The organism is Tessaracoccus yangjingae (assembly GCF_055326235.1).
Genome location: NZ_JBUZNN010000006.1, coordinates 182,620 through 231,237, shown reverse-complemented (window position 1 = coordinate 231,237; position 48,618 = coordinate 182,620). Strand labels below are relative to the sequence as shown.

Below are 48,618 nucleotides of genomic sequence, written 5' to 3'. Positions count from 1 at the left end.
CGATGCGTGGTGCGGGTGCGGGGTGGACGAGGAGGTGCCAGGCCTCGCGGGCGATGGCGCGTTTGAGGCAGCGCAGCACGTCCTTCTTGCTCTTGCCCGCGGCGGTGAGCTTGGCGGCGTAGGCCTTGGTGTGCTGGTCGGTGGACAGCCGTACGAGCGCGATCTGGTGTAGGGCCCAGTTCGCTTGCCGGTCGCCACCGCGGTTGAGGCGGTGCCGGGTCGTTTTCCCGGAGCTGGCGGGGATCGGGGCGGCTCCGCAGAGCGCGGCGAAGGAAGCTTCTGTGCGGAGCCGGGCGGGGTTGTCACCCGCGGTGATCAGCAGGGTTGCGGTGGTGATCACGCCGAACCCTTTGGTGGCGAGCATCGCGGGCGCGGACTGGGTGGTCAGTACGCGTAGCTCGGCGTCGATGTCGGCGATCTCCGCGGTGAGGTCCTGGTGGCGCCGCGCCAGCCGGCGTAGCGCTTGCCCGGTCGCGGCGGTGACACTATTGACCGCGGGGCCGGGCCGGGTGGCGGCGAGCGTGTCGATCAAGGGGTCGCTGTCGAGGTGAGCGAAGCGTGTCCGGACGGCGTCCGGGGCGGTGATCAGCAGGGATGTGATCTGTCGATGCGCGGCGATGCGGGCCTTCATCGCGCTGCGGCGCACGGCCATCAGCACCCGGATCTGCTCGACTGGCCCGTCGCTGGTCTTCGCGATCGGCAGGGTGTCAGGCTCGGCGAGGGCCTGCTGAGCGGCAGCGTAGGCGTCGATCGGGTCGGACTTCCCGCGGCGCCGTTGCGCCCTCTTGGGGCGGATCACCTCACGGATCGTGACATCCGCGGCGGCGAGGTAGCGGGCCAGGCCCGCGCCGTAGGAGTTCGTGCCCTCGATGCCGACCAACGCGATTGCACCAAACGATGCGACGAACCCGAGCAGTTACTCATAGCCCGCGGGTGTCGCGGGCACTTGCAGGTCCCCGAGCCGGGCACCGGTGCCGGCCTCGAGCACCGCGACGTGATGGGTGTCCTTGTGTGTGTCGACACCAGCAACGACGGCGTTGCTCGTGTCGCGGTCGATGGTTGTTGTTGTCATGATGGTGGTGTGCCTTCCTGATGGTGGGCACGCCGGTCGGGGGCCGGGCAGACAAGACGTTGATGGGGCTCTCCAGGCTCATATGAAGTCATGCAAGGCCTTCGACCGGCGCTCCTCGTCGGTCACCCCACCGGCGAAGGGGTCGTGGACGGTTCAGATCAAAGACAGACCCCCTGCGGGGCCGCCAGTCAAGGACGCGCAACACTTGGTGACGCCGAGGTCGGCGAGGAGGAACGCGACGGGTTTGGAGGCCATCGATGAGCCGTTGTCGGCGTGGATGGTCAACCGGTTCCGGTCGACGTGCTGTTTGGCGATGGTGTCGGCGAGGAGCTTCTCAGCGAGGGGACCGGATTCGTTGGGGGCGAGCATCCAGCCGACGACGTAGCGGGAGTAGATGTCGATGATGCAGTACAGGTAGAAGTAGGTCCACTTGGCCGGCCCGTGGAGCTTCGTGATGTCCCAGGACCAGACTTGGTTAGGGGTTTCAGCGATCAGTTCCGGTTTCACGCGGGCCGGATGGGTCGCCTGGGCACGGCGTTCCCGCACCTCGCCACGGGCACGGAGCAGCCGGTACATCGTCGAGGTCGAGCACAGGTAGACGCCCTCGTCCAGCAGGATGGCGTGGACCTCCGCCGGGGCCAGGTCGACGAACCGCTCACTGTGCAGGACGCGGAGCACCTCGGCCTGCTCGTCGGCCGACAAGGCCCGTGGCTGTGGTTTCGGGGTCCGCACCGGACGTGCCGGCGCCGGTGTGGAGCGATGCTTGCGGTAGTGGGTGGCCCTCGAGCGGCCCACCGCGGCGCAGGCGGCCTTCACCCCGACCAGCGGGACCAGCTCGGTGATCGTCTCGTCGATCAAGGCTTCTCGCTGTTGTTGCTGCTGCCGGTCGAGAACTGCTCCAGCAGAGCCGAGAGTTTTCCCTGGATCTCGATCACCTTCCGGGCCGTGTCCAGCTCAGCGGTCAACCGCTGATTCTCCTTCCGGAGCCTCGCCGCTTCCTTCTCGGCCGGCGACGCGGGCACCGCCCCCGAGGGACGTCCCAACGCCTGAAGGACCGCCTTGTCACGCTGCTCGCGCCACGCGCTGATCAACGACGTGTACAGGCCCTCCCGCCGCAACAGGGCACCCTTGCCGTCCCGATCGCACGCCTCGTACTCGGCCAGGATGTCCCGCTTGTACTTCGCCGTGTACGTACGACGCTTCGCCTTCTCCGGGACCTGCGGATCAGGAACCCCTCCCATGGGCCCAGCTTGCCCCACCGGCGGAGCCATTGTCAGTGCTGCAGTCATCAGGGATCACTCCTCCCCGCCCTCCTCGCGGCACTGATCAGGACCTTCCTGGTGCCTTACCTCTAAGGTTGACACAGAGGGGTGTGGCTTCAGTTCGACCCCTGCCTGGTGAGGAGGGCAACGACGGTCGCTACACGCGCGGGTGGGAGTTGGGGGATCAACTCGTGGACCTGGGCTTGGTCGAGTCTTTCAAGGGTCCGGACCAGTGACGCGTCGTCGAGGGAGGCCACGACCTGCGCAAGGGTACCTGTCGCTGCTGTCCCTGCCGTCTCCGGCCGGCGTCCTTCGATCCAGCCCGCTTGTTCTGAAATCCGGTCCATGTGAGGCCAGAGAGTGTTCAGGTCGAGGGTGAAGTAGGCCCCAGTGACGGCTCCGAGCTTGTGTCCGAGCAACCTTTCGCATTCGTACTCTGAGCAGCCCGCTTGTCGCCACGTGTGACGTGCCCATCGCCGGAGGTCGTAGAGGCGCAACTCCGGCCGGGCGATCGCGTCCCTGGCTGCGTTGAAGCCGGTCAAGCCTGCGCTCTTGCTCGTGCCACTGCTCCCGGTCACCTGGCCCAGCGATGCGGGCGTGCGCGCATTGAGCCTCGAGGGGAAGAGCGGCCCGTCCTCCCCCTTGGTGGCCCAAAGATCAAGGTGCTGCTCCAGGGGCACGGCAAGGTGCGGGGGCAACGGCACTGTGCGGATGCTCTCGGGGGTCTTCGTGGGCCCCACGCCTCCCTTGCTCAACGCCTTCGTGACCCGGACAGTCCAGCGCGGGACGTCGTCTCTTGACACGCCGTGTCGAAGATCCTTCCGGGTGAGGGCAAGCGCCTCTCCAGGACGAAGCCCGCTGAACGCGAGTAGCAGGACGAGCGCCTGGTGGCGTTCCGGCATTGCCTCGGCAAGGGTGGCCACATCGACGGGGGTCAACTCGGCAATGAGTTCGTTCTGAGCGTGTCTCGAGCGCTTGGCGGTTCTGCTGCCAGCGTGCTGGACTCGGCACGGATTCTCCGGGATCAACTCCCGATCGAGGGCGTCGGCCATCACGGACGCCAGAAATGCGTAGATGTGGTGCCGCAAGGTGGGCACCTCGGAGTTGGCAAGCCACCACGCGTCGACATCGGCGCGGCTCAGGCTGGTCAGCGGCCGTTCAGCGAGCGTCTGCAGGCGACCTGTGAGGTAGCGCTCATACTCGTAGCGCGTCTTCGTGGCGAGAGCACTACCGCGGGGCGTGGTGCGGTTGTCCATCCATGTACGGGCGAAGGTATCGAGGGTGAGTTCCTCGGCGGCCTGTGCGGCTTGCTCCTCGGAGCGCCGATTGGCCGGCGGGGTCCACTCGTCGCGATCGATCAGGGTCTGCTCGGAGCGCAGCCAGGCCCATGCGGCGCCTTCCGTCGAGAATGTGTGACCTGGAGTGTGGCGCTGGCCGTGGCGCTCATAGCGCGCTCGGAACCTCTTGCCTGTGGTCTCCACGGTTCCGAGCGTCGCCCGCCGAGATGCCATGTCACACCTTTCTGGAAGTAGGGAAAGTTGAGGAGGATTAGGGGAGGTTTCGAGTCCAGTCTAGCCCGATCCGCCCGACGTGCACCGGCATTGAGACACCCAGATGCAGGGGCATAGTGCCTAGTCAATACGTAAGCGGCGTCGTCAGAGCCCCATTCGATGACGTTCGGAGGTTTGAGCGTGCCGACTGGTTCGAGTCCAGTCCGGGGAGCCAGCGTGAAAGCCGCTCTGACTAGGCAAAACACTAGTCCGAGCGGCTTTTCTCTTACTCGGTGGGCAACTACTGGGCAACCAGCCTGGGGTGGGCCTGTAGTCGGATCGACCAAATGTCCGCACCAAGAGCGCCGCACGGCCGCAGTGGAGACACGAGGAACACGACAGTAGCGATGGCCGTGCCCAATGTCGTCAGCTCTCGGCGAGCGACTCCGAGGGCCGATTGGGTTAGCCTGCTGCGATGGGCGCCGATGCACTCCTCACGTTCCTGGCCGCGTTGCCGGCCAGGTTGCGGGGCGCCGTGAGTGCTGCCGACGTGATCGCCGCAACATCGTGGCCCGCCGGGAGCGGCATCGTCACAACTGTCGGCCTCCATCACGTGTGGGTCGGTAGCCGCGCTCTGGTGTCGCCGACCCCGAGCATCAGTCTGGCCCTGGCCGAGGCTGTAGATGCCCGGTCCCTGTGCGAGTCGTGGGGGCTTCAGCAGCCGGTGGCGGTGTCGGGTGACGTCCATCAGCGTCGGTGGGAGATCCTGATGGCAGGCGATGAGGTGCCCGACCCACATCAGCGGCGGATGACGGCCTCACCCTTCCTCGTCGGGTGCTGGGCGGTACGGCCCTGTCTGACAGCGAGGCCGGCAGGACCTCTCCCCGCCCTGGTGGCGGGTGCGTCGCCGGCGTATGAGCTGGCCGAACGCGGCGGCCGGGTCGGGCGGATTGAGGTGAGCCGTGCGCGTTTCGGGGCGATTCTGGCCACCGGAGCCGACCCCGCTGCCCGCGAGCTGTTGGGTCGGATGGCCCTGCAACATCCTGCGTGGCGGTCCGGGTGGACGGTGGCGCCGTCGGACGACGTGGCGATGGTGATCGATCAGGAGCATCCGATCGCTGGGGCGGTGATGTCTCTGTCGGGGCCCGTGGCGCTGGCCTCGCGGCTGAGTCTGCTGACCAGCGGTCCTGGCGGGGTGTTCGTCGGAAGTCAGCTGCTGGAGCTTCTCGAGTCTGTGGCGATGGATCGTGGTTGCCAACGGCTCGTCTTGGACAGCAGCGCCTTTCTGTACCCCGGACTGCCCTACCGCCAGCATGGCTACACCGTCCAGCCTCCCTACGAAGGTGATGCCGACACACCCGTGTGGGTGGAGCTGGACCTTCCCCGACCCCAGAGCCCAGGATGAGAGCTGGTCGGTCAGTTACCCGGTGATCAGATCCACCGGTTCTGAGGACCGCAGTGGCGGGGCCTCCGGCGGCCGAGTCGGACCCGGTCAGTCGGCGCGCCAGCGGCGGATCCACTCGTCGAGGAGCGAGCGGGTCCGTGGGTGTTCCCACTGGGCCCTCGGCATGACGACGAGGCAGTCAGGCAGTCCGGAGGGGGCGCCGCTGCGCAGGCCAAGCACCCACTTCTCGGCGCGGTTGGCCAGATCGAGCCGGGGCGCGGGCGCCTCTCGAAACCCCAGCCTCAGCAGGGCACGGGCGACCCCGGCCCGGGCGACGACGACGGTGGCCCGGGCGTAACGCGGATCGTCGAAGTCGTCGGAGAACGCCCTCAGGCCGGTGAAGATCTCCACCCTTGCGGCGAGGCGGCCAGGCTTCCCCTGGGCCCTCAGGGCGGCGAGTTGCCGCAGGTGGCGCACCACGTGCAGTTCCACGATCTCGTCCTCACCCGATCGGGCGAGGAGCGCTCCCGTGGCGTCCCTGATGTCGTAGCTGGCTGTCGCGACTGTGGTCGTCAGGAAGCGCCCGTAGGTGCGCTCCTGGCCGACCGTCCGCAGCGCCACCAGGATGGACGCCGCCGCGACCGCCCCCGCGACGACGGCGACCGCGACGGCGTCGCCCTGCACCTCCGTCGAGGGCCGCGCGAGGATGCGCCCCAGACGGCGCCACGCCGCGCCGCTCACGGGGCCCCCACGTCGTGGTCCCCGCCGAGGTCGTAACCGTCGGGTATCCCACGGGCGGGACGGCCCAGAAGCGAGCGGATCTCCGAGAACAATGCGACCAGGCCGTAGCGGACCCTGCCCAGGTGCCGGATCCGGCGCATCGAGGTCGGGATCCGCACCGAGCGGAGGACGCCGAAGCGCCCGATGCGTGCGGCCCGCCTTGCGTAGTCGTGGTCTTCGGCGAGGGCGAGCGACTCGTCGAATCCCCCGATCCGGTCGTGCAGACTCCGACGGACCAGGATGCAGGCCCCCACGGCGTGCGGCCGCACCTGCGCGGCCCACTGAAGCCCTCGGGCGATGACCGCGTACACGAGTCTGAAGTCCCAGGCCCGCTCCAGCGGCACCAACGCTGCCGTGGCGACGTCCAGTCGGCGTCCGACGAACTCGCCGACGGCATGCTCGATGAACTGGGTGCCCGGACGCACGTCGGCGTCCAGGAAGAGCACGAGCTCACCGGAGGAGGCGGCGGCCCCGCGGTTCCGTGCCGCTGCGGGCAATCCGCCCCGAACTATCACGGCCCCCGCGCGCCGCGCGAGCCGCACGGTGTCATCGTCCGAGCCCCCGTCCGCCACCACAACCTGGCTCGGCGGCACGGTCTGTCCGGTGAGGGCGTCGAGCAGTCCTGGCAACAACAGCTCCTCGTTCAGGCATGGGATCACCACGGACACAGAGGGAAAGCCCCTGCCGCCCTCCATCGCGCCCCCTGACCAACCTCGTGGCCTCGCGGCCCGACACCTACCCACACGCATCTTCGCGCACGCGGGTGCCGCCGGGGTGGAGGAGGCCTGATCTGGGCAGGGTGACCAATACCTTGGCCGGCGATGCTGACCGCCGCGGGTGTGATCAGCGCAGGTCGGCCAGGTCTCCCAGGAAGGCCTGGGCCCAGTCGTCGATGGTGTGGGTGGCCACCTGCTTCTTGAGGGCACGCATCCGCCGCTGCCGGTCACGGAGTGGGTCCGTGGCCGCCTGAACCAGGGCGGCCTTCATGCCGTTGAGGTCGTAGGGGTTGACCAGGTATGCCTGCTTCAACTCGAGCGCCGCTCCTGCGAACTCGCTGAGGACGAGGGCCCCGCTGGTGGACGGGTGGCACGCCACGTACTCCTTGGCGACGAGGTTCATCCCGTCGCGCAGCGGGGTGACCACCATCACATCGGCGATGCGGTACATGGCCGCCATCGTCGAACGGGGAAAGCCTGCGTGCCGGTAGACGATCGCCGGCCGCCCGATGCCCCCCACCTCCGAGTTGATCCGGCCGACGAGCAGGTCGATGTCGTCGCGCAGGCGCCGGTACTCCTCGACCCGCTCACGGGAAGGAGTGGCCACCTGCAGGAACACCACCTCCGACGGATCCAGCCGGCCCTCCTCGAACAGCTCGCCCATCGCCCGGATCCGTTGCCGGAGGCCCTTGGTGTAGTCCAGCCTGTCGACGCCGAGGAACACCAGCTTCGGGTGCCCGAGCTCGTCGAGCAGCGCCTCGGCCTCCGCGACGACCTCGGGGGACTCCGCCAGGGCCGCGAAGCCCTCGGTGTCGATCGAGATGGGATAGGCGCGGGCTACGCACGCGTGGCCGGAGCCCACCTGGACCCGGTCCCGCTCGACCTTGTGTGTCGTCAGGCGACGGACGAGGCGCAGGAAGTTGGACGCCCCGCCCGGCACCTGGAAGCCGACGAGATCGGCGCCGAGCATCCCCTCGAGGATCTCCCTGCGCCACGGGAGCTGGGAGAAGAGCTCCACCGGCGGGAACGGGATGTGGAGGAAGAATCCGATCCTCAGGTCCGGACGCAGCGCGCGCAGCATCTGTGGGACGAGGAGAAGCTGGTAGTCCTGGACCCACACGGTCGCGTCCTCGTCGGCTGCTTCAGCAGCCGCCTCGGCGAACCGCCGGTTGACGCCGACGTAGGCGTCCCACCACTCCCGGTGGAACTCGGGAAAGGCCACAGTGTCGTGGAATAGGGGCCACACCGTCGCGTTCGAGAAGCCCTCGTAGTACTCCTCGTGCTCGCCGGTGGTCAGCGGAACCGGGACGATCGAGTAGCCGTCGTGGGTGAACGGCTCCACCGTCTCGTCGGGGGCGCCATGCCACCCGATCCACACGCCGCCCTTCTGGCGCATGACGGGTTCCAGGGCCGTGACCAGCCCTCCTGGCGAGGTCCGCCAGTCGACGGAGCCGTCGTCGGCGGTCACGCGGTCCACGGGGAGTCGGTTCGCCACGACGACGAAACTGGCACGGTGCGGCATCGGTACCTCCTGGTTCGGACCCCCAGACTAGCGAGGGGAACCGTCGGCCCGGCATGGCACAGTGGAGCCATGACCACCTGGCACGCCAAGACCCCGGCCGCGCACGACTTCCTGGCGGCCACTGCCGCCGACCCGGCAAGGGTCCTCATCGCGATGGACTTCGACGGCACGCTGGCGCCCATCGTCGAAGATCCGGAGACGTCGGAGATGCAGCCGGAGGCGGCCGAGGCGCTGGCCGAGCTGGGCCCGAAAGTGGGGCATGTGGCCATCATCACCGGGCGCCCGGTGGCCAAGGTGAGGGAACTCGGACAGCTCGAGCGGCGCGCCGGGCTCGGGGGCGTCGTGGTGCTGGGGCAGTACGGGGCGGAGCGGTGGGACGCCCGCACCGGTGTCGAGACACCACCGGAGACGCCCCAGAGCGTTGCAGTGGCCACCGTGCAGATCCAGCGGGCGCTGGCGGACCTGGGGTTGCCCGGCGTGCACCTGGAGGACAAGGGCCGGGCGGTCGGCGTCCACGTTCGGCGCTGCCCGGACCCGGTGGAGGCCTTCCGCATCCTGAAGCCCATCGTCTCCGGTATCGCCGAGGCCAACTCTCTGGTCCTGGAGCCGGGCAGGCACGTGCTCGAACTCCGATCCTCGTCCCTGACCAAGGGCGACGCCCTCCGCGACCTCATCCGGGAGACGGGCGCCACCGTCGTGGCGATGTGCGGCGACGACCTGGGTGACCTGCCGGCGTTCGACCTCCTCCGCGACCTGCGCAGTCAGGGGCTGACCACCTGCGTGGTGGTGAGCGGCTCGCACGAGCTGCCGGCCCTGACGGACCACGCGGACGTGGTGGCCGATGGGCCCCCTGGTGTCGCGGCGTGGCTGGCGGCGGTGTCGCGGCACCTCGGGTGAGGGCGCTGGTGGGGCGGGCGGGGCTCGAACCCGCGACCCGCGGATTATGAGTCCGCTGCACTAACCGGCTGTGCTACCGCCCCTGGGCCGGCCGCCAGCATATCGCGGGGGCGACGGCGTTCAGAGCCGACGGTTGGGCGACGGATCTCCCGGCCCGGACTGATCGCCGCTCGGCTGGTTCATCGACGGGCTGTCCGAGTACGGCCCGGGATCGTTGCCGGGAGACGAATCGACCGGGCTGCCGCTGCCGTCCTGCGAGCCTGAGGGGGACTGGGGGCTGGCGGACCCCGAACCGGAGCCCTCGCCGCTGCCCTCACCCATCGACGGGATGGGCTGGGGCGCGTTGACCGGAGGCTGGTTCTGGAACAGCAGGATGGCCAGCAGGAGGGCCAGTGCGGTGATCAGGGCCATCAGCAGGAACGACACCAGCATGGTGATCCACCCCGCCCGGTCCGTCCGGCCGGGCCAGGGGAGCGGCCACATGCGGGTGGCGCCCCGTTCGGTCCGGTTGATCCAATGCAGCCGGTAGTCGGGCCCTGCGGGCTCGCTGAGCGGGGGCGTCCGTGACAGGTCCACGGCTCGCAGCACCCTGTCCGCCTCCATCACCGCGGCCAGCGACCCGTCGAAGGCCAGCGCCACCCATGGGGCGAGCGTGGCGTGGTGGGGGAGAGTCGGGTCGTCGTCCTCGTGCCGGAACCGCACCGCCATCCGGCCCTCGTCCTGCCCCTCGCCACCACGCGCCACGACGGTGTCGATGTGCATGGCGTTGACCTCGCCGGAGAAGCGGGCGCGTGCCGCCGCGTCCGTGGCCGCGCCCTCGGAGAGAAGCAGCAGCATCACCGAGTCGCCGCCGTCCTCGTGCGCGGAGAAGGCGGTCCCCGCCGGCGTCGCGGTCAGACGGGAATCGAGCCAGAAGTCACCGACCCGCGCCGGATCGTCGTCCCGCAACGGGTGATGGCCGGCCATCGGGGCCGGCGCGGCGGGGTCGTCCTGCGTGCTCATCGGTACCATCAAACCACGGCGGGCAAGGCTCATACCCACACCCTGGGGGCGGGGCGAGGAGCCTTGGGTGTCGCGGACGGGGCGCTATCGTTGAGCGCGGGTCCCCCGAGCATGAAGGAGTCACCGCGTGAGCATCACGTCGACGGAAGACACGCAGCTGCCCCGCGACGTTGCGGACGCCGCACGCCTGCTCGGGCAGGCCATCGGTCAGGTGCAGCGGGTGATCGTCGGCCAGGAACACATGGTGCAGCAGTTGATGGTTGCGCTCCTCGCCAAGGGGCACTGCCTCCTGGAGGGCGTCCCGGGCGTGGCCAAGACGCTCGCGGTCCGCTCCTTCGCCACGGTGGTGGGCGGCGACTTCGCCCGCGTGCAGTTCACCCCGGACCTCGTCCCCTCGGACATCGTCGGCACCCGCATCTACTCGGCCAAGAGCGAGAACTTCGAGATCGAGCTCGGCCCGGTGTTCGTCAACTTCGTGCTCGCCGACGAGATCAACCGGGCGCCGGCCAAGGTGCAGTCGGCGATGCTGGAGCTCATGGCGGAGAAGCAGGTCTCCATCGGAGGGAAGACCTACCCCGCGCCCAAGCCGTTCATCGTCATCGCCACGCAGAACCCGATCGAGTCCGAGGGCGTCTACCCCCTCCCGGAGGCGCAGCGCGACCGATTCCTCCTCAAGGTCGACGTGCCATACCCGCGCGGCAACGAGGAACTGGAGATCCTGCGCCGCATGAGCGTGAGCCCGCCGGAGGCCAATCGGGTGCTGAATCCCGGCCTGGTGCGGCACCTGCAGGACATGGCCTCCAACGTGTTCGTGCACAATCTGGTGGCCGAGTACATCGTGCGGCTCGTCCTCGCGTCGCGGACCCCCGCCGAGTTCGCCATGCCGGACCTGACCGGCGTCATCCAGATCGGCTGCTCGCCACGCGCCACCCTCGGGCTGGTCGCGGCGGCCCGCGCGCTGGCGCTCATCAACGGCCGCGACTACGTGCTGCCCACAGACGTCCAGGCCGTCGCCAAGGACGTGATGGCCCACCGCATCGTGCTGGGCTTCGATGCGGTGGCGGACAACATCAGCACCGCCGACGTGGTGGACCGCATCCTCGCCATGGTCCCGGCGCCCACCCCGGTGTGGAGCGAACAGCAACGGCAGGTCGCGCACGAGCAGCACGCGCACCAGCCCGGCCGCAGCTAGGCGGGCCGGTGGCCCAACCCGGATTCACCTTCAACGGCCCCCCTCCCCAGGGGCCGAAGCTGTCGGCGCCCGACCAGACCGGCGCCGAGTGGTCGGTGCTGCGCCCGCCGTCGGGCCCCACGATCCCGCTGAGCAAGCTCGCGCCGGAGGCGGCGCTGCGCCGGCTTGAGCTGACGATCGTGCGTCGCCTCGAGGGCTTCCTGCACGGCGACCACCTCGGGCTGCTGCCGGGCGCAGGGTCGGACACCAACGACGCCCGCGTCTACCAGCCAGGCCAGGACGACGTGCGCAAGATGGACTGGGCCGTCACCGCCCGCACCACCGTCCCGCACGTGCGCGACACCATGGCCGACCGCGAGCTCGAGGTGTGGGCGCTGCTGGACGTCACGCCGTCGATGAACTGGGGCACGGAGGGCGTGACCAAGCGGGACCTCGGGATCGCGGCCATCGCCACCATCGGGTTCCTCAGCCAGCGGATGGGGGACCGCTTCGGCGGCATGATGATGCTGCCCGATCAGGTCAAGCGGCTTCCCGCCCGGTCCGGCAGGACCGCCCTCTACGGCCTGCTGCGCAAGATGCTCACCGAGCCCATCGTCCCGGACCACGCGGCCGGCGAGCTGGAGTTGGCCGACGGCATCGAGCAGATGACGCGGTCGCAACGCCGTCGGGGGATGCGTGTGATCGTCTCGGACTTCCTCACGCCGGGCGACGCCGAGCTGGACCCGGCGGTGCCCCCGCCGTGGGAGCGCGCCGTGCGCCGGCTGGCGGTCCGCAACCAGGTGCTGTGCGTCGAGGTGATCGACCGCCACGAGCTGGAGTTCCCGGACGTCGGCGAGATGCTGATCCACGACCCGGAGACGTCCTTCTCGCGCTACGTCAACACCTCCGACGACGCGGCGCGCCGCCGCATGGACGCGGCCACCAAGGCCCAGCGCGAGCGGGTGAAGGTGGCCCTCCGGCGCGCGGGCGCCGGGCACATCCAGCTCCGCACGGACCGCGACTGGGTGGCCGACATCGCACGGTTCGTCCTCAACTACCGGCGGGTGGCGGGCATGCTCCACCAGCCGCCGCAGGGGGTGAGCAAGTAGGTGATCCCCGAGTTCCAGAACCCGGACAGGCTGTGGACCCTGCTGCTCCTGCCCGTCCTCATCGTCGTCTATCTCATCCTGCTCAGGTTGAAGGGCCGCGTCGCGCTCCGCTTCACCAACACCGGCATGCTCGCGCGTGTGGTCGGGTCGCAGCGGCGGTGGACCAGGCACCTCGCCGTGGCGATGTCGCTGGCCTCGCTGGTGGCGCTGGGGCTCGCCTACGCCAATCCGCTGGGCACCGAGCCCCAACCACGTGAGCGGGCGACGGTGGTCCTCGTCATCGACACGTCCCTGTCGATGTCCGCCGACGACGTGCCCCCCGACAGGCTGACCGCGGCCAAGGAGGCGGCCGTGACCTTCATGACGGACCTGCCGGACACCTACAACGTGGCCGTCGTCGGGATGGACGCCACCCCCTCCATCGTCGTGCCCCCCACCACGGACCGTGGGGTCACGGAGCGGGCCATCAACGCCCTGGAGCTGGCCGACGGCACCGCGATCGGTGATTCGATCACCTCGGCGCTCCGGGCGGTCGACCAGGCACCGCCAGGCGACGACGAGGAGGAGCCGGCCCCCGCGATGATCATCGTGCTCTCGGACGGCACCAACACCGAGGGACCGCCCCCGGCGGGTCCGGCCGCGGCGGCGGCTGAGCGGGAGATACCCATCTTCACCATTGCCTACGGCACCCAGAATGGGTTTGTGGATGTGGACGGGCAGCGGGAGAACGTGGCACCCGATACGGCCGCGCTGAAGGCCATCGCGGACGCGACGGGCGGTCGCGCCGTCAACGCAGACGACCTCGGCTCGCTGGCCGACGCGTACCGCGAGATCGGCTCGGTGGTGGGCTACGAGGACGTGAAGAAGCCGATCACGGCCCAGTACGCGTTCTTCGCCCTCGGGTTCGCGGTGATCGCGGCCCTGGGTGCGGTCATGATGGCCGCCAGGTGGCCACGATGATCCCGCTCGCTCTGGAGTTCATGATTCCCCAGCGGCTCTGGGCCCTGCTGGTCATCCCGATCATCGCCGTCCTCTACGTGGTCCTGTCCGGCCGCTCCACGCACCGCCCGATGAGCAGCAGGCTGCGCCTCGTGGTGCCGAAGGACGCGGCCTGGAAGCGCCACGGCGCCGTGCTGCTGGCGCTGCTCAGCCTGGGGGCGTTGATCATCGCGTGGGCCATCCCGAAGGACTTCGTCGACAAGCCGCGCGACCGCGCCACCATCGTCGTGGCCCTGGACGTGTCCTGGTCCATGGAGGCCGAGGACGTCGACCCCAACCGGCTCGCCGCGGCGCAGGCCGGGGCGAAGGCGTTCGTCTCGTCGCTGCCCGAGCGGTTCAACGTCGCGCTGGTCACGTTCGCGGGCACCCCGGATGTGGCGGTGCCACCCACCATCGACCGCGGCGCGGTGGCCAGGGCGATCGACGCCGTGCAACTGGCCCCGTCCACCGCAGTGGGTGAGGGGGTCTACACCAGCCTCGACGCGCTGAAGCTCGTCCCGCCGGACCCGGACGACCCGGAGGCGGTGGCCCCCGCCGCGATCGTCCTGCTGTCCGACGGCGCCACCAACATCGGCCGCTCGTCCTCGGGCGCAGCGGTCACCGCCAAGGACGCCGGCGTTCCGGTCTACACCATCGCCTACGGCACGGACAACGGCTACGTGGAGCAGGACGGCCAGCGGCAGCGCGTCGCGGTGGACCACTACGAGCTCTCCGAGATCGCGCGGCTGTCGGGTGGCAAGAAGTACGCCGCCGAGAGCAGCGGCCAGCTGCGCGACGTCTACGAGGCCATCCGCCAGTCGGTCGGCACCGAGAAGGTCCCGGCCGAGGTCACCGACCGGTACGCGGGCCTGGCGATCATCTTCGCCGTCCTGGCGGCCCTTGGCGTGATCTCCCTCGGAGCCAGGTGGCCATGAGCATCGCGGAGCGGCTCGCCTCGGTCAGGGCCGACATCGACGACGCCTGCCGCGCCGCCGGCCGGGACCCCGCCGAGGTGCGGCTCCTGCCCGTGTCGAAGTATCACGGGGTGGGCCAGATCCGCGAGGCGCACGCGGCGGGGTACTCGCTGTTCGGCGAGAACAAGGTGCAGGAGATGGCCGCCAAGCACGCCGAACTGGCCGACGAGGGCATCGGGTTCGCCGTCATCGGCCACGTCCAGACCAACAAGGCCAGGCAGGTGGCCGAACTCGCGGCCGAGCTCCACTCGCTCGACTCGCTCCGGCTCGCCGAGACGCTCGACCGGCGGCTGGTCGCCGTCGGGAGGCGCCTGCCCGTCCTCGTCCAGGTCAACACCTCCGGCGAGGAGTCCAAGTCGGGGATCGAGCCGGCGGACGCCGTCGCCTTCGCGCGGGCGCTGGACGGCTTCGAGGCGCTGGAGCCGCGTGGCCTGATGACCATGGCCCTCAAGAGCCCGGATCTCGACGGCGTGGCGCAGTGCTTCGAGCGCCTGGCTCAGACGAGGGCGCGCATCCGCGACGCCGTTGGCAGAGGCTGGGACGAGCTGTCGATGGGCATGTCCGGTGACTTCCGCATCGCCATCGCGCACGGCGCCACCACGGTGCGGCTCGGCACCGCCGTCTTCGGCCCCCGGCAGTACTGACCGGGGCCCTCGTCATCCGGGTGAGCGGCTCCCGGGGACGTCCGTCGCTCCGAGGTTCTCGATCGCGAGAAGGGGCACGTCCGGGCTGGGCGGCATGCCGAACACCTGCTCGAGGAACGAGACCTGTGCCTCCAGCGCCACGCGCCGCGCTGCCATGGTCCTGAACCCGTGGCCCTCGCCGTCGAACATGATCAGCGCCACCGGCAGCCCGGCGGCGCGCACCGCGGCCGCCATCTGCTCGGCCTGGCTGGGGGGAACCACTTTGTCGTCGCGGCCCTGGAGGATCAGCATCGGGGTGCGCAACTTCTCGAGGTGGTTGATCGGGGAGCGTTCCTCGTAGGTCTCGCGGCCCTCGGGCCACGGCGCGACCAGGCCGTCGAGGTAGCGCGACTCTGCCTTGTGCGTGTCCGTCGCCAGCGTGGGGAGGTAGCCGATGCCGTAGCGGCTGATGCCAGCGGCGTAGACGTCGGTCGAGACCAGGGACTTCAGCGTGGTGAACCCGCCCGCGGAGCCGCCGGTGATCGCCACCTTGGAGGCGTCGATCCGTCCACCCTCGGCCAGGCTCGTCACGACGGCTGCGGCGTCGGCGACGTCAAGCTCGCCCCACGCTCCGCGGAGCCGGTCCCGGTAGACCCGGCCGAAGCCCGTCGAGCCCGAGTAGTTGACGTCCACCACCGCGAAGCCCCGCGAGACCCAGAACTGGACCGTGGCGTCGTATGAGGCCGTGGTCATCGACGTGGGCCCGCCGTGGGTCATCACCAGGAGCGGCGGCCGGTCCTCCTCGGGGAGGTACAACCAGGAGTGGACGGGTCCGGCCGGGCCCTCCGCCCAGTGCGCCTGCGAGGGGACCGCCCCCGACGAGGGCCCCTCGGGCCCGGCGATGCGGACGGCCGCGCCGTCCGCAGGAAGGCTGAGCAGCGTGGCGGGTCGGTCTGCCCACTCGGCCACCACATGCACAGTGCCGTCGTAGGCAGCCACCGATTCGATGGAGGTGGAGCCGGCCAGGGGGTAGGTGACCTCGCCTGACGCGATGTCCCAGAGGGCCAGCACGCCGCGACCCTCCACGAACTCGACCGAGGCGAGGACCTGCCCCGAGACCGCCGCCGCGACAGGCGGCGTGAGCACCCAGGTGGGGGTGTCGCAGTCGTGGTCCACCGCCCAGCCCGGGCCTCCGTCCACGTGCCAGTTCCAGAACCCCGACTCGTCGGAGGTGTAGGCCAGGACCCCGTCGGACAGCCAGACGGGATGCTGGGCCGAGACCCCGGGTGTCGCGGCCACGGGGCGGGCGCCGCCGGTCGCGTCGATGGGCGCGGTCCAGACCTCGGCGGTGTCCCAGCTCATGTCCGGGTGGTTCCACTGGTACCAGGCGAGCTGCCCGGCGCGGAGCTGGAGCCCGGCGTAGAAGTCCGCGCCGGTCACCAGCACCCGCCCTCCGTCGTCGCTGCCGTCCAGGCTCAGCGCCACTATCTCGGTGCGGGGCTCGGGCGATGCCGAGTGGTCCTCGCGCACGGCCAGCAGCAACCCGTCCGCCAGGCTGAGCAGCAGCCCGCCGTAGACGAAGGCGGAGCCGGCCGGCGTGAGCGCGCTCCGACGGCCCTCCCGGAGGAGCCAGACCTGCCGCGTGCGGTCGTCGCAGTAGGCGAGGGCGTCGCCGTCGGCGCTGTAGGCGCCTCCGCCGTACTCCATCACCCTCGATCTCACGACCGCCTCGGGCGTGAGGTCCGCCACGTCCCCGCCGGAGGACCGACGCACGGTCACCCGGCCGTCCTCGGCGGCGATGGTCGCCAGCCAGAACACGCCGGCGCTCGTGGCCTGCACCTGGGACACCGAGTCGGGGTAGGTCAGGACCGCGTCGAGCGGCATCGGATCTCGCATGCATGCCTGTCTACCGCCGGATCGGCCGTCGCACAACCGGGCATTGCGTGTCGCGCCCGATCATGGGCACAATGGGGCCACACCTGGGCGGGCCTGATCGCAGGGGAAGGCAATCCGGCCCAACCAGGAGGTAACCGTTATGTCTGCTCGTCTCGAGACGGTCAGCCAGTCCACGGCGCGGGGGATGTTGTTCATCCACTCAGCGTCGGCTGCGCTGTGCCCGCACATCGAGTGGGCTGTGGGCGCTGTCCTGGGGACGCGGACGGACCTCGAGTGGACCCAGCAGCCCGCCGAACCCGGCACCCGGCGCTGCGAGCTCTCGTGGACCGGGCCGACGGGCACCGGAGCGGCGCTCGCGAGCGGGCTGGGCCGGTTGGGCCGGGCGCGCTTCGAGGTGACCGAGGAGCCCACGGCCGGGAGCGACGGTCAGCGCTACAGCTTCACTCCGGCACTGGGCGCGTTCAGCGCGGTGGTGGGCGTGCACGGCGACATCCTCGTGCCCGAGGACCGGCTCAAGCATGCGGTGGCCGGGGAGGCGTTGGGCGGGGAACCGCTCCTCAAGGCGTTGGAGAGGCTCCTCGGCGTGCCGTGGGACGACGAACTCGACGTGTTCCGCCACGCGGGCGAGGACGCGCCGGTGCGGTGGCTCCACCAGGTGGTGTGAGCCACCGCCGCGTCTCTCGTCAGTCGGTCACGTTCTCGTTGGTGACCACCACGGCCACGTTGTGGCCCCCGAAGCCGAAGCTGTTGTTCACCGCGGCCAGCGGGCCGGACGGCAGCTCACGGTTGGAGGTGGCCACGTCGATGCCGAGCCCGGGCTCGATGTTGTCCACGTTGATCGTGCCGGGCACGATGCGGTGCTTGAGGGCCAGGACGGAGGCGACGGTCTCGAGCGCACCGGCGCCGCCGAGGAGGTGACCGGTCATGGACTTGGTGGAGGTGACCACCACATGGTCGGTGTCGGCGCCCAGCGCGGTGCGGATCGACCCGGCCTCGGTCACGTCGCCCTGCGGGGTGGACGTGCCGTGCGCGTTGACGTGCACGATGTCGCGCGGCGTCAGACCGGACTCGCGCAGCGCCTTGAGCATGGCCTGCGACTGTCCGTAACCCTCGGGATCGGGCTGCACCAGGTCGTGGCTGTCCGCGGTGATGCCGGCCCCGGCCAGCGTGCCGTAGATCTTGGCGCCGCGGGCCTTGGCCGACTCGAGCGTCTCGATGACCATGAGGGCGGCGCCCTCGGCCAGGACGAAGCCGTCGCGGTCGACGTCCCAGGGCCGCGAGGCGCGCTCGGGCTCGTCGTTGCGGCGCGACAGCGCCTGCATCTGGCCGAATGCCCCGATGGGCAGCGGGTGGACGACGGCCTCGCCGCCGCCGACCAGGACGACGTCCGCGCGGCCCAGGCGGATCATGTCGAGCCCGAGCGAGATCGCCTCGTTCGACGACGCGCAGGCCGAGATCGGGGTGTGCACTCCGGCCCTGGCATGGATCTTGAGGCCGAGGTTGGCCGCCGGTGCGTTGGCCATCAGCATCGGGATGGTGAACGGCGAGACGCGGCGCACGCCCTTGTCCTTCATGACGTCCCACTGCGACAGCAGGGAGTGGAGGCCGCCGATGCCGGTGGCCGACACGACGCCCAGCCGGTCAGGATCCACGGGGTTGTCCTCGCCGAGTCCGAAGCCGGCGTCGGCCCACGCGGCCAGCCCGGCGATCTGCATGAGTTGGGTGGAGCGGTCCAGCTTGCGAGCCTCGACGCGGTCGATGACCTCGCTGGGGTCGACTGCGGCCTTGGCCGCGATGCGGGTGGGGAGCTCGTTCGCCCACTCCTCCGTCAGCGCCACGACGCCGGAGCGCCCGGCGAGCATTCCCGCCCAGGTGGTGGCGACGTCGCCGCCGAGTGGGGTGGTCGCGCCGAGGCCTGTGATCACGACGGTGGTGGGCATGGAGAATCTCCTGGTCACTGGGGCGGTGGGGTCGATGGTGGTGGGGCGGCTGTGGTCAGCCGCCCCACGTCTGGCGTCAGTTGGACGCGCGCTCGATGTAGGCGACGGCGTCGCCCACGGTCTTGAGGTTCTTGGCGTCCTCGTCGGGGATGGACACGCCGAACTTGTCCTCGCAGCCGTAGATGATCTCGACCATCGACAGGGAGTCGACGCCGAGGTCGTCGACGAAGGACTTGTCCAGCTGGACGTCCTCGACCGCGACGCCGGCGATGTCGTTGACGATCTCGGCGAGATCTGTGCGGATTTCCTCAGTGCTGGCCATGGTGGCTCCTTTCTTCGAACTTACGTGTGGTCTGCGATCAGGGCAGGATCACGGTCTGGCCGGCGAACACGAGGCCCGCTCCGAATCCGATGATCAGTGCACTGTCGCCGCTCTTGGCCTGCCCGGACTCGAGCAGTGCCTCCATCGCCAGCGGAACAGAGGCCGCGGACGAATTACCCATCTGGATGATGTCGCGGGCGACCACGACGTCCTCGGGCAGCTTGAGGTGGCGCAACATCGAATCGGTGATCCGGTTGTTGGCCTGGTGGGGGATGAAGCAGTCCAGCTCATCCGTGGTGAGTCCGGAGACTTCGAGCGTCTCGAGTGCCTTCTCGACGATGGCGGTGGTGGCCCACTTGAAGACCTCACGACCGGCCATGTGGATGAAGGGGCCGCCGGCGCCCGGCTCGACCTCGCGCCAGTCGTCGACCTCGATGACCGAGTGGTCCTCGGGCTTGGAGCCCCACACGGTGGGGCCGATCGCGGGGGTGTCGCTCGGGCCGATGACGACGGCGCCCGCGCCGTCGGAGAAGAGGAAGGCGGTGGAGCGGTCCGACATGTCCGTGTACTTGGACAGGACCTCGACGCCGATCACCAGCACGTGCGTGGCGGAACCTGCGCGCACCATGCCCTCGGCCAGACCGACGCCGTAGGAGAACCCGGCACACGCGGCCGAGACGTCGAACGCGGCGGGGGACTCGAGGCCCAGGTCCTCGGCGAGGATCGCGGCCAGGGACGGGGTCTGCCGGTAGTGGGAGATGGTGGACACGATGATCGCGTCGATGTCGGCCGGCTGGAGCCCGGCCCGCTCGATGGCCTTGCGGGCCGCGTCGGCTCCGAGGGTCTCGGCGTCCTCGCCGTCGGCGACCCAGCGGCGCTCCCTGATGCCTGTGCGCTGGGTGATCCACTCGTCCGACGAGTCGATCATCGTGCACATCTCTTCGTTGGTCACGACGCGGCTGCCGCGGGCTCCGCCGACGGACATGATGCGGGCGTACTCGGCGCCGGTGGAGGACTGGAGGGGCATATGTCTGACCTACTCGGACTCGGGGGTGGACTGGCTGTGGATGCGGCAGAACTCGCGTGCCTCGTCGAGTTGATCGGGGGTGTTCAGGCTGAACAGCTCAACCCCCTTGAGGTTTCGCTTGGCGATGCCGGTGAGAGTACCGGACGGGGGGAGCTCCAGGAGGCCGGTCACGCCGAGTTCGGCCATCGTGGCCATGCACAGGTCCCAGCGGACGGGGTTGGCGACCTGCGCGACGATGCGGTCGAGGGCCTCGACGCCGGAGGAGACGACGGCGCCGTCGGCGTTGCTCAACAGCGCGGTGGTGGGCTCGCCGGGCTCGATGCCGCCGGCCTTGGCGCGCAGCCGTTCGACGGCGGGGCCCATGTGGACGGTGTGGAACGCGCCTGCGACGCTGAGCGGGATCAGGCGGGCCCGGCGCGGCGGGTTCTCCGCGAGGACCGCGAGCTCCTCGACGGTGCCCGCGGCCACGATCTGCCCGGAGCCGTTGTTGTTGGCGGGCGTCAGGCCGGCGGCCTCGATCGCCGCAAGCACCTCGTCGCGATCCCCGCCGATGACGGCGGTCATCGACGTGGACCGCACCGCGGAGGCCTCGGCCATCGCGAGGCCGCGTTCGCGCACCAGGGTCAGCGCGTCGGCGGGGGAGACGACCCCGGCCAGCGCGAGGGCGGCCAGCTCACCGACCGAGTGCCCGGCGACGAGTCCCACGCCGTCGAACGACGGGAGCAGCTCGGCCGCGACGGCCAGGGACGACGCCACGAGCAGGGGCTGGGCGATGGCGGTGTCGCGGATGGTCTCGGCGTCGGCCTCGGTGCCGTAGTGCGCCAGATCCAGGCCCACCGCCGCGGAGTAGCCGGCCAACCGCTCGGCGAACCCGGGGTCCTCCAGCCATGGGGAGAGGAAACCGGGGGTCTGGGCACCTTGGCCTGGAGCAACGATCGCGAGCACGTTCCTACTGTGCCGCCGCGCGCACGGCGGTGCGGGCGTGAGACTCACGAATTTGCCGGGCAGGCCTTTGTGGGAACCCCACAAGGAGCGGCAGACATCCTCAGACGCTGAGCCTGCCGAGCGTGATCGCCATGCGGAGCACGTAGGCCTCGCGCGCATCGGTGGGGTTGTACCCCGTGACCTCCTGGATCCGCTTCAGGCGGTAGCGCACGGTGTTGGGGTGGACGAACAGCGCCCTCGCGGTGGCCTCCATGGAGGAGCCGCAGTCGAGGAAGCCGACGCAGGTCTCCAGGAGTTCCTTGTTCGAGGCCAGCGCGGGATAGATCTCCGACGCCAACGTGCGGCGCGCGTGGCCGTCGCCCGCCAGCGCCCGTTCGGGCAGGAGATCGACGGACAGGAGGGTGTGGGGCCCCTCGGGCCACGCCTTGGCCGCCCGGAAGCCCGAGGCCGCCTCCCGTGCCGACTTCGGCGCGCCGGCCAGGCCGTCCACCGTCGGCCCGACCACCACCGGCCCGTCGGCGAAGAAGTCGCGCAGCTTGGAGATCCGCTCGCAGGTCTCGACGGGGTCGCCGACCCCCGAACCCCCCGCGATGACGACCAGCCGATCGCCCTGGGGGGCCGCGAGCACGTCCAGCGACAGCTTCGTCGCGGCGCGGCGGAGGCCGTCCAGGACGCTGGCCTCCTGCGGCGCGCCGCCGATGGCGACGGCCACCTTCGACTCGGTGTTCCAGCCCAGCGTGGAGGCCCGCGACAGCACGGACTCGTCGGTCTCGGCGCGCACGACGGCGTCGACGATGGTGGCCTCGATCCGGGAGTCCCACGCGCCGCGGGCCTCTGCGGCCCTTGCGTAGATGGCGGCCGCGGCGAAGGCGATCTCCCGCGAGTAGTGCACGATGCCCAGCGACAGCGCCTGACGGTCCCCCCGGGGCAGGAGGTGCTGGATCTGTTCCTCCACCACCTCCGTCGTGGTGCGGACCAGGTCCACCGTCTGCTGAAGGCTGATCCGTCGGGCCATCGCGCGGGGGGCCGCGTCGAAGACCGACTCGGGCGTGAACGGCTCCCCTGCGAACCAGGTGACGAATCCGTCGATCCCGGAGCGGGCCAGTATCCCGATCCAGGAACGGGACTCCGCGTCGAGCTGTCCGAACCACTCGTGCCGCGACACCAACGCGGCAAGTGTGGCGGTGTTCATCTCCGACGTGGCGGCCTGGAGCCGCTTGATGATGCCGGCGCGGGCGCGGGAGGACGCGATGAGCGCGGGCGCGGTCCCGGGGCGCAGATCCATCCCGTCAGCCTAGTGGTCCCCTGGCGCCTGGTGCGCCCTCCACCGGTAACGTCGACGGCCACTAGGCTCAGGGCTCATGGGACGCAGGGTGTACGTGATCGGGATCGGCCCAGGTGGCTTCGGGCAGCTCACGCTGGACGCGGTGGAGGCCATGAACCACGTGGACGTGTTCCTCGTGGGCGATCACAGCGACGATCAACCGGAGCTGGTCTGGCTCAGGAGCGAACTGCTGCGCCGCCACGTCAACCGGCCCCACCGCGTCATCACGGTGCTGGACCCCAAGCGGGAGCATCCCGGCGACGTGGACGCCGGCCGGCTGGCCACGTACAGCCACATCCTGAGCGGGCTCCCGTCGGACGACGCGGTGGGCTTCCTGGCCTGGGGCGATCCGGGGCTCTACGACTCGATCCTGCGCGTCGTCGACGCGCTGAGGGACAAGCTGGCGCTGAACGTGACGGTGATCCCCGGCGTGAGCGCCCTCCAGGTGCTGGCGGCCGCGCACCAGATCGCGCTGAACGCCGGCGCCTCCGTGCACATCACCACGGGCGCCCGGTTGCTGGCGGAGTACCGGCCGGACCTCGGAGACGTCGTGGTGATGAACGACGGCGACCTCGCCTGCAGGGGCCTGGTGGAGGAGTTCCCTGACACGGAGGTCTACTGGGGCGCGTACCTGGGTACCCCGGATCAGGTGCTCGCCAACGGCCCGCTGCGCACCGTCGCGGGGGAGTTGGCGGACCTGCGGCGCCGGCTCGTCGACCATCACGGCTGGATCCTCGACACCTACCTGCTGCGGCCCGCCCACTGACGCGCGTTAACAACACGTAACAAAGGTTGGGGCGGCGCGTCGTGCACCCGACCCATTGCTAGGTTGACGCCGTTCCACGAGATCGAAGGGCCATATGCCATGGAAGAGCTGACCAAGCTGCTTGAAACAATCGCGGGATTCGTGTGGGGACCGTTCCTGCTCATCCCGCTGCTCCTGCTCACCGGCCTCTGGCTGACCGTCAAGCTACGCGGCATCCAGTTCCGCACGCTGGGATCGGCGCTCCGGCTGGCGCTGTGGGAGCGGAAGGACGCAGACGCCGAGGGCGGAGACATCTCCCAGTTCCAGGCCCTGACCACGGCGCTGGCGGCCACCGTGGGCGTGGGCAACATCGTCGGTGTGGCCACCGCGATCTCGATCGGCGGCCCGGGCGCGTTGTTCTGGATGTGGGTCACCGGCCTGGTGGGCATGGCGTCGAAGTACTCCGAGGCGTTCCTGGCCGTCCGGTTCCGCACCGTCGACGCCAGGGGCGAGGCGTCGGGCGGGCCGCAGTACTACCTGAAGAAGGCGCTGCCCGGGAAGTGGGGCGTGGCCCTCAGCATCGTGTTCGCGGTCTTCGCGGTGCTGGCCAGCTTCGGCATCGGCAACATGACGCAGGGCAATGCTGTCGCGGCCAACGCGCACGACGCCTTCGGGATCGACCCCCAGATCACGGCGATCCTCATGGCCATCTTCGTCGGGGTGGTCATCATCGGCGGCATCAAGTCCATCGGCAACGTCACAGCCGCGTTCGTCCCGTTCATGATCGTCTTCTACATCCTGGGCGCCCTCTACATCCTGATCGTCAACATCGCCGACCTCCCCGGCGCCCTGGCCCTGATCTTCGGGCAGGCGTTCACCGGCACCGGACTCACGGGCGGCGCCTTCGGCAGCTTCATGCTCGCGGTCCAGATGGGCGTGGCGCGCGGCATCTTCTCCAACGAGTCCGGCATGGGCTCGGCGGCCATCGCCGCCGCGGCGGCCCAGACCACCCACCCCGTCCGCCAGGGTCTGGTGTCCATGACCCAGACCTTCATCGACACGCTCGTCGTCGTGTCCTTCACCGGGCTGGTCCTGGTCACCACCGGCGTCTGGAACGCCGACGCCAGCCCTGCCGTGCTCACCTCGATGGCCTTCAGCCACGGGCTGCCGGGGGACTGGGGCGGCTACATCGTGGCCGTGGGCGTCATCCTGTTCGCCCTGTCCACGATCATCGGATGGTCCTACTACGGGGACCGCTGTGTCGAGCGGCTCTTCGGCGCGCGCGCCACGATGGCCTACCGGATCGCGTTCACCATCGTCGTCTACATCGGCGCGACCGTGCCTCTGGGCGTCGTGTGGGCATTCGCCGACATCATGAACGGGCTGATGGCGCTGCCCAACCTCATCGGCCTCCTGCTGATGTCCGGTCTCATCGCACGGGAGACCAGCCACTACCTGAAGAACGACCCGAAGCTGAGGGCGGGCCGCAAGGAGGTCGACGCGTTCATGGCGGACCAGAGCCTCTGACGCGCGTGCCGCCCCTGGACCCCGTCGCGGTGCTGCGCGAGTGCGCGTTCTGGCTGGAACGCGCACTCTCAGACACCTACCGGGTCAAGGCGTACCGCGACGCCGCGGACGTGGCCGAGTCGATCCCGCCGGCCGACCGACCGACGATCGAATCGGGGTGGCGGGAGCTGAGGGGCTTCGGCCCGAAGACCTCCGCGGTCGCAGCGGCGTGCACGTCAGGGGAGGTGCCGGAGGCTCTGACACGGCTCCGCGAGGCGGGCGCTGCCTCGCTCGACCCCGCCGGCGACGCCCTGCGAGGTGAGCTCCGGGGAGACCTGCACACGCACACCACCTGGTCCGACGGTGGTTCCCCGCTGGCCGAGATGGCCGCTGTCGCGGAGGCTCTCGGGCACGACTACATCGCGATCACGGACCACTCGCCGCGGCTCAGGGTGGCCAACGGGCTGAGCCGCGAACGGCTCCTGGCGCAGTGGGAGGAGATCGACCAGGTGCAGGAGAACCGATCGGTCAGGGTGCTGCGCGGCATCGAGGTCGACATCCTGGCAGACGGATCGCTCGACCAGGCCGAAGACATGCTGAACGGGCTCGACGTCGTCGTGGCGTCCGTCCACTCCGATCTTAAGGCTGATCCGGCCACCATGACGGCCAGGATGGTCGGCGCGGTCTCGAACCCCCACACCACCGTGCTGGGCCACTGCACCGGCCGGAAGCGGCGGGGGGACGGCACCTGGCGTGACCAGTCCCGCTTCGACGCGGACATCGTGTTCGCGGCGTGCGCCATGTTCGGGGTGGCGGTGGAGATCAACTCCCGGCCCGAACGGCAGGATCCGCCCATGGACCTCCTTGGGCTGGCGGTCGACGCGGGGTGCCTGTTCAGCATCGATTCGGACGCCCACGCGCCGGGCCAGCTGGACTTCCTCACCTACGGCGCCGCGAAGGCCTCCATCGCAGGCATCGAGCCGGACCGCATCATCACCACCTGGCCCGTGGACCGGCTGGTTGCGCACGCACGGCGACATCGGGGGTGACATGGCGATGGCCCCGTCGCGGCTGATCCCCCCAATCATCCGCCACGACGTGGCCATGTGCTGAACCCATCTTCGGGCACAGCAGCGTCCCGCGTACCCAGTGGGTGGCACTGGATCAGTGCAGGGAAGCACTGGGATTGAGGCTGATCACTGCGCGTTGCGCACAAGCAGCTCGCGAAGTTGCACCCTGGAGCCCGCCCCCAGCTTGGCGAGGGCGTTGCGCACGTGGAACTCCACCGTGCGCACGGACAGGAAGAGGATCTGCGCGATCTCCTTGTTGCTGTGACCCTCCAGGACCAGGTGGGTGATCTCGCGCTCGCGCGCCGTGAGCCGGCTCAGCAGCTCGGGGGGCAGTGCGGCGGGAACGCCATCGTTTGACCGGGGCTGCGCGGCCACCATCGCGGACAGGAGCGATTCCAGCCTCTCCGACCATGCCCTGGCACCCACCCTCAGCAGGACGCCGATGGCCCGGTGGAGTTCGGCCATGCACTCCTCGCGCGTCGTCGCCCCCCGGGACGTGTCGACGTGGAAACGTGCCCAGTCCTCGACGAGCACCACGTGGATCATCTGCAGGCCGCGTGGGGTGTCCTCATGCATCCGGTCCTGGAGGGCCGCGTGCGCCTCTGCGAACGAGACCTCGGCCGCCGCGTGGTCGCGGGTACCCATCGACAGCAACGCGTCGATGTGATGCCCCAGGTAGCCGAGGGCTCCCGGATCGACGTCCAGGGACGCAAGCTGGTTGCCGGCGACGTTGGCCTCGGCGATATCGTCCAGGGCCACGAGCGCTCGAACCCGCAACACCGCTGACTCGGCACCGGCGAAGGCGCCCGTGAGTGGGCTCGACCACAACTGGCCGAAGGCCTCCGCCGCCGCGCGAGGGTCCCCGTTGGCGGTGGCGGCCCATCCGCGCGCCCAGAGGACCGCGCCCATAGCCGAACTGAAGGGTCGTGCCGCGGCCAGCCCGGTCACGTGATCGAGCACGCGGACGCCCATCTCGTCACCGCGGCACAAGGGGATCAGCCCCGCCGTCGCCTGTGCCTGCAGAGCTCCGACGTCCCGCATGTCGTCGAGTGCCAGGGCGAGGATGGGCTCGATCACCGCCTGGGCCCCGTCCCAGTCGCCGCTCTGGAAGGCCATGCGGTGCCTGATCAGCGCCGCGGACAGCTCGAAGTCCGGATGGATCGCGGGTATGGGCGCCAGCAGATCCAGCTGTTCCTGCGCGGCGCGATTGCGCATCGCGCGGTGGTTGAGTGTCGCCGCCACCGAGAGAGTGGCCGCGTGGGCGATCCAGGCGACCGGGTCGGCGGACAGGGACGCCGCGAGGGCGTCGAGCGCCACCGAGGGTGAGGACGGATCCTGGCCCCGGGCACCGAGGGCGAGCCACAGCGCCAGCAGTCCCTCGAGGTTGGTCGCCTCGGACGTTCCCAGCTCCGTTGCGGCGGACTCTGTGCGTCGGTCGCGCAGACGACGGGCGAGTTCGGCGCGGACCTCCGTCATGGACCGCGGCATGGGATACAGGCCGACGGCCGCCCTGTTGCGACCGAGGACGACGAGCGCGTGGGCGAGGATCGCGAGGTGCGTGTCGTCGAGTTCCGCCGGTGTGATCGCGTCAGCGAAGGGCAACGCCTGGACCCCGGCGTTGACGTCGAGCGCCGACTGCAGAAGCGAACGCTCCAGCCCCGGTAGAAGGGCCTTGACGTACGGCTCAAGGGCCTCCAGCAGCGCCGGGCGGCGTGCCCGGAGGGCGTGCAGGCAGGCCACTTGCAGGTAGCTGTCATCCATGCGGGTGGCCCAGGCCATGAGCCGCGACGCGGCGGCGAAGTCCCGCACCTCGACGGCGCCGCGAGCGCTCGTCACCAGGTCGCCGATCAGTGCCGGATCCGGCGCGTCGGATCCGGCCAACATCCGGTGACGGAGGCTCTCCACGCCGGTGAGAGCCCCGGCCAGGGCCCGGTGCGTGGCCGTCAGGTCCGACGGCGACGCCTGCGCCACCACGGCGGCGGCGACGCTCCGCCGCGACACCCGGAGGGCGCCGGGGTCCAACAGGCCGGTGGAGCGCAGCCGGTGCACGTCTGGTCGGGCATGTCCAAGAGCCAGCAGGGTGTTGTCGAGTTGGCTCTGACCCAGGGGACCCGCCAGCGCGATCGCCAGCAGGGCCGCGGCCTCCGTGCTGGTCAGGCCGCGCAGGGTCTCCGCCACCTGTGCCGAATCGTCCTGGTCGTGCCGACGCTCAAGCTCCGCTAGAGCTGACTCCAGCGTCGTGCCCCCACCGCGCCTGATCAGGGAGACGAGTTCGGTCACCATCGCGGGTGAGCCGCCGGTGGCGTCCATCACCCTCTGCGCCTGCCGCGGATGCAGAGGCGCGAAGAGGGTGCCGCGAATCAGTGCCTGCACCGCGTCCGACGTCAGGGGCCCGAGGTGGATGTGACGCCCGCGCCTGCCGACGGTGACGTGTTGGATGATCCGTTCGGCGAACGATCCGTGCGTGCTTCTGCTGGTGGCCACGAACAGGGCGGGCACGTGATCGAGCCGGCGGATGACGTGCCAGAAGGCCTCCTGGGATGGCGCGTCCAGGTGGTGCAAGTCGTCGATCACCAACGCGAACGGCCCGTCGAGGCGCTCGATGAGGTTGACGATGCCGATCGCGAACGTCGGCACCCCCGCGCGTTCGCGGATCTCCATGAGTTCCGGCGCCGTCTCCGGCAGTTGCTCGTCGATCAGACGATCGATCGCGCCGAAGGCCACCCCCCGCTCCGACTCGAGGAGAAGGTGGGTGTAGGTGGGCATTTCCGAGGCGATGGTCCCTGCCAGGCGCGATTTCCCGATCCCCGCGGGACCCGTGATGAAGAGCACCCGAGTACGTCCGTCCCGGACTGCGTCCAGGAGGGCCGCGATCTGGCGCTGCTCCTCGACCCGGCCCACCAACGGTTCCATGGCGCCCCCCGAATCCATTCTCAACCCGTCCACTGCCCCGATTCTCGCAGTATCGCAAGGCACGCGGACAGACGGCGTCAATGTGGGGCCCCGCGGACCCGGACACGGCCGCCTTGAGCGGGCCCGACCATCACCGCTCTCATCGCGCTAGGGTTGGGCATCCGGCATGGGACCCATCGGCGCGTGCCGTTCGATCTTTCTTCGAGAGGAACTTTCGTGAGCCAGAACGAGGCCGGACCGATCCTCAACGGTCTGCCCACCAATCTGCCCGACATCGACGCGGCGGAGACCGCCGAATGGCTCGAGTCGCTCGACGGGGTGATCGACGCCGGCGGCCGCAACAGGGCCCGCTATGTGATGCTGAAGCTCCTCGAGCGCGCTCGTGAGCGGCACATCGGTGTCCCGTCGCTGACCGGGACCGACTACGTCAACACCATCCCGGCGGTCAACGAGCCCGCGTTCCCGGGCGACGAGAACCTTGAGCGTGGCATCCGGCGGCTCCTCCGCTGGAACGCCGCCGTCATGGTCCACCGGGCCCAGCGCCCCGGTGTCGGCGTCGGCGGCCACATCGCGTCCTACGCCTCCTCCGCCACGCTGTACGAAGTGGGGTTCAACCACTTCTTCCGCGGCAAGGACCACCCCGGTGGCGGCGATCAGATCTTCTTCCAGGGGCACGCGTCCCCGGGCATGTACGCCCGGGCGTTCCTGGAGGGCCGCCTCCAGCAGGATGACCTCGACGGCTTCCGTCAGGAGCACTCCCACTTCGTCGACGGCGCACTGCGCGCCCTGCCCAGCTACCCGCACCCCCGGCAGTTCGAGAGCTTCTGGGAGTTCCCGACCGTGTCGATGGGACTCGGCCCTCTCAACGCCGTCTACCAGGCGCAGTTCAACCGGTACCTCCACAACCGGGGCATCAAGGACACGTCGCAGCAACGGGTGTGGGCCTTCCTGGGCGACGGTGAGATGGACGAGGTGGAGTCGCGCGGCGTCCTCCAGCTGGCCGCCAACGACGAGCTGGACAACCTGACGTTCGTCGTCAACTGCAACCTCCAGCGCCTGGACGGTCCCGTCCGCGGCAACGGCAAGATCATGCAGGAGCTCGAGGCGTTCTTCCGCGGCGCGGGCTGGAACGTGATCAAGGTCGTGTGGGGCCGCGGCTGGGACCCGCTCCTGGCCAACGACTCGGAGGGCGCGCTTGTCAACCTCATGAACGCCACCACCGACGGCGACTTCCAGACGTTCAAGGCCAACGACGGCGCATACGTGCGCAAGCACTTCTTCGGCCGCGACCCGCGGACGGCCGCCATGGTCAAGGACTGGTCGGACGAGGAGATCTGGCGCCTCACGCGCGGCGGTCACGATTACACCAAGGTGTATTCGGCCTACAAGGCGGCGGCCGAGTTCACCGGCGCCCCGACCGTGATCCTGGCCCACACCATCAAGGGCTACTTCCTCGGCAAGCACTTCGCCGGGCGCAACGCCACCCACCAGATGAAGAAGCTGGCGCTGGACGACCTGAAGGCCTTCCGGGACCGGGTCGATGTCCCGGTCACCGACGAACAGCTCGAGGCGGACCCCTACCGGCCGCCGTACATCCACCCCGGCCAGGACGATCCCCGGATCCGGTACCTGCAGGACCGGCGCCGCGAGCTCGGCGGCTACCTGCCCGAGCGCCGCGGGGACCGCAAGTTCATCTCGCTTCCCGCAGACAAGGCCTACGAGTCCTCGCGCAAGGGCTCCGGCAACCAGCAGGTGGCCACCACCATGGCGTTCGTGCGGCTGCTCAAGGACCTCATGCGGGACAAGGAGTTCGCACCCCGCGTGGTGCCGATCATCCCCGACGAGGCCCGCACCTTCGGGATGGACGCGTTCTTCCCCACCATCAAGATCTACAACCCGCACGGCCAGAACTACACGCCCGTGGACAACGAGCTCTTCCTGAGCTACCGCGAGTCGAAGACGGGGCAGATCCTGCACACCGGCATCAACGAGGCCGGATCGATGGGCGCGTTCACCGCGGCCGGATCCTCCTACTCCACCCACGGTGAGCCCATGGTGCCGCTCTACGTCTTCTACTCCATGTTCGGCTTCCAGCGCACCGGAGACGCCATCTGGGCGGCCGCGGACCAGCTGTCGCGCGGCTTCCTGATCGGTGCCACGGCCGGCCGGACGACGCTGACGGGCGAGGGCACGCAGCACATGGACGGGCACTCGCCGATCCTCGCCTCCACCAACACCGCCGTCGTCTCCTACGATCCCGCCTACGGCTACGAGATCGCCCACATCGTCAAGGACGGCCTCCGCCGCATGTACGGCGAGGATCCCGAGAACGTCATCTACTACCTGACGGTCTACAACGAGCCGCTCGTCCAGCCCGCGGAGCCTCAGGGCGTCGAGGTGGAGGGCATCCTCCGGGGTATGTACCTCTACCGGGCCGGCAGCTTCGACGGGGTGGGGACCGACGCGCGACGCGCGCAGATCCTCGCCTCTGGCGTCGCGATGCCGTGGGCGCTGGAGGCCCAGCAGCTCCTCAAGGACGACTTCGGGATCGTGGCCGACGTGTGGAGCGTCACCTCCTGGGGCGAGCTCCGCCGGGAGGGGCTGGAGATGGACGAGCGGAAGTTCGCCGACCCGTTCGGCGACCACGGCCGCACCTGGGTGGAGGAGAAGCTGGCCGACGCCGCCGGGCCCGTGGTCGCGGTCTCGGACTACATGCGTGCGGTCCCCGATCAGATCCGCCAGTGGGTTCCTGGGGACTACATGACCCTCGGCGCAGACGGCTTCGGCTTCTCCGACACCCGCGCCGCCGCCCGAAGGTTCTACAACATCGACGGTCCCTCCGTCGCGGTGGCGGTCCTCCAGCGCCTGGCGGCGGCGGGCGAGGTGCCGCGGGAATGGGCCACCGAGGCGGCGGCCAAGTACCGGCTGAACGACGTCACGGCCGGATCCTCCGGCAACGCAGGGGGCGACGCGTAGGCAGTCTTCTTCGTCAGTCGTCGAGCGGATGGGCGGCCCAGGTGCGTACCTGGGCCGCCCACAGCCGTCGAAAGGGCCTGGTCTCAGCTATTGCGGGGGTGTGATGCGAGAAACCGGGCCATCTGGCAGGCTTGGCACGTGGAGAACACAGAAGGCAAGGGCCTCGCATCGAGCAACGAAGGAGTGACCGGGGCGGACCTCCTGGGACTGGAATCCGGGTTGGTGGTGCAGGAGCTCGGATGGGATGAGGATGTCGACGCGGTCCTCCGCGACGACATCATGGACATCATCGACGGCGAGATGATCGAGGAGCCCATCGAGGCCGTGGACGTCGTCATCCTCTGGTGGCGCGACGAGGACGGCGACGTGGTCGACGGTCTCGTCGACGCGCTGACAGACCTCACCGACTCCGGCTACATCTGGCTGCTCACCCCGAAGGTCGGCAGGCCCGGCTTCATCGGTCCGAGCTCGGTGGCCGAGGGTGTCACCATCGCCGGACTGTCGCTGACAAAGACGGCGAACGTGGGCGCGGACTGGCAAGCCACGAAGGTCGTCCGTCCCAAGGGCGCCCGCAAGTGACCACGCGCATCGGCGTCATGACCTCAGGCGGCGATGCCCAGGGCATGAACGCCGCGGTGCGTGCCATCGTGCGCACCGGCATCCACGAGGGCGCCGAGGTCTTCGCCATCCGTGAGGGATGGCAGGGTGCCATCGAGGGTGGGAGCCACATCGCCCACCTCGGCTGGAGCGACGTGTCAGGGATCCTGAACAAGGGCGGGACCGTCATCGGCACCGCCAGGTCGATGGAGTTCCGGACCCGAGAGGGGCAGCTGACCGCGACCCAGAACCTCATCCAGTGTGGCATCGACAGGCTGATCGTCATCGGCGGCGACGGCTCGCTGACAGGAGCCCGCAACCTGTGCGTGGCCTGGCCCACGTACGTTGCCGAGTTGGCCGAGGCCGGGCGGATCACCCGGGAGCAGGCGCAGGCCCACCCCAGGCTGCACATCGCCGGCATGGTGGGATCCATCGACAACGACATGGTCGGCACGGACATGACCATCGGCACGGACTCCGCGCTGCATCGCATCACCGAGGCCATCGACGCCATCAGCTCGACCGCCGAGTCGCACCGGCGCACCTTCATCGTTGAAGTCATGGGCCGACACTGCGGCTACCTGGCGCTCATGAGCGCGATCGCGGGCGGCGCCGACTACACGTTCCTGCCGGAGTCGCCGCCCCGCCCCGGTTGGGAGGACCGCATGGTCGAGGTGCTCGCGCGAGGCCGCGCGGCCGGACGGCGGGACTCGATCCTGGTGGTCGCCGAGGGCGCGGCGGACCGCGACGGCGCACCCATCACGGCGGACCGGATCCAGGCGGTCCTCCGGGAGCGCGCCGGTGAGGAGGCCAGGATCACGATCCTCGGCCACGTGCAGCGCGGCGGCACGCCCTCGGCCTACGACCGGTGGATGGCGACGGCGTGCGGCGTGGAGGCGGTGCGGCGTGTTCTCGACGCGGACGATGAGAGCGAGCCGGTGCTCGTCGGGGTGCGGCGCGACGGCGTCGCGGGGACCCCCCTCCTCGAGGCCGTCGAGGCCACCCATCGGATCAGCGAGTACATCGCCTCGGGCGAGTACCCGTCCGCCGTCTCGGCGCGCGGCCACGGGTTCACCACGATGATCGACATCTACCGCATGCTGTCGGAGGCGAAGCCGAGCGTCGCGCCCTCCGCCAGCGCCAAGCGCATCGCGGTCATGCATGCGGGTGCGCTCGCCCCCGGCATGAATCAGCTCGCCCGCGTCGCGGTCAGGTCGGGCCTGGACCTCGGCCACCAGATGGTCGCCATCCAGGGCGGCGTTCCCGGCCTCATCAACGGGGACTTCCGCGAGGTGGAGTGGTCGGACGTCGAGGGCATGGCGCACACCGGCGGAGCCTCGTTCGGCACCCGCCGCTACGTGGCGCAGGAGAGCGAGCTGTACCAGATGGCGCGCTCCCTGGAGGAGAACCGGATCGACGCGCTGCTGGTCATGGGCGGTTTCCATGCCTATGCCACCGTCGACCTGATGGAGCGGGAACGGCGCCGCTACCCGGCGTTCAACATCCCCGTCGCGGTCCTCCCGGCCAGCATCGACAACAACCTCCCGGGCTGGCCGATGGCGGTGGGCGCCGACACTGCGCTCAACACGGTCGTGAACTCCATCGACATGGTGCGCATGTCGGCGTCGGCGAGCAAGCGGGCGTTCGTCGTCGAGACGATGGGTCGCACCTGTGGCTTCCTCCCGCTCGTCGGCGGCATCGCCGGCGGCGCGGAGAAGGCATACCTTCCGGAGACCGGCATCACCCTCGATCAGCTGTCGAGCGACGTGGAGGCGCTGGTCGATGCCTTCGAGACCGGGCGCAGCTTCTACCTGGCGGTGATGGGCGAGGAGACGAGCCAGCACTACACCTCGGACGTCCTGGCCAAGATGTTCGAGGCCGAGGGGCACGGGCTCTACTCCGTGCGTCAGGCGGTCATCGGACACATCCAGCAGGGTGGGAATCCCTCGCCCTTCGACCGGATCAACGCCACGCGGCTGGCGTATCAGGCCGTGGTGAACCTGGACCAGCAGCTGCGGGACGGCAGCACCACGTACGTGGCCGCCCACAGCCCGACGCCGGGCCTGATGGCGCCGCTGCGCATGGTGACCGACGCGATGGACTGGGAGCTGCAGCGCCCGAAGGAGCAGTGGTGGACCACCTTGCGGTCGGTCTTCGACAAGCTGAGCAGGCGCCCCGGCCAGGAGTAGGGCCCGATCCTCACCCCTGACAGCTGGTCACGACCACGCCGAAGGTCTCGGCGGCCGCGCATTCCATGACGGCCAGTTGGGCAAGGACCTCCGCCGATGCGGGGACGGCCGATGGCACGGTGTCGCGGAAGATGAGCGTCTGGCTGTCCGCCTCGCGCCTGATCAGCGTGAACTCCACCTTCGCCGCGACGCCGTCCTCCGTCCGCGTCCCCGTGAACGCGCAGGACGCGCCGCTGGCCGCTCCGGTCATCGGCACATCGACCACGACCGACTCCGCGACCCCTGTGAAGGCCTGCTGCTGATCCGTCACCAGGTCCCGGCACGCCTGGGCGAGGTCGGCGCCGACGGTGGTGAGGGTGACTGCCTGCACCCGGGTGTCGGAGAGCGGTTCGCGCACCCGCACGAGTCGACGGCCGTCCTGGACCACCTCGTCGGCGTAGAGCTCCCACCCCTCGGGAACGACGAGCGTGACGTCTCCGAGCTCGAGGACCAGGGGTGATGCGGGGGCCGAAGGGGTGGGGGAGGGCGATTCGAGGGGGGTGGGCGTGCCGGACGTGGAGCCGTCCTGGGTCGCGGCGGGCGTGGCCGACTCCGCGGGCGCACTCGTGGACGCCGACGGGCTCGACGGTGCGGTGGTGGCGCCACGACCCCCGACCACGAGGTAGAGCGCGGCGACCGCCACCACCATGACGATCCCCAGGAGCCCGATGGCCAGCCAGGCGCGGCGCGTGTCGGTGTCCGGTTCGGGCTCTGCGATGCCGTGCCTGGCCCCCAGGGGGGCCGACGGGGGAGGGACGTCGGCGATCCCCCGACGGGGGGTGCCAGCGGCGCCGCCGTGAACGTCCTCCGCAGGCAGGGCGCGCCGACCGGTGGTCATGGTGCCTCCTCCCGCGGTGTGTGGGCGCAGAGGGACTCGAACCCCCGACTCCCTGCTTGTAAGGCAGGTGCTCTAACCAACTGAGCTATGCGCCCCGGCGGAACCCAACCCTAGCCAATGCCGCAGGGGTGGGCACACTCACGGTACAGCGACGGCGGGGAGGGCGTCAGCCCAGCCTCGCGCGCACGAGCGACGCGATGGTCTTGCCCTCGGCCCGACCCTCGGCGCGCGCGGTCACGGCCTTGACCAGTGACCCCATGTGCTTCATCGTCGGCGTCTCGCCGAGCCTGCCGACCTCCTCGTCGACCATCTGCTCCAGCTCCTGGTCAGTCAGGGGCGTCGGGAGGTAGCCGGCGATGAACTCCGCCTCGGAGGTCTCCCTGCCCGCCAGATCCTCACGGCCCGCCTCGGCGTAAGTGGCGGCCGACTCCCTGCGCTTGCGCATCTCCCTGGCCACGACGGCCAACTCCTCGGCGTCGCTGAGCTCACGGGCGGTGGCGCCGGCCACCTCCTCCACACCGATAGCCGCCATGACCATGCGGATGGTGGTCTTCGCGGCCTCATCCTTCGCGCGCAGCGCGGCTGCGAGGTCCCGCTTCAGCCTGTCCTTGGTCGCACCCATGGCACCCTCTTCCTTCGTCGGGTCCATTGTGGCAGGCTCCGGCTCCTCAACTGACGGTAGGATGGTCGATCGTGGCTCACGATGACCTCTCCCAGCTCCTGTCAGACCTCGGTCGCTCACTCAGCTCGATCGAGGCGGTCGCAGACCTCGAGAAGCTGCGCGCCGAGATCGCGTCCCTCGAGGACGAGGTGGCCGCGCCCGACCTGTGGGACAACCAGGACAACGCCCAGCGTGTGACCTCTCAACTCTCCGCGAAGCAGGGGGAGGTCGACCGGCTGGTCAGCCTCCGGTCCCGGCTCGAGGACGCAGAGCTCATGGTGCAGATGGCCGAGGACGAGGGCGATGCCGAGGCGCGCGACGAGGTCGCCAGGGACCTGCGCAAGCTGGCGGGGGACATCGAGGCGCTCGAGGTGCGCACACTGCTCTCCGGCGACTACGACTCGCGCGAGGCCCTCGTCACCATCCGCGCGGAGGCCGGCGGCGTCGACGCCGCCGACTTCGCGGAGATGCTGATGCGCATGTACCTGAGGTGGGCGGACCGGCACGGCTATCCCACCGAGATCTACGACACGTCCTACGCGGAGGAGGCGGGCCTGAAGTCCGCCACCTTCGCGGTGAAGGCTCCCTTCGCCTACGGCACGCTCTCGGTCGAGCAGGGGACGCATCGCCTGGTCCGCATCTCGCCGTTCGACAACCAGGGCCGTCGCCAGACCTCCTTCGCCGGCGTCGAGGTCCTGCCCGTCACCGAGGAGACGGACCACATCGACATCCCCGAGGCCGAACTCCGGATCGACGTCTTCCGTTCCTCCGGTCCCGGCGGCCAGTCGGTCAACACCACGGACTCGGCCGTGCGCATCACGCACCTCCCCACCGGGATCGTCGTCAGCTGCCAGAACGAGAAGTCCCAGCTCCAGAACAAGGCGGCCGCCCTGCGCGTTCTGCAGTCGAGGCTCCTGGAGAGGGTCCGACAGGACCGCGAGAAGGAGCTCAACGCGTTGAAGAGCGACGGCGGGAACTCGTGGGGGGCGCAGATGCGCTCCTACGTGATGAACCCGTACCAGATGGTCAAGGACCTGCGCACGGAGCACGAGGTGGGCAACCCCGAGGCGGTCTTCGACGGCGACATCGACGGTTTCATCGACGCGGGGATCCGTTGGCGCATGAAGGCGGGCCTCGACGCCTGACCGGTCCGGTCGCGTGTCGCGTTAGGCGGGGCTTGTGGCGGTGATCTACACTCGCTGTGCAACTGAGAGTTTCTCAGGATCTTCCCCACACCGTCGGAGTATCGCGTGATCACGTTCGAGGACGTCACCAAGTTCTACCCAGGGCAGGAGCGCGCCGCTCTGCGCAACATCAACCTGGAGATCGGGCGCGGTGAGTTCGTGTTCCTCGTGGGTCAGTCGGGGTCCGGCAAGACCACCTTCATCCGGCTCATCCTGCGGGAGTACCGGCCCACCAAGGGGACGCTGTACGTGGCCGGCAAGAACCTCACCACGATGAACCAGTGGAAGGTCCCGGCGCTCAGGCGGCAGATCGGCACCGTGTTCCAGGACTTCCGCCTCCTCCCGGGCAAGACGGTGTTCGAGAACGTCGCCTTCGCGCTCCAGGTGATCGGGAGGCCGGCCCGCGAGATCCGCAGCATCGTGCCGGACACCCTCGAGCTGGTCGGGCTGGCCGGCAAGGCCGACCGCCCGTCGGAGGAGCTGTCGGGCGGCGAGCAGCAGCGCGTCGCCATCGCCCGGGCCTTCGTCAACCGCCCCAAGATCCTGATCGCCGACGAGCCCACCGGAAACCTGGATCCCGAGACCTCCGTGGGCATCATGAAGCTGCTCGACCGGATCAACAAGGCCGACACCACCGTGATCATGGCCACCCACGACTCGTCCATCGTCGACCAGATGCGCCGCCGGGTGCTCGAGCTCCGCGAAGGCGAGCTCGTGCGCGACCAGGCCAAGGGCATCTACGGCACGGCGTAGGGCAGGAGAGACAATGCGGCATTCACTACGCGAGACCTGGTCAGGGCTCAAGCGCAACCTTGCGATGACCATCGCGGTCATCGTCACGATGGGCGTCTCACTCTCGCTCCTCGGTGCGGGGCTGCTCACGTCCATGGAGGTGGACCTGGCCAAGCGGAGCCTCTACGACAAGATCGAGATCTCCGTGTTCCTGTGCACCGAGAACACGCAGGGTGGGCGGTGCGAAGCAGGAAAGGCCACCACCGAGGCCCAGCGGGACCAGATCCAGGAGACACTCGCGGCCAACCCCGAGGTCAGCGAGGTGGTCTACGAGAGCAAGGAGGCGGCGTTCGAGGAGTTCCAGCGTGTCTTCGCGGACTCGCCTGTCGTCGCCTCCCGCACCGCCGAGGACATGCAGGACTCGTTCCGCGTGAGCCTGGTCAACCCCGAGAACTACGCCGGGGTGGTGAGCGAAGCCCGGGGCCTCCAAGGGGTGCAGAACGTGCAGGACCTCCACACGGTTCTCGAGCCGATGTTCAAGTGGCTGGCCGCGCTCCAATGGGCCACCATCACGATGAGCCTGCTGCTGCTGCTGGCCGCATCCCTCCAGATCGCCAACACCATCAGGATGGCCGCCTTCACCCGCCGGCGTGAGATCGGGATCATGCGTCTGGTGGGAGCGTCCAATCTCTACATCCTCCTCCCATTCCTGCTCGAATCGCTGGTGGCAGGGGTCATCGGCATCGTGCTGGCGGCGGGGGCGCTCACTCTGGGGTACTGGGTGGTGATCGTGCAGAACGCGCAAACCTCAATCACCGCTTTACCGTGGATTGGTTGGGGTGACCTGGTCACTGCCATTCTTGCCATTGCGGCGGTGGGGATCGCCTTGTCGGTCATTCCCACACTGCTGGCAACCAGAAAGTACCTGCGCGTCTAGCAGCACGAAGGAGTGACAAGCGTGAAACGGGAGCTTCCCCCCCTTTCCACCGATCATCGCCCACTGACCACCCGCATCGCCCGAGGCATCGTCGCCTCGCTCGCCGCCCTCTGCCTGACCGCCTCCCTGACGACGTGGTCCGCGGCCGACGAACTCGACGACCGGAAGTCCGAGCTGCAGCAGCAGATGGCCCAGCAGTCCGAGGCCGTCGAGGACGCCAACGCAGCACTCGCGTCCGCCGTCCAGGCCCACGACACCGCACGTGGCGAGCTCGCCTCGGCAGAGGCGCGCCTCGCTGAGGCGGAGTCCGCGGAGCGTGAGGCCCACGCGCTCGACGAGCGGCGCGCTGCCGAACTGGCAGAGGCCGAGCACCGGCTCGAGCAGGCCAAGGCGGATGTCGCAGCCGCGATGGCGGCGCTCGATTCCGTCAACCGGCGCCTCGACGAGGAGATCCTCGTCACCACCCAACAGAACCACGGGCTGCTCAACCTCGCGATGCTGTTCTCCGACGTGACGGTGTCGAACCTCAACCAGCGCGCGCAGCTCGCGCACACGCTGTTCGACTCCTCCGCCCGTCAGCTCGACGAGCTGGAGATGCGCCGGCTCATGCTCGAGGACGCGCAGGCCGCCGCGGATGCCGCCGAGGATGAGGCGGCTGCAGCCCGGGCCGCGGCCGCGGCGCAGCTGCAGGCGAGCCAGGCCGCGACGGAGGCGGCAGCGGACCTTCGGGCCCAGGTGGAGAGGCTCGTGGCAGAGACCCGCGACGCGGAGCAGACGGCGGAGAGCCAGCTGGCGTCCGAGGAGCAGCGGCAGGCGGCGCTGGCGCAGGAGAGCGCCGCCGTCGAGAAGCGGATCCAGGCCAGGATCGCAGCCGAGAAGAAGGCAGCCGCAGAGAAGGCGGCGGCGGAGAAGGCCGCTGCGGCCAAGGCAGCGGCTGAGAAGGCTGCCCGGGAGGCCGCAGCCAAGACCCAGGCGTCCTCGGGATCGCCCGCCAAGACCTCCGCCCCGGCAGCGGCCCCCGCCAAGGCGAGCGCGGCCACGTCGACGAGCTTCATGTACCCCGTTCCGGCGAGGATCACGTCGCGGTACGGCATGCGGCTGCACCCCGTCCTCGGATACTGGAAGCTCCACGACGGTACCGACTTCGGTGCGGCCTGCGGCACGCCCATCCGTGCGGCAGCCGCCGGGACCGTCTCCGAGCGCTACTACAACTCCGGCTACGGCAACCGCCTCATGATCGACCATGGCCGCGTGGACGGTGACTACGTGACCACCGGCTACAACCATGCCTCGCGCTACATCGTAGGTGTCGGTCAGCGTGTGTCCCGGGGCCAGGTGATCGGCTACGTCGGCAACACCGGATACTCCACAGGCTGCCACCTGCACCTCATGGTGTGGGAGAACGGTTCGGTGGTGAACCCGATGGCACGGTGGTTCGGCTGACGCGTGACATACTGGTCGAATGCCCAGGGAGACCGGACGCAAGCTGATCGCGCAGAACAAGAAGGCCCGGCACGACTACCTCATCGGTGACGTGTACGAGGCCGGGCTCGTGTTGACCGGCACCGAGGTCAAGACGCTGCGCGCCGGGCGTGCCACCCTTCTCGATGCCTACGCCACGGTCGACGAGCACGGCGAGGCGTGGCTCATCAATGCCCACATCCCGGAGTACGAGTTCGGTACCTGGCGCAACCACTCCGCCCGCCGCACGCGCAAGCTCCTGCTGCACCGCAAGGAGATCGCCAAGATCGCCCGGGAGTTGGAGGGCTCGAGCAAGACCCTCGTCCCGCTGTCGATCTACTTCAACGACGGGTACGCGAAGGTCGAGATCGCCGTCGCCACCGGCAAGAAGGACTGGGACAAGCGCCACGCCCTCGCGGAGCGGGACGCCAAGCGGGAGGCCGAGCGCGCGCTCGCCAGCCGAAACCGCTACAACCGGGGGTGAATAGGGGTCGGCTCAGGGAGCTTCCCGGTGTGCTGAGCCGCGAGCGGGGAGGACACTGGAGCCATGAGCGCTTATCCCCAGCACCCGAACACCCAGATCAGCGAGGCGGCACGTGACCGCGCCGTGGCGCACCTCCAGGCGTGCTACGCGACCGGGCAGCTGAACGAGGCGGATCTGGACCGGCGGTTGGACCAGGCGCTGGGCGCTCGCGATCGGGCGGAACTGAACCGGGCCCTGGTGGGCCTGGCTCGGATCGCGCCGGCGGCGTTGCGGCCCCAGGCCCCAGGCCTCCCCGCGCCGGCCGACAACGTCGGAGCGGGCCTGACCCAGCTCTCCGGGCTTTTAACGTCCTTCGTCGGCCCGGCCGTGGTCAAGGCCGTCGCCACCCCCGGTTCCCGCGTCTGGTGGGAGGCGGCGCGCGCGCTCAGCCTTCAGGTCACGATGATCGTGGCCGGCTTCGCGGCCATGGTGGTGGGACTGATCTTCGGGCTCACCGAGCTCATGGGCCTGGTGTGGCTGGTGTGGTTCGCCGCGACGCTTACCGCCAGCGTCCGTGCGTTCAACGGGCAGTCGGGCACCGGGGGGTTCGAGAAGGTGCTGCTCGCGCGGCCCCGGCCGCCGCGCGGCCAGCTGCCGCAGACGCGCTATCATGGGTGAGTACAACTCAACAGGGGGGTGACTGGTTTCGACTTGGGACGGTAGTTCCAGGGGAAGCGGGTCGAGGATCCATGCTTATCTCGTAAACGCCGCATGGAAACCAATAAGTGCCGAAAACAACCGCGCACAGTTCGCTCTCGCTGCCTGATCAGTGATCGAACGGTCAGTCCGGACGTGCCTTCCGTCCGGTTCCTGGCCTCATTCAGAAGGCTTGCTGAGCCACCTGTGTTTCAGGGGTAGCTCGGGACTTTACTGGAGCTGGGCTCGTCTGCGACATGCTGACGTGAGTGCAGGAGCCGAGTAGAACGAGTAGTCAGCTGCACCCGGAGAAGCCCTGGTTCATCTCTCGAGGACGCGGGTTCAATTCCCGCCACCTCCACCCCCTGGGGCCGTCAGTTCGCTGACGGCCCCTTTTTCCTTGTCAGGGGCGTTCATCGGATCGGCCCTCGGGCAGAGAAGAGGGCGCACAGGGGCGGACTTGGGCCCAGAGGCGGTACCTAGGTTCCGCTGGTAGTGAGAGTGCGTTTCTATCGTGTTCTCAACAGGGCTGCTAATGAGAGTAACGAGCTAGGGTTCTCACATTTGCGTTCTGACATCTTCGATCTCCGCGACCGCATTTTCGCTACGGCTGACCGACGGACTGCGAACCTGATGAAGGTCGCGGATCTGTGTTCGGCCGAGCCGGCGTTCACCGCCGAGATGGTGGCCGAGCTTGGAGTAGCGGTGCCCAGCGTCTACCGGATACTTGACCGTCTGGCCGCGAACGGCGTGATACGCGTCGAGAAGCCGATCGGTGGTGTCAGGGTCTGGACCGTCCTGGACCGGCTCTCGGCGCTCGACCGGTTCGCTGAACGGGCAGGGCGACGAACGTTCAATAGTGGCTGACCCTTCGGACGCTCGAACAGAGTCTCGCGGGTGAGTCCTCGTAGCGCGCCGTGAGCTGGGGCAGGCCGCCAACCGGTCCGTGCCACGTGGCGGTACCTGGATTCGCTCGGCCCATGCCTTGTAGGAGCCCCGTGGGGGAGATCCATCACTTCCACCCCCTCCACGACGACGTGCCCGCCTGCCTCCCTCAGGTGGGCACGTCGTCGTTTCGCGGCGGATAGAGTGGTGGCCGTGATGCACACTGGAGCGGTCGCCGTCGGGCAGCTGCTGGTCGCCAACCAACCGGGGCGCGGCGGCTACTTCGATCGCACCGTCGTGCTGCTGCTCGAGCACAACAACGAGGGCAGCCTGGGCGTGTGCCTGAACCTGCTCTCGGATTTGCCCGCCGCAAGCATCCAGGAGAGCTTCCGGGACCATCTGAGCCACCCCGCACGCGTCTTCGAGGGCGGGCCGGTGAACCCGGATGTCGCCATCGCGCTGGGCGAGCCCGCCACACCGGACTCGCCCCCGCCCGGGTGGGAGCGGGTCGTCGGGGACATCGGCGTCGTCGATCTCAACTTCCCGCCCGAGCTGATGGCCGCGTCGTTCAACCAGCTGCGGCTCTTCGTGGGGTTGTCGGGGTGGGCTGCGGGGCAGCTGCAGAGCGAGCTGATCCGGGGATCCTGGTTCCGGGTCCCGGCGCGCACCGAAGACGTCTTCGGCCACCCGGACGGTCTCTGGCGGCGGGTGCTGCGCCGCGTGGGGGGAGCCACAGGCCGATGGTCCACGTGGACCGAGGATCCGAACCTCAACTAGCGCCGAGGGTCGCTGAGTTTCGGAGCGAAGCTAGCATGGGGTGTCCGTAAGCAAGGAGGCTGGGGTGACCGACGCCAGGGGCAAGCCCCGCATTCTCGTCGTCGACGACGACGCGGCGCTGTCTGAAATGCTGCAGATCGTGTTGCGGCAGGAGGGTTTCGACACCGTGCGCTGTGCCAGCGGCGAGGTGGCGCTCAACGAGTTCAGGCAGTGGCGCCCAGACCTCGTCCTGCTGGATCTCATGCTCCCGGGGCGCGACGGTGTCGCGGTCTGCCGGGACATTCGCGCGGAGTCCGGGGTCCCGATCATCATGCTGACGGCGAAGTCGGACACCGCGGACGTCGTCGGAGGGCTCGAGGCCGGTGCCGACGACTACGTTGCCAAGCCCTTCAAGTCGAAGGAGCTGATCGCCCGGATCAGGACCCGGTTGCGGAGGACGAACGGCGAGGCCGGCGCGGATACCCTCGCCATCGGGGACCTGACGATCTCCGTGTCGTCGCACGTGGTCCGACGGGGCGGCAGCCAGCTCTCGCTCACCCCACTCGAGTTCGACCTCCTCCTCGCCCTGGCGAAGCGTCCCACGCACGTCTTCACGAGGGAGGCGCTGCTGGACGAGGTGTGGGGATACCGGAACTCGGCGGACACCCGCCTGGTCAACGTGCATGTGCAGCGGCTACGCGCGAAGGTCGAGAAGGATCCGGAGAGCCCGGAGATCGTCATCACGGTCAGAGGGATCGGGTACAGGGCCGGTGAAGCAGCGCAGTAAGGGCACGCTCGGGCTCCGACGGCTGTGGTGGGGGTCGCTTCCCCTCCGCGTCCTCTTCTCCACGCTCGCGTTGTCCATCGTGCTCATGCTGCTGGCGGGCATGGTGCTCCTGCAGCAGGCCACCGCCGGCGTGGTCGCGGCCAAGAAGTCGGCGTCCCTCAACGAGGCGGCGGGCGTCTACGCCTTCATGCAGGCCCAGCTCCGGAGCCCGGAGAATCGGGGGGTGGCGGTGCACGAGTCGCTGAACCGCCTGGCTGACCTCGCTGACGCCCAGGCGGCCCAGTACAGGGTCGTCATCCAGGGGCCCGCCTCGAGGCTGGTCTCGGCCGGCATCCGCGCCGAGTCCGTTCCGGACGCGCTGATCGCGCAGGTGGAGGCGGGGGAGGGGATGTTCGTGACCCCCACCCAGGTGATCTTCACCGACACCGCCGCCCAGCCGGAACCGGGCTGGGCGATCGGGACCGCGCTCATCGGGTCGGCGGGCGAGCGGTTCCCGGTCTACTACATCTTCCCGATGACCACCGAGACCCAGACGCTGAGGGCGCTCCAGGGGGCCGTTGCGGGCACCGGGCTGGCGCTCGCGGCGGCCCTGGCACTCGTCGCCTACCTGGTCACGAACCAGGTGGTACGACCGGTGAGACGGGCCAGCCGCACCGCCCTGAGACTGGCGTCCGGCCAGCTGGGGGAGCGGATGGCGGTGCGCGGAACGGACGACCTGGCGAGCCTCGCGAAGTCGATGAACCGGATGGCGGCGCAGCTCCAGCAGCGGATCCGCGAACTGGAGACCCTCTCCACCCTGCAGCAGCGGTTCGTGAGCGATGTGTCCCACGAGCTGCGCACCCCCATGACCACCATCAAGATGGCGTCGGACATGATCTACGACTCCCGCTACGCGCTGGACCCGCTCACAGCCAGGTCGGCGGAGCTGATGAGTCACGAGATCGACCGGTTCGACGGCATGCTTGCCGACCTGCTCGAGATCTCCCGGTTCGACGCCGGGGCGGCCGTGCTGACCCTGGACGAGACGGACGTCACCTCGCTCGTCGAGGCGGAGATCTCGGCGGCCCGCCGCATGGCGGACAAGGTCGGCGTGGAGTTGTCGCTCGAGCGACGCAGCGCCGACACCACCGCCGCCGTGGACTCGAGACGCATCCGTCGCATCCTGCGCAACCTCATCACCAACGCCATCGAGCACGCCGAGGGCAAGCCGGTCCACCTTGTTGTCGCGGCCAACGAGCACGCCGTCGCCGTGACGGTGCGGGACCACGGGGTGGGGTTCGAGGCGGAGGACGCGGCGCGCGTGTTCGACCGCTTCTGGCGGGCGGATCCCAGCCGCACCCGGATCGTCGGGGGCTCGGGCCTCGGCCTGGCCATCTCCATGGAGGACGCCCGCCTCCACCGCGGGTGGCTGACGGCATGGGGACGGCCGCATCGCGGCGCGCAGTTCAGGCTGACGCTTCCCCGGGATCCGGGCCACGAGCTCACGGCATCACCGCTGTCGGTCATCCCGGTCGACGACCAGCCGATGGAGGTCAGCCGATGAGAGGGATCGTCGCAGCGCTGGTCCTTGCACTGGTCGCCACCGGCTGCACCCAGATACCCACAGCGGGCCCCGTCGAGCAGGTTCCGGTGTCAGCGGAGCCGCGCGGCATCGACATCGCACCCCAGCCACCCGAGGCGGGCGTGTCGCCGGCGCGGCTGGTCGACGGCTACCTGCAGGCGATGGCGTCACCTGACGGGGGCTACGCCGTCGCACGCGAGTACCTCACCGAATCGGCCGGCCGCGACTGGAGGCCGGACGTCGCCGTCGTCTTCGACGGGGTCGTCGAAGGCGGTGCCGCGACAGCCTCGGTCGACGGGGTCCAGCTGGGGACACTCGACGAGTTCGGGCACTACACCGCCGCGCCACGTGCGCTGTTCCACGACTTCCAGGTCGTGATGGAGGACGGCGAATGGCGCATCGATGCGCCCCTGCCGGGCGTCATGCTGTCCCGCTACATCTTCCAGAGATACTACGACCGTGTGCCGCTGTACTTCATGAGCCGGGCGGGCAGCCATGTGGTCGCGGACCCGATCCACATGCCGGAGACCCAGGTCACGCCCACGGCGATAGTCGAGGCGGTCCTGAGCGGCCCGTCCGCGGGCATCGCGCAGGCGGTCAGCGATGCCGTCCCCAGCGGCGTCAGCCTCACCGACGAGGGGGCGACGATCGATCCGAACGGTGTGGTCACAGTGAACTTCGCCGGGCTCCACGACCGGCTGGGGGACGATGCCCGGCGCAGGCTCGGCGCCCAGCTGCTCTGGTCGCTCACCGCCATCCCCAGGGTCACCGGGCTCGTGGTGACCAGCAACGGGTTCCCCTTCACACTCCCCGGCGCGCGCGCCGACGGGGTGCTCGAACTCGCCGGCCAGCAGGGCTACCAGATACTCTCCCGTGCCTCCACCGTCGATCTCTTCGGGGTCCGTGACGGGGTCCCGGGACGCGTCACCGGTGACGGCGGCTTCGACCCGTGGGGCTCGTTGGAGGTCAACGCGGCGGACCTCGCGGTGTCGCTCGACGGCGACACGGCCGCGGTGATCGACGACACAGGAACAGTCCTTCTCATGGGCCCGATGCGTGGCGACCTGGCGGCGGTTCCCGTGCCGTACGCCAATCTCCGGGCCCCCCAGTTCGTGCTGGGCACGCTGTGGCTCATGGGCGACGACCTCGAGGGCGTGACCCGGCTGTTCACGGTGGACCGGGTGGGGTCCGTGGACGAGGTGGAACTGACGCTCCCGGCCGGGGCGACCCTGGAGGAGTTCGCCGTGTCCCCGGCCCGGGCCCGCATCGCGCTTCTGGTCTCGTCGGGCGATGTCAGGACCCTCGGCATCGGCACCGTCCTGTCGTCGGGGCGCATGTCAGTGGCGGACTGGCGCCCCCTTCCCATGGTCGGGGCGTCGGGGGTGACGCTGGGCGACGTGAGTGCGGTGGCCTGGCACGCGGAGACCGCGATCGCCGTGGCCGCCATGGATGCCGGGGTTCGTTCGATCTTCGCCACGGAGGTGGACGGTTCGCTCGTCGAGGAACTCGGCCCATTCTCCGGGGAGGTCGAGGAGTTGACTGCGGTGGCCCGGCTGGGCGGAGGGGCCATCGCGCTGCGCACCGACGCAGGCGTCACCTGGCGCTACGAAGCCAGGACCCGCTGGACCAGGCTGGGGGAGGGCATCAGCGCCATCGCCTACGCCGGCTGACCCTGTGGACAACGGGAGGAGGGTGGACCGGTTTCCGACCATGGGGCATGCGACCCATCCTCCACGCGGCGGCGGACCTTCTGCTGGGCGCAGCCTGCCCCGGCTGCGGGGCGCCAGGCTTCGGATTGTGTGACGCCTGTCAGGCGGCGTTGGACGCGCCGCCGCGGGTGGTTCAGGGGAGGCTGCCGGTGCCGCTGTACGCGGCCTGCGCCTACCGCCCCCTCCTCGCCCACGTGATCCCACGCTACAAGGATGACGGCGCCCTGCATCTGGACAAGGTCCTCGGCGGGCTGCTCGCCCGCGCGATCGGTGGGCACGACCCGTCACCCGACACGGTCCTCGTTCCGGTGCCCTCCCGGCCCGGCGCGGTGCGGGCGCGCGGCTACGACCACGCGTACCGCCTTGCCCGGGCCGCCGCCCGGGAGTCCGGGCTGCGGGCGGAGCGCCGGCTTCGGCGGCTGTCCGCCGGGGCGGACCAGGAGGGGCTGACCCGCGCGGAGCGGGCGGCGAACCTGTCCGGGAGCATGCGGGCGGTGGGAAGCTCTTCGCCGGTGCTTGTCGTGGACGACGTGGTGACGACAGGCGCATCCCTGGGTGAAGCAGTCCGCAGCCTGAGGGCGGGCGGCGTCACGGTTCTGGGCGCGGCGGTGGTCGCGGACGCGGACTACCTCTGAACACTTGCGGTTTGCCGATGACAGCCTTGCCCCGGAGGGGTAGCGTTGGTTCATGGACAAGCCGCGGGCCGGATCGAAAGATCACCCGCGGCTTTGGTCATCCGCTGCCGGGATGCTCCCGGCGGCCGTGTTCGAGTCGGGTCCGTAGCGGGCCCCACGACAGACGGAGGAATTATGGACATCGTCGTCACCGGTCGGCACTGTTCGATCAATCCCGAGCTGAAGGAACTGATCAACGAGCGATTGGCCAGCGTGGAGAGACTGCGGGACCGGGTCATTCGCGTCGAGGTCGAGTTCCATGCTTCGGAAGGCACGAAGGATCCCTCGGACGCCGTCGAGGTGCAGCTGACGTTGCGCAGCCGGGGTCCCGTGGTCCGAGCCGAAGCCCGCTCCAACGACAAGGTGGCCGCCTTCGAGATGGCGCTCGAGCGCCTCAAGACGCAGCTCCGCAAGGCCGGCGATCGTCGCAAGACGCACCGAGGGCTGCGGGCGAACAACATCGCCGAGATCGTCCAGCCGGCGGCACCGGTCAACGGCGCCTCGCACGACGATGTCGAGACCCACGAGGTCGCGGGACTCGTCGTGACGGGCGACGGCCCCCTGGTGGTGCGGGAGAAGGAGTTCAGCACCGCGCCCCTCACGTTGGCTCAGGCGCTGGACGAGATGGAGCTGGTCGGTCACGACTTCTTCCTCTACCAGGACGCCGACAGCGGCCGCCCATCCGTGGTCTACCGTCGCAAGGCCTACAACTACGGCGTCATCCACCTCAACCTCACCTGAGAGCCCCACACGGCGGGGGGCAAGGACCCCCTCCAAGATAGAATAGTTTTTTTTTCTTTTTTTT

General features: G+C 69.6%; 44 protein-coding genes, 2 tRNA genes, 1 other RNA gene and 1 pseudogene. 28 read left to right on the top strand and 20 right to left on the bottom strand.

Annotation, left to right across the window (positions count from 1 at the left end):
* The 5 genes and pseudogenes from ACZK5D_RS10965 to ACZK5D_RS10945 form a co-directional block, all read right to left on the bottom strand.
* A partial coding sequence (locus ACZK5D_RS10965) for a transposase (RefSeq protein WP_463665291.1) occupies positions 1-880 on the bottom strand: 880 nt, incomplete at its 3' end.
* 36 nt (positions 881-916) lie between these two features.
* Positions 917-1,072 carry a hypothetical protein gene (locus ACZK5D_RS10960; protein ID WP_463665290.1) on the bottom strand — a complete coding sequence of 52 codons (156 nt, stop codon included), beginning with the start codon at positions 1,070-1,072 and terminating at the stop codon, positions 917-919.
* 204 nt (positions 1,073-1,276) lie between these two features.
* Positions 1,277-1,930, bottom strand: a pseudogene (locus ACZK5D_RS10955) (DDE-type integrase/transposase/recombinase); the annotation flags it as partial.
* Positions 1,927-2,313 carry a transposase gene (locus ACZK5D_RS10950; protein ID WP_463665289.1) on the bottom strand — a complete coding sequence of 129 codons (387 nt, stop codon included), beginning with the start codon at positions 2,311-2,313 and terminating at the stop codon, positions 1,927-1,929. The pseudogene ACZK5D_RS10955 and the gene ACZK5D_RS10950, both read right to left, overlap by 4 nt.
* A gap of 137 nt (positions 2,314-2,450) precedes the next feature.
* Positions 2,451-3,815, bottom strand: coding sequence for a tyrosine-type recombinase/integrase (locus ACZK5D_RS10945; protein WP_463665288.1), 1,365 nt, complete (start codon positions 3,813-3,815; stop codon positions 2,451-2,453).
* Between the two features lie 484 nt (positions 3,816-4,299).
* On the opposite strand from ACZK5D_RS10945, the gene ACZK5D_RS10940 reads away from it, so the two are divergent.
* Positions 4,300-5,229, top strand: a complete 930-nt coding sequence (locus tag ACZK5D_RS10940; RefSeq protein WP_463665287.1) for a GNAT family N-acetyltransferase — start codon at positions 4,300-4,302, stop codon at positions 5,227-5,229.
* Between the two features lie 87 nt (positions 5,230-5,316).
* On the opposite strand, the gene ACZK5D_RS10935 is transcribed toward ACZK5D_RS10940, so the two are convergent.
* The 3 genes from ACZK5D_RS10935 to ACZK5D_RS10925 all read right to left on the bottom strand — a co-directional run bounded on the left by ACZK5D_RS10935 (position 5,317) and on the right by ACZK5D_RS10925 (position 8,226).
* Complete coding sequence (locus ACZK5D_RS10935; protein ID WP_458994122.1) at positions 5,317-5,949, bottom strand: hypothetical protein; 633 nt, start codon at positions 5,947-5,949, stop codon at positions 5,317-5,319.
* Positions 5,946-6,683, bottom strand: coding sequence for a glycosyltransferase (locus ACZK5D_RS10930; RefSeq protein ID WP_458994121.1), 738 nt, complete (start codon positions 6,681-6,683; stop codon positions 5,946-5,948). The genes ACZK5D_RS10935 and ACZK5D_RS10930 overlap by 4 nt, the downstream gene beginning before the upstream one ends.
* Positions 6,684-6,831: 148 nt before the next feature.
* On the bottom strand, positions 6,832-8,226 hold the full coding sequence (locus ACZK5D_RS10925; RefSeq protein ID WP_458994120.1) for an alpha,alpha-trehalose-phosphate synthase (UDP-forming): 1,395 nt from the start codon (positions 8,224-8,226) through the stop codon (positions 6,832-6,834).
* Positions 8,227-8,295: 69 nt separating this feature from the next.
* Between ACZK5D_RS10925 and otsB the strand changes: the two genes are divergently transcribed.
* Positions 8,296-9,123, top strand: a complete 828-nt coding sequence (otsB, locus tag ACZK5D_RS10920; RefSeq protein WP_463665286.1) for a trehalose-phosphatase — start codon at positions 8,296-8,298, stop codon at positions 9,121-9,123.
* A 6-nt stretch (positions 9,124-9,129) separates the two neighbouring features.
* Here otsB and ACZK5D_RS10915 read toward each other — a convergent pair.
* Both ACZK5D_RS10915 and ACZK5D_RS10910 read right to left on the bottom strand, forming a co-directional pair.
* Positions 9,130-9,206 (bottom strand) — tRNA-Ile (locus ACZK5D_RS10915).
* 37 nt (positions 9,207-9,243) lie between these two features.
* Complete coding sequence (locus tag ACZK5D_RS10910; RefSeq protein ID WP_458994118.1) at positions 9,244-10,125, bottom strand: hypothetical protein; 882 nt, start codon at positions 10,123-10,125, stop codon at positions 9,244-9,246.
* A gap of 127 nt (positions 10,126-10,252) precedes the next feature.
* On the opposite strand from ACZK5D_RS10910, the gene ACZK5D_RS10905 reads away from it, so the two are divergent.
* The 5 genes from ACZK5D_RS10905 to ACZK5D_RS10885 all read left to right on the top strand — a co-directional run bounded on the left by ACZK5D_RS10905 (position 10,253) and on the right by ACZK5D_RS10885 (position 15,001).
* Entirely contained in the window at positions 10,253-11,317 is a 1,065-nt protein-coding gene (locus tag ACZK5D_RS10905) for an AAA family ATPase (protein WP_458994117.1), read from the top strand.
* A 98-nt stretch (positions 11,318-11,415) separates the two neighbouring features.
* Positions 11,416-12,405 carry a DUF58 domain-containing protein gene (locus ACZK5D_RS10900; RefSeq protein WP_458996545.1) on the top strand — a complete coding sequence of 330 codons (990 nt, stop codon included), beginning with the start codon at positions 11,416-11,418 and terminating at the stop codon, positions 12,403-12,405.
* Complete coding sequence (locus tag ACZK5D_RS10895; RefSeq protein ID WP_463665285.1) at positions 12,406-13,365, top strand: VWA domain-containing protein; 960 nt, start codon at positions 12,406-12,408, stop codon at positions 13,363-13,365.
* Complete coding sequence (locus ACZK5D_RS10890) at positions 13,362-14,318, top strand: VWA domain-containing protein (protein WP_458994115.1); 957 nt, start codon at positions 13,362-13,364, stop codon at positions 14,316-14,318. Before ACZK5D_RS10895 ends, ACZK5D_RS10890 begins: the two co-directional genes overlap by 4 nt.
* Positions 14,315-15,001, top strand: coding sequence for a YggS family pyridoxal phosphate-dependent enzyme (locus ACZK5D_RS10885; RefSeq protein WP_463665284.1), 687 nt, complete (start codon positions 14,315-14,317; stop codon positions 14,999-15,001). The genes ACZK5D_RS10890 and ACZK5D_RS10885 overlap by 4 nt, the downstream gene beginning before the upstream one ends.
* Before the next feature lie 12 nt (positions 15,002-15,013).
* Here the strand turns inward: ACZK5D_RS10885 and ACZK5D_RS10880 are convergent, their stop codons facing one another.
* Positions 15,014-16,876 carry an alpha/beta hydrolase family protein gene (locus ACZK5D_RS10880; RefSeq protein WP_463665283.1) on the bottom strand — a complete coding sequence of 621 codons (1,863 nt, stop codon included), beginning with the start codon at positions 16,874-16,876 and terminating at the stop codon, positions 15,014-15,016.
* A gap of 139 nt (positions 16,877-17,015) precedes the next feature.
* Between ACZK5D_RS10880 and ACZK5D_RS10875 the strand changes: the two genes are divergently transcribed.
* Positions 17,016-17,540 (top strand): DUF3145 domain-containing protein, encoded by a 525-nt coding sequence (locus ACZK5D_RS10875; protein WP_463665282.1) that lies wholly within the window; start codon positions 17,016-17,018, stop codon positions 17,538-17,540.
* Positions 17,541-17,559: 19 nt separating this feature from the next.
* Here the strand turns inward: ACZK5D_RS10875 and ACZK5D_RS10870 are convergent, their stop codons facing one another.
* From ACZK5D_RS10870 to ACZK5D_RS10850, 5 genes are all read right to left on the bottom strand, one after another.
* Entirely contained in the window at positions 17,560-18,816 is a 1,257-nt protein-coding gene (locus ACZK5D_RS10870) for a beta-ketoacyl-[acyl-carrier-protein] synthase family protein (protein ID WP_463665281.1), read from the bottom strand.
* Positions 18,817-18,892: 76 nt separating this feature from the next.
* Positions 18,893-19,138 (bottom strand): acyl carrier protein, encoded by a 246-nt coding sequence (locus ACZK5D_RS10865; RefSeq protein ID WP_458994110.1) that lies wholly within the window; start codon positions 19,136-19,138, stop codon positions 18,893-18,895.
* A 37-nt stretch (positions 19,139-19,175) separates the two neighbouring features.
* The gene (locus tag ACZK5D_RS10860) at positions 19,176-20,165 is read right to left on the bottom strand and encodes a beta-ketoacyl-ACP synthase III (protein WP_458994109.1); all 990 of its coding nucleotides are present in this window, start codon (positions 20,163-20,165) and stop codon (positions 19,176-19,178) included.
* A 9-nt stretch (positions 20,166-20,174) separates the two neighbouring features.
* A complete protein-coding gene (locus ACZK5D_RS10855; protein WP_458994108.1) occupies positions 20,175-21,110 on the bottom strand; it encodes an ACP S-malonyltransferase in 936 nt (311 codons plus the stop codon).
* Positions 21,111-21,210: 100 nt separating this feature from the next.
* Complete coding sequence (locus ACZK5D_RS10850; protein ID WP_458996544.1) at positions 21,211-22,302, bottom strand: PucR family transcriptional regulator; 1,092 nt, start codon at positions 22,300-22,302, stop codon at positions 21,211-21,213.
* Positions 22,303-22,471: 169 nt separating this feature from the next.
* On the opposite strand from ACZK5D_RS10850, the gene cobF reads away from it, so the two are divergent.
* The 3 genes from cobF (at position 22,472) to ACZK5D_RS10835 (ending at position 25,734) form a co-directional block, all read left to right on the top strand.
* On the top strand, positions 22,472-23,200 hold the full coding sequence (gene cobF / locus ACZK5D_RS10845) for a precorrin-6A synthase (deacetylating) (protein ID WP_458994107.1): 729 nt from the start codon (positions 22,472-22,474) through the stop codon (positions 23,198-23,200).
* Between the two features lie 99 nt (positions 23,201-23,299).
* Positions 23,300-24,706: an alanine/glycine:cation symporter family protein gene (locus tag ACZK5D_RS10840; protein ID WP_458994106.1), complete on the top strand. Its 1,407-nt coding sequence runs from the start codon at positions 23,300-23,302 to the stop codon at positions 24,704-24,706.
* A 5-nt stretch (positions 24,707-24,711) separates the two neighbouring features.
* Entirely contained in the window at positions 24,712-25,734 is a 1,023-nt protein-coding gene (locus ACZK5D_RS10835) for a PHP domain-containing protein (RefSeq protein ID WP_463665280.1), read from the top strand.
* A gap of 147 nt (positions 25,735-25,881) precedes the next feature.
* Here ACZK5D_RS10835 and ACZK5D_RS10830 read toward each other — a convergent pair whose 3' ends face one another.
* The gene (locus ACZK5D_RS10830) at positions 25,882-28,668 is read right to left on the bottom strand and encodes a LuxR C-terminal-related transcriptional regulator (RefSeq protein WP_458994104.1); all 2,787 of its coding nucleotides are present in this window, start codon (positions 28,666-28,668) and stop codon (positions 25,882-25,884) included.
* Between the two features lie 216 nt (positions 28,669-28,884).
* Here ACZK5D_RS10830 and aceE point away from each other — a divergent pair, with 216 nt between their 5' ends.
* The 3 genes from aceE (at position 28,885) to ACZK5D_RS10815 (ending at position 34,430) form a co-directional block, all read left to right on the top strand.
* A complete protein-coding gene (aceE, locus tag ACZK5D_RS10825; RefSeq protein ID WP_463665279.1) occupies positions 28,885-31,644 on the top strand; it encodes a pyruvate dehydrogenase (acetyl-transferring), homodimeric type in 2,760 nt (919 codons plus the stop codon).
* A gap of 138 nt (positions 31,645-31,782) precedes the next feature.
* Entirely contained in the window at positions 31,783-32,223 is a 441-nt protein-coding gene (locus tag ACZK5D_RS10820) for a DUF3052 domain-containing protein (RefSeq protein WP_458994102.1), read from the top strand.
* A 17-nt stretch (positions 32,224-32,240) separates the two neighbouring features.
* Positions 32,241-34,430, top strand: a complete 2,190-nt coding sequence (locus tag ACZK5D_RS10815; RefSeq protein WP_463665296.1) for a 6-phosphofructokinase — start codon at positions 32,241-32,243, stop codon at positions 34,428-34,430.
* 10 nt (positions 34,431-34,440) lie between these two features.
* On the opposite strand, the gene ACZK5D_RS10810 is transcribed toward ACZK5D_RS10815, so the two are convergent.
* From ACZK5D_RS10810 to ACZK5D_RS10800, 3 genes are all read right to left on the bottom strand, one after another.
* Positions 34,441-35,307 (bottom strand): hypothetical protein, encoded by an 867-nt coding sequence (locus ACZK5D_RS10810; protein WP_463665278.1) that lies wholly within the window; start codon positions 35,305-35,307, stop codon positions 34,441-34,443.
* A gap of 21 nt (positions 35,308-35,328) precedes the next feature.
* A tRNA-Val gene (locus tag ACZK5D_RS10805) sits at positions 35,329-35,402 on the bottom strand.
* A 71-nt stretch (positions 35,403-35,473) separates the two neighbouring features.
* Entirely contained in the window at positions 35,474-35,929 is a 456-nt protein-coding gene (locus ACZK5D_RS10800; RefSeq protein WP_463665277.1) for a GatB/YqeY domain-containing protein, read from the bottom strand.
* 71 nt (positions 35,930-36,000) lie between these two features.
* On the opposite strand from ACZK5D_RS10800, the gene prfB reads away from it, so the two are divergent.
* The 14 genes from prfB to hpf all read left to right on the top strand — a co-directional run bounded on the left by prfB (position 36,001) and on the right by hpf (position 48,554).
* Positions 36,001-37,113: a peptide chain release factor 2 gene (prfB, locus tag ACZK5D_RS10795; protein WP_458994099.1), complete on the top strand. Its 1,113-nt coding sequence runs from the start codon at positions 36,001-36,003 to the stop codon at positions 37,111-37,113.
* Positions 37,114-37,218: 105 nt separating this feature from the next.
* Complete coding sequence (gene ftsE, locus ACZK5D_RS10790) at positions 37,219-37,905, top strand: cell division ATP-binding protein FtsE (RefSeq protein ID WP_458994098.1); 687 nt, start codon at positions 37,219-37,221, stop codon at positions 37,903-37,905.
* Between the two features lie 13 nt (positions 37,906-37,918).
* The gene (ftsX, locus tag ACZK5D_RS10785) at positions 37,919-38,821 is read left to right on the top strand and encodes a permease-like cell division protein FtsX (protein WP_458994097.1); all 903 of its coding nucleotides are present in this window, start codon (positions 37,919-37,921) and stop codon (positions 38,819-38,821) included.
* Between the two features lie 21 nt (positions 38,822-38,842).
* Complete coding sequence (locus ACZK5D_RS10780; RefSeq protein WP_458994096.1) at positions 38,843-40,264, top strand: M23 family metallopeptidase; 1,422 nt, start codon at positions 38,843-38,845, stop codon at positions 40,262-40,264.
* A 19-nt stretch (positions 40,265-40,283) separates the two neighbouring features.
* Positions 40,284-40,766: an SsrA-binding protein SmpB gene (smpB, locus tag ACZK5D_RS10775; protein WP_458994095.1), complete on the top strand. Its 483-nt coding sequence runs from the start codon at positions 40,284-40,286 to the stop codon at positions 40,764-40,766.
* Between the two features lie 63 nt (positions 40,767-40,829).
* The gene (locus ACZK5D_RS10770) at positions 40,830-41,423 is read left to right on the top strand and encodes a DUF1707 domain-containing protein (RefSeq protein WP_463665276.1); all 594 of its coding nucleotides are present in this window, start codon (positions 40,830-40,832) and stop codon (positions 41,421-41,423) included.
* A gap of 14 nt (positions 41,424-41,437) precedes the next feature.
* Positions 41,438-41,805: a transfer-messenger RNA gene (gene ssrA, locus ACZK5D_RS10765) on the top strand.
* A 131-nt stretch (positions 41,806-41,936) separates the two neighbouring features.
* Positions 41,937-42,308, top strand: a complete 372-nt coding sequence (locus ACZK5D_RS10760) for a hypothetical protein (protein ID WP_463665275.1) — start codon at positions 41,937-41,939, stop codon at positions 42,306-42,308.
* Between the two features lie 234 nt (positions 42,309-42,542).
* Positions 42,543-43,103, top strand: coding sequence for a YqgE/AlgH family protein (locus ACZK5D_RS10755; protein ID WP_458996542.1), 561 nt, complete (start codon positions 42,543-42,545; stop codon positions 43,101-43,103).
* Positions 43,104-43,167: 64 nt separating this feature from the next.
* Positions 43,168-43,869 (top strand): MtrAB system response regulator MtrA, encoded by a 702-nt coding sequence (mtrA, locus tag ACZK5D_RS10750; RefSeq protein ID WP_458994092.1) that lies wholly within the window; start codon positions 43,168-43,170, stop codon positions 43,867-43,869.
* 22 nt (positions 43,870-43,891) lie between these two features.
* Positions 43,892-45,412, top strand: a complete 1,521-nt coding sequence (gene mtrB, locus ACZK5D_RS10745) for an MtrAB system histidine kinase MtrB (RefSeq protein WP_458996541.1) — start codon at positions 43,892-43,894, stop codon at positions 45,410-45,412.
* The gene (locus ACZK5D_RS10740) at positions 45,409-47,100 is read left to right on the top strand and encodes an LpqB family beta-propeller domain-containing protein (protein WP_463665274.1); all 1,692 of its coding nucleotides are present in this window, start codon (positions 45,409-45,411) and stop codon (positions 47,098-47,100) included. The genes mtrB and ACZK5D_RS10740 overlap by 4 nt, the downstream gene beginning before the upstream one ends.
* A gap of 47 nt (positions 47,101-47,147) precedes the next feature.
* Positions 47,148-47,774 (top strand): ComF family protein, encoded by a 627-nt coding sequence (locus tag ACZK5D_RS10735; RefSeq protein ID WP_463665273.1) that lies wholly within the window; start codon positions 47,148-47,150, stop codon positions 47,772-47,774.
* A 174-nt stretch (positions 47,775-47,948) separates the two neighbouring features.
* Entirely contained in the window at positions 47,949-48,554 is a 606-nt protein-coding gene (gene hpf / locus ACZK5D_RS10730) for a ribosome hibernation-promoting factor, HPF/YfiA family (RefSeq protein ID WP_458994089.1), read from the top strand.
* Positions 48,555-48,618: the final 64 nt, after the last annotated feature.

What these genes read in the sequence shown, in the direction of transcription:
- ACZK5D_RS10960 (WP_463665290.1), bottom strand. Translation starts at nt 1,072, where the DNA reads ATGACAACAACAACCATCGACCGCGACACGAGCAACGCCGTCGTTGCT.
- ACZK5D_RS10950 (WP_463665289.1), bottom strand. Translation starts at nt 2,313, where the DNA reads ATGGGAGGGGTTCCTGATCCGCAGGTCCCGGAGAAGGCGAAGCGTCGT.
- ACZK5D_RS10940 (WP_463665287.1), top strand. Translation starts at nt 4,300, where the DNA reads ATGGGCGCCGATGCACTCCTCACGTTCCTGGCCGCGTTGCCGGCCAGG.
- ACZK5D_RS10930 (WP_458994121.1), bottom strand. Translation starts at nt 6,683, where the DNA reads ATGGAGGGCGGCAGGGGCTTTCCCTCTGTGTCCGTGGTGATCCCATGC.
- ACZK5D_RS10925 (WP_458994120.1), bottom strand. Translation starts at nt 8,226, where the DNA reads ATGCCGCACCGTGCCAGTTTCGTCGTCGTGGCGAACCGACTCCCCGTG.
- otsB (WP_463665286.1), top strand. Translation starts at nt 8,296, where the DNA reads ATGACCACCTGGCACGCCAAGACCCCGGCCGCGCACGACTTCCTGGCG.
- ACZK5D_RS10910 (WP_458994118.1), bottom strand. Translation starts at nt 10,125, where the DNA reads ATGAGCACGCAGGACGACCCCGCCGCGCCGGCCCCGATGGCCGGCCAT.
- ACZK5D_RS10890 (WP_458994115.1), top strand. Translation starts at nt 13,362, where the DNA reads ATGATCCCGCTCGCTCTGGAGTTCATGATTCCCCAGCGGCTCTGGGCC.
- ACZK5D_RS10885 (WP_463665284.1), top strand. Translation starts at nt 14,315, where the DNA reads ATGAGCATCGCGGAGCGGCTCGCCTCGGTCAGGGCCGACATCGACGAC.
- ACZK5D_RS10880 (WP_463665283.1), bottom strand. Translation starts at nt 16,876, where the DNA reads ATGCGAGATCCGATGCCGCTCGACGCGGTCCTGACCTACCCCGACTCG.
- ACZK5D_RS10875 (WP_463665282.1), top strand. Translation starts at nt 17,016, where the DNA reads ATGTCTGCTCGTCTCGAGACGGTCAGCCAGTCCACGGCGCGGGGGATG.
- ACZK5D_RS10870 (WP_463665281.1), bottom strand. Translation starts at nt 18,816, where the DNA reads ATGCCCACCACCGTCGTGATCACAGGCCTCGGCGCGACCACCCCACTC.
- ACZK5D_RS10865 (WP_458994110.1), bottom strand. Translation starts at nt 19,138, where the DNA reads ATGGCCAGCACTGAGGAAATCCGCACAGATCTCGCCGAGATCGTCAAC.
- ACZK5D_RS10860 (WP_458994109.1), bottom strand. Translation starts at nt 20,165, where the DNA reads ATGCCCCTCCAGTCCTCCACCGGCGCCGAGTACGCCCGCATCATGTCC.
- ACZK5D_RS10850 (WP_458996544.1), bottom strand. Translation starts at nt 22,302, where the DNA reads ATGAACACCGCCACACTTGCCGCGTTGGTGTCGCGGCACGAGTGGTTC.
- cobF (WP_458994107.1), top strand. Translation starts at nt 22,472, where the DNA reads ATGGGACGCAGGGTGTACGTGATCGGGATCGGCCCAGGTGGCTTCGGG.
- ACZK5D_RS10840 (WP_458994106.1), top strand. Translation starts at nt 23,300, where the DNA reads ATGGAAGAGCTGACCAAGCTGCTTGAAACAATCGCGGGATTCGTGTGG.
- ACZK5D_RS10830 (WP_458994104.1), bottom strand. Translation starts at nt 28,668, where the DNA reads ATGGAACCGTTGGTGGGCCGGGTCGAGGAGCAGCGCCAGATCGCGGCC.
- ACZK5D_RS10815 (WP_463665296.1), top strand. Translation starts at nt 32,241, where the DNA reads ATGACCTCAGGCGGCGATGCCCAGGGCATGAACGCCGCGGTGCGTGCC.
- ACZK5D_RS10810 (WP_463665278.1), bottom strand. Translation starts at nt 35,307, where the DNA reads ATGACCACCGGTCGGCGCGCCCTGCCTGCGGAGGACGTTCACGGCGGC.
- ACZK5D_RS10800 (WP_463665277.1), bottom strand. Translation starts at nt 35,929, where the DNA reads ATGGGTGCGACCAAGGACAGGCTGAAGCGGGACCTCGCAGCCGCGCTG.
- ftsX (WP_458994097.1), top strand. Translation starts at nt 37,919, where the DNA reads ATGCGGCATTCACTACGCGAGACCTGGTCAGGGCTCAAGCGCAACCTT.
- smpB (WP_458994095.1), top strand. Translation starts at nt 40,284, where the DNA reads ATGCCCAGGGAGACCGGACGCAAGCTGATCGCGCAGAACAAGAAGGCC.
- ACZK5D_RS10770 (WP_463665276.1), top strand. Translation starts at nt 40,830, where the DNA reads ATGAGCGCTTATCCCCAGCACCCGAACACCCAGATCAGCGAGGCGGCA.
- ACZK5D_RS10755 (WP_458996542.1), top strand. Translation starts at nt 42,543, where the DNA reads ATGCACACTGGAGCGGTCGCCGTCGGGCAGCTGCTGGTCGCCAACCAA.
- ACZK5D_RS10740 (WP_463665274.1), top strand. Translation starts at nt 45,409, where the DNA reads ATGAGAGGGATCGTCGCAGCGCTGGTCCTTGCACTGGTCGCCACCGGC.
- ACZK5D_RS10735 (WP_463665273.1), top strand. Translation starts at nt 47,148, where the DNA reads ATGCGACCCATCCTCCACGCGGCGGCGGACCTTCTGCTGGGCGCAGCC.
- hpf (WP_458994089.1), top strand. Translation starts at nt 47,949, where the DNA reads ATGGACATCGTCGTCACCGGTCGGCACTGTTCGATCAATCCCGAGCTG.